Here is a 57,337-nt window from a genome sequence, read left to right as displayed (position 1 = left end):
CGCCGAGGTGTTCATCCGCCAGTACGCCGCCGAGAACCCGGGCGACGGCGATCCGCGCCGGCGGCTCGCGGAGGTCACCGCGGAGGTGGAGCGCTTCGGCACGTACGAACACACCCCGGCGGAGCTGGCGTTCGGCGCGCGGGTTGCCTGGCGCAACGCGGCGCGCTGCATAGGCCGGCTCTACTGGAACAACCTGATCGTGCGGGACCTGCGGCACGTCACGCATCCCGACGACATCGCCAGTGAGTGCTTCGAGCATCTGCGGATCGCGACCAACGGAGGTCGTGTCCGGCCGGTCATCAGCGTCTTCGCCCCCGATCGCCCCGGCCGTCCCGCCGCCGCGCTGCTGGGCGAGCAGTTGGTGCGCTATGCGGACGACCCGCGCAGCGCCCACCGGGTGGCGCTGGCGAGGGACTTGGGCTGGAAGGGCGGCGAAACGCCCTTCGAGGTACTGCCGTTGCTGGTGCAGCCCGGCCCTGGCCTGACCCCGGAGTTCTACGAGGTGCCCGAGGACGCCGTGCTGGAGGTGCCGTTGACGCATCCGCGCCATCCCGGGTTCGCCGACCTCGGTCTGCGCTGGTACGCGGTGCCGGCCGTCAGCGACATGTCGCTGGAGATCGGCGGGGTCATGTACCCGGCCGCGCCCTTCAACGGCTGGTACATGGGCACCGAGATCGGCTCGCGCAACCTCGCCGACACCGACCGCTACAACCTGCTGCCCGCCGTCGCCGAGCTGTTCGGCCTCGATACCCGTAACGAGCGCACCCTGTGGCGGGACCGCGCCCTGGTCGAGCTCAACCTGGCTGTCCTGCACTCCTACGAGCAGGCGGGGGTGAGCATGGCCGACCACCACACGGAGTCGCGGCGCTTCCTCTCGCATGTGGAGCGCGAGGGGCGGCACGGGCGCCCGGTGCCGACTGACTGGAGCTGGATCGTCCCGCCCCTGTCCGGAGGGGCGACCGCGGTGTTCCACCGCTACTACGACCCCGAGGACCCCGACCTGCGGCCGGCCTTCGTGCACCGGACCGCAGGGGTTCCGGGAGGATGCCCCTACGGCGCGGCCTGAGAGGGCATTTGACGCCCCGCCGAAGACCTGGGGGGCAAGGTCACCGGCGTCGTCACCGGGTCCGCGGGTCCGCTGCCCGGCGCGGTGGTCCAGATCACCACGTCGGGGGCGCACTACACGATCATCACCGACGCGAGCGGCCACTATCAGGTGTGGACCGATGCCCGGAACCCGTTGCAGGTGATCTGCGCGGACGACGGCTATCAGTCGCAGATGACGACGGTGAGGATCAGCAAGGGAGCGACGACGACGCTGAACTTCGCCTTGCAGAAGGTCTAGTTCCGGCCGGCTGAGAGGGCCCGGGCGATGACATCGTCCGGGCCCTCTCGCGCGGCGCCCCGGCAGGGCAATCCGGTGAAGTCGGCGGCGCGGTCACCGAGCTGTCACGGCAGTTGCCGGGCGAGTACAGCCGGCAGCGCTCGATCCTGCCTCAGCACCCGCCAGTTGGAGCTGCTCCTCGCCGATCCGGCGCACCGATGCCGTCATTCCCCACAGGGTGACTCCCGCCGGGCGATGCGTCGGCGTCGACGGGACCCGGCCCGGCGGTCTCCGTCCGTGCCGGGCCGGACGGGGTGCGCAGCCACCCCGTGCGGGTGGCGAGGGCGCCCAGCGCCAGGGAGACCAGATGGCCGACGTCGGCGAGTTCCTGGTCGTACAGCAGGGCGGCCGTCAGCGCCGCGGCAAGCAGAGGCAGGCCGTAGCGGCGCAGCCGGCCGGTGGCGAGGGCGAGCAGGCAGGCGGCGGTCGTCACCAGGCCGTAGCTGATGCCCACGTCACGGGTCCGGGTGGGCACGCCTGGCAGATGGACGATGTGCATCAGCCACAGGGCGCCCTCGGTGAGCAGGGTCGCGGTGAGGTGGCCGAAGACGAACACTCCGCACGCGCGCAGCGTGCCCCACCGCCATTCGGCGCATCCCAGAACCCCGGCCACCGCGGCGATACCGACCAGGGCCGGGACACCGTCGACCACCAGACCGCTGGTGAACAGGGTCCACCACTTGCCGACATCCAGGTGATGGACGTTGCTGCTGTTGTGGCGCATGAAACGGGCGCGCTCCGCTGCCGGTTGTCCCTTCAGCCACCAGGCGGTGAGCAGCAGGGCCGTCACGTACACGGCGGTGCCCGGCAGCCGCCGCCTCAACGTCTCCCCAGCCCTCATCTTCATCCGTTTCCTGCATGTCTGATGCGTTCTCGCCGTCGGCGCTCGGGCGTTCACGGGCGCTGTGCCCGGCCTTCCCGGGGAGAGACCGTCTGCCGCCTTGCCCGGTTCCGATGGCGGCCAACATGAGAGGAGTTCTCACCAAGCGATGCTGTACTGCCCCGCAGTGACGAGTGGTTCGACTTACACGGGAGGGATTTCGTCTGGTGGGACGCTGGATGGAGGGACCTGCGCGGGTGACGGGCGGTAGCGGTGCCGGTCGCGAGGCGATCAGCCGGCGTTGGGCGTTGGCCGCCATGGCGGCGGCCGCGCCCGCGGTCCTTGCGGGCTGCGGCGGCAAGCACGCGCGCAAAGCCGCATCCGACCCCACCGACGGGCCGGTCTCCGGGGTCCCGGTCGGAGACGACACCACCATCATGGTCATCCGGCACGGGGAGAAGCCCGGCAAACACGAATCCGGTATCGACGAGAACGGCCGTCCGGACGCCAAGTCCCTCACCCGACGCGGCTGGGGACGGGCCGGGGCACTGCCGACGCTGTTCGCCCCGCCCAAGGGCCAGGCCCTGAAACCGGGCATCGTACGCCCGCGTACCATCTACGCCGCCGCCGACCAAGGTCCCCTCGCCGGCGCCCACCGGATGCGGGAGACCGTCACACCGCTCGCCCAGCACCTGGGCATCAGACTGGACACCACCTATGCCGAGGGTCAGGAAGCGGCACTGACCAAGGCCGCGCTCTCTGCTCCCCAACCGGTCCTCATCTGCTGGGAGCACTCGCGAATCCCGGCCATCGTCAACGCCCTTGGCGCATCGCACAGCGGCGTGCCCGCGGTGTGGCCGAACCGCTTCGACCTTGTGTGGGTCTTCACCCACGCCCATGGCTCCTGGGCCTTCCGCCAGGTCGGCCAGCACCTGCTCCCCGGCGATGCCTGAGACTCCGACGGGGTAAGGGCGCGCGGTATCAGTGCTGCACTTTGCCGGCACCCGCGCGGCTGGGCTCTGCTGTCCGGTCTCCGCTCTGCGCCCTGATGCGTAGTCCACTCGGGCGCAAGCCCGCTGCGGCAATCTCCGCGTGGGCCCGCTCCGCGAGACGTTCCGCCCCGCACCTCTCCGCCAAGTCGGCACCCTCGAAAAGCAGTTCCGCCACGCGGTCAGCGTGGCCGCGGCGTCTGAGGCCGACGGCGAAGTCAACCAGTGCCTCGGCGTACAGGAACTGATTGGGGGACTTGCTGAGCGTCTCCACCGCCCGCTCCAGCAGCGCCAAGGTGTCCCCCGCCTCGGACACCGCCGCGCTGAAGCGCAGTGCCTCACCTATGGCGGTGGGCGTGTCGTAACGCTCTGCTCGGCGCAGCGTCTGCGCTGCGAGAGCTCGGGCGCCTGCCGGGTCCTCCTGGGCGAGGGCGAGGGCGAGGTGCCCCGCCCAGGGACACCAGGTCGGATTGAGGATGCCTTTGGCCTCGAGTCGTTTCCCGGCGGCGGTGAGCTGGGCGATGGCTTCCGTGCGCCGGCCACGGACGAGCAGCAGGCGTCCGTACAGCGCCTGGGGGTCCGGGAAGACCACCGCGTTGGGGTACGGCGGCGCGAAGTCGTGCGTCTCGGCGACGCTCAGCGCTTCCTCGTTCTCGCCGCGGGACAGCAGGATGTCGAGCAGCAGACCGACGGCGTACCACTTGGCGGGCAGCCGGGGTCCGACGCGGTCGGCCAGCCGGACCGCCTCACGCGCGCAGCGCTCCGCCTGGGCGAGCATTCCGCGCCGGAAGTGGACCAGGCCGAGGAGGTTGAAGCCGAAGGAGAGGTGGGCGCCGCTCCACCCGACCTGCTGGCACTCGGCGATGGCGGAGCTGAACAGCTCTTCTGCACGGTCGCACTGGTCGGCGTACATGTACCCGAGCGCGGTGATGCTGGGCAGCTCGAAGCCCCAGTCCGGGTCGGTGTAGCTGAGCCCCACGGCGCGTGTGGCGACGGCCAGGGCGCTTTCAGCCGGCTCACCGCGCAGCGTCGCATCCCAGGTACGCAGGCACAGCAAGGCCTTCTCTCCCATGTTCTGCCCGGACAGATGCTCAGCGAGCCGCGCGAGCCGACGGGAGCGGACAGGCGCCTGCACCTCATGCACGTCAAAGACCAGCCACAGGTGGTGCGCGGCCTGCAGACGCAGCCGTGCCCCGTACGACCGTGTGTGGGCAGCCTCGGCCCCCGCCACGGCGGCTGCCTCGCCGAGCTGGTCGTTGTGGGCGAGAGCCTGGGCCAGCCGGAACGTGGCGTCCTCTCTGAGCGCGGGGTCGAGGTCGGGCAGCTGCAAGGCCGCCGAGAGGTGGTTGACCGTGGTGGCCGGGGAGGTGAGCAGGGCGGAACAGCCGAGCTCGTGGAGCACGGCCGCGCGCTCCTCGGCCGGCGGCGGCTCGCGCAGCGCACGCTCCAGGCAGCGATGAGCGGCGTCCGGAGCGCCTTGGCGAAGATTCTCCCGCGCGGCCGCGCGCAGCTGCTGGACGGTCTCCGGGTCGTTGCTCGGATGGGTCTCCAGCAGGTGCCGTGCGGCGACAGTGATGTTCAGGCCCGCGTCGACCACCGCGCTGGCGGCCTGACCGTGCATCGCTGTGCGCATGGCCGAAGGGATGGCCCGATACACGGCAGTGGCGATGAGGGGGTGGACGAACTCGAGCGTCCTGGTGCCGGTCAGGATACGAGCGACCCGCAGTCTGTCCGTGGCGTCCTGAGCCTCGGCCGGTGGGAGCCCGGCCACCGAAGCCGCCAGTTCAGGGGAGATCTCGGTCCCGAGTACGGCCGCCGCCCAGGCGAGCCGCACGGCCGGGTTGCCGAGTCTCTCCAGCCGTTTGACCAGCCCGGTGCCGCGGGACGACGCACCGAGGTCGCGCAGCAGATGCGCCGACTCCTCGGAGGGGGTGAGACCGCGGTCCTGGACCTTGGCGATCAGTTCGACGGTTTCGTAGGGGTTGCCGCCGGTGACGGCCCAGCACTCGCGGCAGAAGGGATCGTCCGCTTCCGGCCCGAGTGCGCCGCGGGCCAATTTGGCGACCGACTCAGGGCTGAGAGCGCGCAAGGTGATCGGGTGGGACCCCCGGCCGCCGATCAGTTCACGCAACGCCGCGGCGTCGGCATGCAGTTCGTCCGGGCGATACCCCAGGACGATCAGGAGGGGAAGTTCCTGCACCCGCACGGCGAACGCGGCCAGCCAGGCGAGGGACTCCAGATCACCCCAGTGCGCATCGTCGACGACCATGACGATCGGGGCTTTGTGCACGGCGAGTTGTGTGAGAACCCAGTCCAGACCGTCCCGGACACCCTGTGGATCCGGCATGGCGGTACCGGCCTGCTGGGCCAGGAGGCCAACGGCCGGCCCGGCGATCTCGTACCAGCCACCGAAGATCTCGCGACGTTCAGCCTCGGTACAGGCTGCCAGGACGGGCTGCAACAACTGCCGTACGACGTGGAAGGGAACCGTGTGCTCCTGCTCGCTGCCGCGCGCGGACAGGACCGTGCACCCGCGGGCAGCGGCGATGGCTCTGATCTCGGTCAGCAAGGTCGTCTTGCCCAGCCCCGCGGCGCCGCTCAACAGCAGCAGATCGCCATGTCGACCGCCGCGGTCCGTCGAGCGGGCGCAGAGCGCCTCCACTGCCTCTCGCGCGGCTGCCATCTCGTCGGCACGCTCGTACAGCGGCGTGCCCGCCCGGCTGGGGCCTGTCGAGCCGACTCGTTGCTCGTTGCGTTCCTGTCCCGGCACGCTGTTCCCCTCGCTCACCAGCCTGTCGGTGAGCCTAGCGAAGTGGAACGATGTGCGGCAGAGGTATGGGGGAACCGTGTCGGTAGCCTCCCGAACATGGTGCCGAGGTGGCAGGCTAGGAGGGATTCTGTCTCTCGGGGGCGCGGGAGGGGTGCCGTGCCGTGCTCCTTGAGGTTCTCCCGGACGGTGCAGGCCGCGACCTTGCTGCCCATGGTTGAGAGTTCGCTGTGTACGGGCTGTCGTAGCCCCGACCGGTGTGCGCTCCGCCGGTCGCCGACGCCACAGCCTGGGTGGGCGGCGCAAGGACCTCCCGACCCAGGCTGGACGGTGGCCTGGGATCAGTCGCCCTTCTCGGCGAGGGCCGCCAGTTCACGATCCACGGCGCGCTGGTGCTCCACCGCCTCGTCGCGGGCCCTACGAGGGCTCCAGCGGCCGGCCATGACGAAGACGAACGGCAGGAAGAGCATTTGTCCGGCGGCACAGATCAGCCACCAGGTGCGCCACTGCTCGGGGCCCTCGGCCGAGGCGCTCTTCACCTGGGATCCGTAGCGTTTCAGCAGCGCCAACTGCGGCTGCGCCTTGCGCACGGTGGCCAGGTCGTCGGCCCCGACCTCGCGCACCGCCTGAGCCGTCAGCGCCGGCGGGACCGCAGTCGGAGGGTACGCGTCGAGTTCGGCGAAAAGCCGCGGGTGCGCGTCGATGACGGACAGTGCGGGGGCGGCCTGGACACTCGCGGCCTTCACCTCGGCACCATGCTCGACCAGTGGCGTGGCCGAGGTCACCACGACCGGGACGAACGCCGTGGAGATCGCGACCACCGCGCGGATGATCCATCCCCACACGGCCAGACCGGTCGCCGTGGCGGCCGGGTTCTGCTTCTCCACGGTTTCGGTGAAGCTCGCCATCCAGGGTGCGTAGGTGACGCCGGTGAGCACACCGATGGCGACGAACAGTGCGGCAAAGGTGTAGTAGCCGGTGCGCGGCTCTGTGGCGTGCAGGGCGAAGAGCACGGTGACCACGATCGAGCCGATCGCGCCGACGATCATGAAGGGCTTGCGCACCTTCAACCTGTCGGAGAGCAGCCCCGCCGCCACCAGTGCCACCGCGTTGGCCGCCCAGTACCAGTTGGCCAGCCCATTGGTGCGCTGCTCGCTGTAGCCGAAGGTCGCGGCGAAATAGACGACGAGGTTTCCTACGGCGCCGAAGTAGAGGAGGAGGAAGAGGCTGACGGCGGTGGCCGAGCCGACGACGTCCAGCCGTAGCATCTGCCGCCAGTGGGCCTTGGTCGCCGTCCTCGCATTCATGCCCTTGGCGCGCGCTTCGACCAGCGCACGGTCGCGGAGGCTGACCATGATCTGGTCACGCAGCCGGGGCGACAGCTCTCGCAGCCCCACCAGTGCCAGCACGAAGACGGCAAGCCCGGCCCAGCCGGAGTAGCGCAGCTCGTCCTGCCAGCCGGCGAAGGACAGGGTGCTGCTGGTGACGACGGTGACGACCAGGCTCCCGATGACCGGGCCCATGGTCCAGTAGCCCATGGCGGTGGCTCGGCCGAGCTGTGGCGAGAAGTCCCGGATCAGCGCCGGCGTGGCCACCAGCACGATGCCTTCGATGAAGCTGAGGCCGGCGAAAAGCACCAGGTAGGTGCTCTTGTCCGGGGCGTTGGGCAGGCCGAGGAGGCTGAGCAGGGCGGCGATGAGAAGTCCGTAGACCACCATGTTGGCCCGGCCCCAGCGGTCGGCGAGGCCCGCCACGAGCGAGGCGAAGGCGCCGACCGCGTTGCCGATGACGGAGACCCACACGAAATAGCTGTAGGTCATGTGGAAGTGCAGGATGATCGACGTGGCGACCGCGTACTGCACGTAGAGGGCGTAGTACAGGACCACGGTGGTCAGCACCACGATCGCCAGGTACGCCATGCGGCGTGAGGTGACGGGGTAGTCGTTCAGTTCGCGGCGCCACAACCGGGCGGCACGGCCGGAGGTTTCCGGTGTGCCGGTGTCGATTGGTCTGACGTTCGTGTCGTCGGGCGAAGCAGGCATGGAAGTCATGCGGCGGCTCCTGGGCTCGGGCCCATGGGCCCGGTGCGGTGGGTGCGGACAGTGCACGCCTTGCGGCGCGGCTGGCACGAGCATTGTTCGGCCAGGTGGGCCGAACCCCGGGGTGTCTGTGTCCAGATGGGGAGAAGGTGTGCGCAGAGGCTAGTACCGACCAGTCGGTACGACCTAGAGGTGTGCACGGGGATGCCGAAACGTGACCTGGCGCCTGGGGAGGGGCAGCGGCAGGACGGTGCCGACCGGCGACTTCCGTACTGGACCGTCCGAATGATTCATTGGCGCCGTTGGGTGAACAACGAAACGGTGTGCCCCGAGCCGACGGCCGGCAGTCGCTCGCGACCATACGTTGGGCCTCGTGTCGCTGAGCTACGCCTTTGTGAACCTCAAGCCCGGAGTGGGAAAGACGACCAGCGCAGTCTGGTTGGCCCACGCACTTCACGAGTCGGGTATCCCGCCGTTGCTGGTCGACAGCGACCCCGCCTCCTCCGCGCTGCACTGGAGCGAATTGGCAGGTGGCTTCCCGTTTCCCGTGGTCGCTCTTCCGGTGGGCGACGTGCACCGGCGCGTGAACGACTTCCTGGGCGACCGGCAGGCCGTCGTGTTCGACGCTCCTCAACTGGAGGACCACGCGCACATCGCCCGGAGCATCATGAGGTACGCGAGCGAGTGGATCCTGCCGGTGGCTCCGGCTCCCATCGAGTTGGATCGTATGGCGCCCATCGGCGGCGAGATGGGCGACGTACAGTCCTTGCGCATTCAGCCGGCCCGCGCCGCCATTCTGCTGAACCGAACGAATCGTGCCGACGCCACGCGCACCGGTCCTGACGCCGACGCCCGCGAAGCGCTCACCGAGCGGGGATTCGACGTGCTGTCCACCCACATTCCGCGGCTCGACCTGTACGCCCAGTCATTCGGCAGTCCTGTCGAGGCCAAGGGCTCGGCGTACATGGACCTCGCAGACGAACTCATCAAGCGACAGGACAAAGCATGAATCAGCGCAAGGACACCTACCGGGCCGCATTGCAGCGCGAACCGGATGCCGCCGTCCCGCGTCCCGTCAAGGTCGCCCAGCTGTACACCCGATACGTCCGGGTGACCATCGAGCTCGACACCGACTTGCCGCGCGACCTCATGCGATGGGTGGGGTCACCCGTGTGCGCGCTGGGGCGGGCCGGCGCCGCCGCACTGCGCCCGCTGAGGAACGCCTCGTAAGCGATGTGGCGTCGTCGCGCGTCAACAACTGCCATGTGAAGTGGTCGATGCCGCCGGACTTGCGGCCGGCCGGGTGGCAGGTGCCGGCGGGTGTGCTCTCGCGCAAGCTCAAGGTCAGGACTTCCACCGCACCGGCAGCTGACGCGGGCCCCGGATGAGCATGCCGTGGCGCCAGGTCAGGGCGGCCGGGTGGGCGTCGATTGCGAGGTCGGGACAGCGCTCCAACAGGGAACGGATCGCGATCCGGGCCTCCATGCGGGCGAGCGGCGCGCCGAGGCAGTAGTGGATGCCGTGGCCGAAGGCGACATGACCGCCCGCGGCCCGCCGGATGTCGAAGCGGCCGGGGTCGGGGAAGCGTGCCGGATCGTGGTTCGAGTCCGCCAGGGCCACGAGGACCAGCTCACCACCGCCGGGGATGACTGTGGTGCCGATCTCGACCGGCTCTGTGGTGAACCTGAACGTCGGTGTCTCCAACGGCCCGTCGTAGCGCAGCATCTCCTCCACCGCGTTGTCGATGAGCGTCATGTCCCCGCGCAGTGCGGCGAGTTGGTCGGGATGGGTCAGCAGGGCCAATACGCCGTTGGAGATCAGGTTGACCGTGGTCTCATGTCCCGCGACCAGCAGCAGCCAGGCCATACCGCGCAGTTCGTCCGCGGACAGCCGGTCACCTTCCTCATCGGTGGTGCGGATCAGAGCGCTCATCAGGTCCTGGCCCGGGGACAGGCGCTTGCGCTCCAGCAAGTCGACGAGATATGCGGACACCTCACCTGTCGCCGCAAGCCGCGCCTTCGGGTCTTGGCCGGTGAGGATCGCGCCGGTCCACGCGCGGAACGCGGCCCGGTCCAGCATCGGCACACCGAGCAGCTCGCAGATCACCGAGATCGGCAGCGGGAAGGAGAGCGCCTCGACGAGATCGGCCCGTCCTTCCGGAATCGCCGTCATCGCGTCGAGCAACTCGTCAGTGATCTGCTGCACACGCGGCGCGAGCTGCTCGATCCGGCGCGGTGTGAACTCGCGGACGACGAGCCTGCGCAGCCGCTCATGGTCCGGCGGGTCGGAGTTGAGCATGTGCGGCCCGGCAGACGGATTGGGGAGCGGAAAGGAGGGCGAGGCGTTCTTCCACTGCTTGGACAACCGCGGATCTACGAGCGCGGCCCGGCCAGCCTCGTACCCGACAACGAGCCAGGCCTCCGTACCCTCTGGGATCCGCACCTTGTGGACGGGGCCGCGCTCCCGCAGCGCCGCGTAGACCGGATAGGGATCGCGGACGAAGTCCTCGCCCATCGCGACCAGATCGATCACCTCGGCTGCTGCCATCGCCTGCCCCCGTCTCCCGCTTCGTCGGACGCTAGCAGCCGGCGGTACATCAGCGAAGGACGCATTCAGCCGAACGGGGCGGGGGAGAACGGGCGCCCGCGGCCGGCGAAGGCGAGTGCAGCGACCGCCGCGATCGACGCGCAGACGTTCCGCACAGCAGGATCCATACCGGCGTCGGAGTCGTCCTTCAGGATCAGCCCGCCGTCCTGCGCCGAGCCCAGCAGCTCCCGTCAGCGTTGGCCACTGGTCACCACCCTGGTCGGGATCGCTGGGGGAGAACCGAACGAGTCCAGACCCAGGTAAAGAAAAACGAATATTCGTCTTGACCTGCCGCTCGGCTGTGGCGCAGGATGAGCAGCGCTGAACGGAATGGTTGTTCCGGGAAGGGGAGGAGGCGGCATGGCTACCGTGCAGACCGGCGGGTCAGGAATGACCCCGTGTCAGGTGCCGAAGGCTGACGGGATGCGGGCAGCGCCTACGACGGCCGAGCGGACTCCGTCCGGCACCGTGGCGTTCGTGCTGCAGGGCGGTGGCAGTCTGTGCGCTGCGCAGGTCGGCGCGCTTCGGGCGCTCACGCAGGCGGGAATCACTCCCGATCTCGTGGTGGGATCCTCGGCCGGCGCTCTCAACGGCGCTGCCTTCGCCGCCGATCCGAGCATCGAGGGCATCGACAGGCTGGAAGCGTTGTGGCTGAGCCTCAAGCGCCGGGATGTCGCTCCGATCTCACCGAGGACCCTGATCAGGGCCGCCGTGGGGCGGGGGGAGGCGGCGGTCTCGAGCGCGGCGCTGCAGCAATTGCTGCGGTACGGGGTCGGCGTAAGCCGCCTTGAGGACGTCACCGTGCCCGTGCACGTTGTGGCGACCGACTTCGAGACCGGCGCCGCCGTCGTTCTGTCCCGAGGCGACGCTGTTGCAGCACTACTTGCCTCGTCGGCCTTCCCGGGGTTGTATCCACCGGTGCGCGTGGGGGAGCGCCGTCTCATCGACGGTGGCGTGTCGGCGGATACGCCCGTGCTCCAGGCGGAAGCGCTCGGTGCCGCCACCATTTACGTGCTGCCCGCCGCCGTCACGAAACAGACCGGGCGTCAGGCACACGCAGCCCTGCTCGCCGCCTACCGGGCAGTGGGCCAGATCCTGGACGAGCGTGAGCGACGGGACCTGGCGGCCGTCCGCGGGTCGGTTCTTCGGCTGCCAGCAGTCACCACCCCCGTAACCAGCCTCATCGACTTCCGCGACACACCGCGCCTGGTCCGGGCCGGTTACCGGCTCACCCAGGACTGGCTCATCCAGCAGCCCGCGGCCATGGCTTAAGGATGCCCCATGGCGCACTCGGCCCCCTCATACGACATCTGCGCGGTGGCGGGCAGGACAGGGCAGCCTTGCCGCGGGGACCGGCCTTGACTCCGCCGCGTCTGCGCCGACGTACCGTGCTGACCGCATGCGCCATGGTGAGCGTGGCGGGCACCGAATCGGTGTGGGTGGCGCCCTACGCGCGCCAGGCAGCAGGGCAGCTGGCCCGCGCCCACCTCAACTGGTTCCTACTGGCACTTGCCGCCGAGATGGTTTCCATGATGGCGTTTGCCCGCCTTCAGCGGCTCGCGCTCGGCGCCGGCGGGCTGGGCGTCAAGCTCGGTTCCGCTGCCGCCACGGTGTTCGCCGCGAACGCTCTGGGCGCGACCCTGCCCGGCGGGAGCCTGATCTCCCTCACCTACCGGACGCGCCGCATGCGCTCCTGGGGGGCCAGCGCGCCTCAGATCGGTTTCGTGCACGCAGCCACCGGCGTTCTGAGCACGATCGCGCTCGCCATACTCGCCGGCGTCGGACACACTCTGGCAGAGGACGACTCACAACTCTTCTCGGTCGCGGTCCAGGTCGTTGCGACCTGCGCCCTTGCCGGCGCCGTACTGGCGCTGGTCCACCACCCCGCCACACTGCGTCGGCCTGTGAGCGTCCTTCTTCGGCTGTGGAGCAGGCTGCGCCACGGCGCCGCGGACCATCCGTCGGCCGAAGGACTGCTCGACGAGTTGGCTGCCATGCACCCGTCTGCCCGTTTCTGGGCGCGGGGTCTCGGCTTGGCCCTGGGCAATTGGAGTGCGGACCTCGCCTGCTTGCTCGCTGTGTGCCATGCCGTCGGAGCGTCGCCCACGCTCGGCACCGTGTTCCTGGCCTACGTCGCCGCGATGACGGCCGCGTCAGCCATGCCGCTCCTGCCTGCTGGCCTCGGCACCCTCGACGCGGCCCTGGTTCTCACTCTGCACCACGGTGGGACACCCACCAGCTCCGCCACCGCTGCCGATCTCCTGTACCGGCTGATCACCCCCGGGCTGGTCAGTGCCGCCGGATGGGTCCTGCTGGTTCACCAACGCCGACGGTCGACCCGCAGGCGGCGGGCACCCGACTCCAGCACCGGCGCCGCACCGCGTCGGCAGCCGCCGGCACAGCCGGAGGAACAACCACTGCCGCTGTGACGCAGGCCTCTGCTGGTTGACGCCTCCAACACGAAAGAAAACGAATGTTCGTCTTGACTATTACCGGCAGGTACGTCAGACTGCTGTTTAATAAAATGATCATTCGTCTTATGGGAGGCGTGACCGTGAAGAACCCACCGGTGAAGGCCCTGTCCTGGCGTAGGGCCGTCCTCATGATCGTGGGGTTGCCGCTGGTGGTCTCGCTTGCCGCGATGGCATACGCATGGCCCGCATCGCGCATCGCGCCGCGAGACCTGCCCGTGGGAATCGTGGGTACCAGCACGGCCAGCCAGAACGTGGTCGAAAGCCTGACTCGAAGCAAACCGGGCGGATTCGACTTCCACCTCTACCCCGACCAGGCGTCGGCACGCTCCGCCATCAAGAATCGGGAGGTCTACGGCGCATTCGCCATAACTCCCGCCAGCGTCACCGTACTGGAAGCCACTGCCGCGAGTACGCCCGTGGCCCAGCTGCTCGGGATGTCCGGACGACAACTTGCCATCCACGCCACGAAGTTGTCCGAAGAGAGACTCGCCCCTCCGGCCCACGCCACGTCCCACGGGTCCCGTGCCCGGAAGAGCGTCGCCAAGACGGTGGCCCAGGTCACGGTGAAGACTGTGGATGTCGTCCCGACCTCTACGGACGACCCCCGGGGAGTGGTCTTCAGCTCGGCACTTCTCCCGCTCACCATCTGCAGCGTTCTCATCGCAGCCCTCATCACCCTGTCGGGACTCCGTCTGCCGGGGTGGCGTCGGTTCATCGACCTGATCGTCGGGTGCGCTGTTTCCGGCCTCGCCGCCTACCTGGTCACCCAGGGCATCCTGGGCGCGCTGCCGCACAATCACGTGGCCACTTGGGCGGCCCTGTCCCTCACCATGCTCGCCGTCAGCACGACCAGCGCCGGCCTGATCAGGCTCATCGGTCAACCAGGGCTCGGGCTCGGCGCCGCACTCATGGTCTTCGTGGGAAACCCGTTTTCCGGCAGCACGTCCGCACCGGAACTGCTCCCCAAGGCAGTCGACGACATCGGCCAATGGCTGCCCCCGGGCGCCGGTGCAAGTCTTCTGCGCAGCACGGCCTACTTCGACGGCCACGGATCCGGAGGCCATATCGTCGTTCTCGTGCTGTGGAGCGTGTTCGGGCTGATGTCCGTCGTATTCGGTCGTCGCCCCCTCACCGTCCCGAGCGACACGCTCGAACAAGGCGCCCGCGAGCCCGGCGATACGAGTGCTGAGGACCTGGCCGCTGACGAACCCGCCGCCGCCCTCCCGTCTCTCTCGCCGGCACTGGAAGGACACGGCACGCACTCGCACGCCCGACATGCAGCCCACGAATGATGCCCGTGATGTCGGCGATGGCGTTCCTGCGGCCGTCGCCGACATCACGTGGAGGCCGTCGGGGCGGTGTCAGTGGACCGGTTCGAGATGGTCGGCGTCCTGGCGCCCGGCGCTCAGGTGGGCGGTGAGGAAGCGGGCGGCGCGGTCGAGTGCGGCGTCCGCCTCGTCGAGGCGGCCGTAGTGGTGCTGGAAGACATGGGGGAGGCCGGGGCCGACTTCGAGCGTGACCTCGACGCCGTCGGCGCCCGCGCGGCCGGCCAGCCGGACCGCGTCGTCGAGGAGCACCTCGTTCGCCCCGACCTGCACGAGGAGTGGGGGCAGTCCGGTGAGGTCGGCGAACACCGGACTGGCCAGGGGATGCGCCCTGTCGCCTGCGCCGACGTAGAGATCGGCGTAGGCGCGCACGTCGGCCTGTGTGAAGATGGGGTCGGCGCTCTCCTTGGAACGGATGCTTCCTCCGGCGAGGGTGAGGTCGGCCCAGGGGGGAGAAGACGACCACGGCGGCTGGCTGCGGCAGCCCGGCCTCCCGGGCGGCGAGCAGCGTGGCGATGCTCAATCCGCCACCGGCGGAGTCACCGGCCATGACGAGGTCCCGTGGGTCGGTGCCCGACGCCAGCAGCTCGCGGTAGGCCGCGAGCCCGTCGTCGACAGCCGCGGGGAAAGGGTGTTCGGGCGCCAGCCGGTAATCGACCGACGTCGCGCGCAGCCCGGTGCGGCGGGCCAGTTCACCGACGAGCCCGGCGTGGGTGTCCGGTGAGCCGATGACGTAGCCGCCGCCGTGCAGGTAGAGCAGTCGGCCGCGGCCGGAGGCTTCGACCGGCTCCAGCTCCAGTGCCGGCCGCCCGCCCAGGACGGTCCTGCGGGTGACTACGCCCTCCGGCGCGGGGCGGGTGACAGCCACGGCGAAACCGCTGCGCTGCTCCTCGGGAGTGGGCCGGATCTTGCTGCGAGGGGCGGAACGGAGTATGGCGTCCAGGGCGTCGCGCTGCTGTCGGGACATGCGGGGCCTCCATGGGTCGGGGTGCGATGATGGATTCCTGGGAATCCACCTGCCTGACCCCAACCGGATTCCAAGGAAGATGATTCCTGGGAATCCACAGGAGCTAATGTGAGCCACATCACCTCGATCTTCAGCGATCTGGTCCGCGTCGAGACCCGGCTCTACAACGCGGCGAGCGCCCGGTTGCGCGCCGAACAAGGGCTGGGGCTGGGGCAGTTCGAGCTTCTGGAGATCATCGACCGCGTGCCGGGGTGTCGCGTGCTCGACATCGTCGGCGAACTGGCGATCACCGTGGGGGCCGTCAGCAAGGCGGTCGACCGGCTGGTGGCTGCGGGCTGGTGCCTGCGGGTCGCACACCCCCAGGACCGCCGCTCGTCCGTCCTCCGCCTCACATCCGCGGGTGAGGAGCAGTTGTGCGCTGCCCGCCCCATAGTCGAAAGCGAGCTCATCTCGCTGATCGCGGCGGTTCCCCCCGACGACCTGGCCCGCATGGCCTCAACCCTGGCCGGCCTTCGCGCAACCCTCGAGGCGGGCTCCCACGGAGGGCTGGGATGAGGGGACATGGCCCGCGAATAGCATCAGCCCCCCCAGAAACAGATGCCGCAAAGCGGGGGCCAGTACAGATGGCCGTGGCGCCTACTGTGGGTACGGCGGCTTTTTTACTCTGAACATTCGACCGGCAACGCGACACGGCCTGCTGGGGGGGAGGTCGAACGCTAAGGCCGGTGCAGCAGGCAATGCGATTCTACTGGCGCACCGAAAATGCCATACTCAATTTGAAGGCGCGGCCGAATTCGGCCAGAGTGCCCGGAATGCGCCGGGAACTTCCTCCATGGTCTTGGTCTCACCCATGGCCAACTGGAGAATATAGCCGGGCAGGATGCATATGAGCGCGGCGGCGATCGCCTCGGGAGACGCCTCGCGCGTGAGGGTGCCGCTCTGCTGGTGTTCGCGAATGACATCCGTGAGAGCGGATCGCATCTGAGTCATCAGGTCGACGAACTGCGCGGCCAGCGAGGGGTTCCGGAGAGATTCCGACCACGCCAGGACGGACAGTCCAGCGATGTTCTGCTCGGCGGTTTTGGTGTTCACGATATCGAGGACGTCGGCCATCAGGGCGCCGACGGAACTGCTGGGACGATTCCTGGCGGCGCTGTGAACCATGGCGAGGACGTCACGCATGTTCTCCTCGACGATCGCCGTGATGACTTCGTTCTTGCTTGCGAAGTGCCGATAAACCGCGCCCGCCGACAGCCCCGATTCTGTGAATAGGTCCTGCATGGACGTCGAGTGGAATCCGTCGCGCAGGAAACAGCGGCGAGCCGCGTCCAGGATCTGCCTACGGCGGGCCTCCATGTACTCCTGCGTGACCTTGGGCATGGATCCCTCCTACACGAAAAAAACGAACCTTCGTGTTAACTTAGCACGCCGAGCTGCTCACCACGCCCTGAGTCGACAGATTGCCCTGACCGCCCTCCGGCGCACGTGCGGTTGCGCGGGGCGCAGCAAAGGAGTGAACCCATGACGAGGAGGCGAGTGGCCATCACGGGCGCGTCCAAGGGCATCGGCCGCGCCCTCGCCGAGCAGCTGGCGGAAGAAGGTCATGCCCCCGTGGGCAGCGCCCGCAGTATATTCCCGGCGAATTCTACCTTTGATCTTGCGCAGTGTGCCGCCCTTCAGGGTGGTGGTGAAGCGCATCTCAGAACTGCTCTGACCTGCGGCGAAGCACGGGTTCGCAGTGTCCAGCTCAGCTTTCGGGGCGCTGTTGCCGCTCGATGTACTGCTGTGCGACGGTGAGCGGTGCCCCGCCGCAGCTTCCGGCGAAGTAGGAGCCGGACCAGATGTGCCCGGCCCACAGGTGGCGGCGGACGTGCGCGTCGTATTCCTTGCGCAGGAGCCGGGCGGAGACGCCCTTGAGGCTGTTGACCAGCTTGGAGAGCTGGACTTTGGGCGGGTGGTGCACGAGGAGGTGGACGTGGTCGTGTTCGCCGTTGAACTGCTTCAGGTCGGCCTCGGAGTCGTCGCACACGTCGCGCATGATCTCTTCGCAGCGCGTCAGCATCTCGTCGGTGAATGCTCTGCGCCGGTACTTGGTGGGGAACACCAAGTGCACGTGCAGGTTGTGGACGATGTGACGGCCGGTTCTGACGCCAGGATGAGGGTTTCATCGCGGTGACATGAACCAACTGTAGTAGAGTGATCACTGTGAGCGAACTCGGCCTGGTGAACCGGCAGTTCGGGCACCGTGCCCGGCTGGCGCTCAGCCCTGCCGAGATCCGGATCATTGACGACCAGGCACACGCGGCCCGCACCATGTGGAACTGCCTGCACTCCTGGTGGCAGATGATGCCGAAGGCCAAGCGCGGCCTCGCCGCCGCCGATGAGGCGATACGGCAGGCCCGCCAAGATCTCGACTACCTCGCCGAACTGCCGGCGCAGGCCGCGCAAGCAGTGCTGAAGACGTACTTCCAGAGCTGGAAGAACTGCTGGGAAGGCCGCGCCGACGAGCCGAACTTCAAGGCCCGGTTCCGCGCGGCCATGTCCGTGGACATCCCGCAGGGCCGGGACCTGAACATCGTCCGTGTCCACCGCCGATGGGGCATGGTCAACATCCCCAAGGTGGGCCGGGTCCGCTTCCGCTGGACCAAAGACCTCCCGGTGGGCAAGCGGGCGGACAAGGACAACCGGATCACCGGTGCCCGGCTGGTCAAGGACGCACTCGGCTGGCACATCATCTTCCGCGTGCGGGGCCTGGAAACCGCGCCGGAACCGCATCAGGGGCCGCAGGTCGGCATCGACGCCGGGGTGAACATCCCCCTCGCCCTGTCCAACAAGGACCACCAGGACCACGGGCGCCCGCCCCGACGTCCCGACGGCAAAGCCGACCGGGACAAGTGGCTCACCCAGAAGGAGAAGACCAAGCTCCTCACGCTGGAGCGCCAGGCCGCACACCAAAAGTCCTTCCGCAAGAAGGGGGAGAAGACCTCCCGCCGCTTGCAGCACACCTACGACCAGATCAAGCAGCTCCGAGCAAAAGCCACGCGACGAGCCGTGGACTGGCAGCACCGGACGACCACCTACCTCGCCCGCACATACGGCACGGTCGTGGTCGAACAGCTCAACATCACGAACATGGTCACGTCCGCTCGGGGCACCATCGAGGAACCGGGCAAGAACGTCAAGGCCAAGGCCGGTCTGAACCGCTCCATCGCCCAGGAGGCGTGGGGGCGGACGGTCACGATGCTGACGTACAAGACCGCCCGCTACGGCGGCCGGCTGATCAAGGTGCCCGCCCCGAACACATCCCGACGCTGTTCCGCGTGCGGCTTCACCACACCGGGCAGCCGGGAAGACCAGGCCACGTTCGTATGCAAGAACCCCGACTGCGGATTCCAGTGCAACGCCGACTGGAACGCGGCCCGGAACATCTTGCACCTGTACTGGACCGGCCACGCCATCGTGGAGGTCCCGGCCGCCGGAAGGCGCGGTCGCAGGGCGGGTAAAACCGTCAAGCCTGTCGCCGCAAGGTAGATGGGAATCCCCTTCCGGAGCTCGCGAAGGGACGGGAGAACTTCAAGAAGCCGACCTTTCCGTCCGATCACCGATCAGGTCTTGGGCGAGGTTACGGGCGCGGGACCGGTCGACGCCGTGGTCAACAATGTGGGTCTGGTGCGACCCGCGCCCGTCGGGGAGGTCGCTCTGTCCGACCTCGACGCGGTTCTCGACATGAACGTGCGCACCGCGGTCCAGATCGTCCAGGCCGTGTTGCCCGGCATGCTCGAACGGTCCTGGGGCCGCGTGGTGAACGTCACCAGCCTGGTCACCCTGGGGTTGCCCGATCGCACGTCCTACGGTGCGGCCAAGGCCGCCATGGAGTTCTTGACGCGAGGCTGGGCCGGAGAGCTCGCTGCACACGGGATCACCGTCAACGCCGTCGCCCCCGGCCCCACCGAGACCGAACTGTTCCGGGAGAACAACCCGCCCGGGTCGGCCGCGGCCGCCCGCTACCTGGCGGGTGTTCCCATGGGAAGGTTCGGGCGCCCGGACGAGCTCGCAGCCGCCATTGCCTTCCTGCTCTCCGAGAAGGCGGGTTTCATCACCGGCCAGATCCTGCGCGTCGACGGCGGTGCGAGCATCGGCCGCAACAGCGCCTGAGAACGCGGCCCCCGCACCGGTCTGTCCATCGCGTCCCCGGACTGCGGGGCGGTGTCGGTCACGGCCGCGAGCGTGCAGGAGAGTCGAGCACGCTGCCCGGCTCGGCATCGACATGGAGATCGTCCAACGCACCCCCGCGTCGGGTGTCGGGCGGTAGCTGGTCGCGGGGTGGGAGCGGGCGGTGCCTGTTGTGGCGCCGCTGGTAGGCGTCCACAGCGGCGAAGGCGTGGCCGTACGTGCCGTCGCAGGCGCGCAGCACGAAGCGCCGGGACTCCATGCGTATGCGCTAAGCGTCCTCGGCCCGGTTCATCGCAGCCTCATTGCCCCGCGATGGTGCGAGGGCAACGAACAACGGCATTTTGTGCAGCGGCGGAGGATCTCCCGCCAGGCCGAGCCGATGCCAGGACAGCCCCAACGATATCTTCAGCACCCGTCGCGCCCGCGTGATGAGCAGGACGGCGAGAGGCACCTCAACCAGCACGGCCGAGGCGGCGCTCGCCCAGACATCCGCCTTCCCCCAGCTCAGGGAAACGTCGAACCAGGCATCACACAGGAGGAGCGTGGCTGCCACGAACGACAACGGGACCAGGACCTGCCGTCTCAGCCACAGCGCCACTCCCGCACCGGCCAGTGTCACGAGCAGCATCACGTCGAAGCCCACCCACACCCAGGGCCAGTGCCGGGCCTCAAAGCGATCCGGCAGCGAAATCGCCAGGTAGACGGTCCACGGCACGAGCACGAGCACGCACATGCCGAGCTGCCGTAGAACCCGCCGTCGGCGGCGGAGCAGGGTGAAGCCGTCGGGCGAGAGTTCGTGGACCGTCGTATCGGTGGGGGCAGTGGGGTTGCTTTGCTCGCTCATCATTGCCTGTTTCTGCTGACGGTTGCCAGTCCGGCAATCCGCCGCCCATGGTGAATCGCCCTGCTGTTCGCACGGCACGGGGGCAACGCGTCGACGTCCGGCTGCGCCGCGAAGACCGTTGACAGATTTTTCATAGTACGGCGAGGTCGCATCCAGCCAGGCGCACGGTGTACTTCATCGCGGCGCCGTCGTCCTGACCGGCTACCTTCTCGGCGTAGGTGGCGCCGGCGGTCGGGACGAACATCGGAGCCGCGCAGGTCGTCCCGCTGGGCGGGGAGGTCGCGGTGACAGACGGGGAGGAGGGTCGGCCGGCGTTCGCCGAGCCGTTGGCCGAGCAGTCGGTGAGCAGAGTGATACTCACGGTGCTCGGCCTCGACGTCAACAACGTGTTGCAGCCCAGCCCTGGGGAGACGCGTTGCCGACAGTGCGGCGACGGACTCCTGACGTCGTCCAGGTCGCTGCCCGACCTACCGCGGGTGCCTCGGACGGCCGGGCTTAGACTCGATTCGCTGTGCCCTTGGGTAGGGCGCAAGGCGGGGAGTTGGTGTCCATGAGCGGGGAATGGGCGGGAGACGGGCTGCCCCCGGCGGCAGCCGCGCGCATTGCGGAGGTGCGTGGCAGCGGGACATGGTCCTCGGCCCTGTCCACCGGTGAGTTCGCCGCGCTGCGCGCGGTGGGGTTCGAGCCGGTGGGTCAGGTCATGGGTTCGGCCGTCTACCACGTGGGCCGCAGTGGCCGGTACTGGGGCTATCACGACTGTCTTTACGGGGGCATGCAGTACGCCTTCAGCAGCGAGCCGGCGCCCATCGCCCTCTCCGGACGGGGTGCCCCGTCCGCCGGGCTCGTCGAGGTGCTCGACCGGGCGCGTCGCTCGGCCCTGGACCGGATGACCGCCGAGTGCTCGGCTTTCGGCGGCGACGGTGTCGTCGCGGCACAGTTGACCGTGGCCCCCTTCGTGGCGCAGCCCAACTGCCTGGAGTTCAAGGTGATCGGGACCGCGGTGCGCGCGGCCGGGACGGTACGGGCGCCGGAGCCGTTCACCTGCCATCTCGACGGCCAGGGGTTCGCGAAGCTGGTGACCGCAGGATGGGTCCCGGTGGAGTTGCTGTACGGGATGTCCGTCGGCGTACGCCACGACGACTTCCGCACTCGCGCACAGATGCGCTCCTGGAGCAATACCGAGGTCAGCGGCTGGAGCGAGCTCGTTCAGGCGGTGCGTTCCGACGCCCGTGCGCATCTGTGGGCGCAGACGGGGCGGCGGGGCGGCGACGGCGTGATCCTCTCCGCGGGCGGCCTGCGTATCTGGGGCGAGTCGTGCATGCGCAGGAGCAGCGACGACCAGAAGGACCATGTGGCCGAGGCGACGCTGCTGGGTACCACCGTCGCCCGCTTCACGGCACGCGAGGAGCCGCCCCGCACACTCACCGTGATGCCGCTCGACCCGGAACGACGTCGGCGGACCATGCGCCGCACCGCCACCGATATGCGATGAGGGGAACCGTTCATGACCGTCTTCAACCCCGCCGACGGCACGTCTGACGGCATGTCCGCCCAGGGCGTGCCGGCCGATGCCATGCGGCGGCTGGCCGAGCTGCAGCCGGGCAAGCCGGGTTCGATCTTCACCAGCGACCTGTCGGTCAATGAGTTCCTGCTGGTGCGCGAGGCGGGATTCAGGCCCATCGGCCTCGTACTGGGCAGCTCGATCTACCACGTGGGCATCCAACTGGGCCGCTGGGGCAAGAACCAGGAGCTGACGACGCTCAGCCAGGCGATGTACCACGCCCGTGAGCTGGCGATGACCCGCATGGAGGCGGAGGCGGCCCAGCTGGGCGCGGACGGCATCGTCGGTGTGCGGCTGAGTGTCGAGGCCCGTGACTTCGGCAGCGACATCGCGGAGTTCATCGCGATCGGCACCGCCGTCAAGGCCGATCACCCGGCGCCGGGCAGCAACGGCGGCAGTTGGCGCAACCTCAAGGGCCAGCCGTTCACCTCGGACCTCAACGGCCAGGACTTCTGGACGCTCATCCGCGCCGGGTACGCCCCGCTGGGCATGGTGATGGGCACCTGCGTCTACCACATCGCGCACCAGCGCATGGGTCAGATGTTTTCCAACATCGGCAAGAACGTGGAGATCGAGCAGTTCACGCAGGCGCTCTACGACGCGCGGGAGCTGGCCATGGCGCGGATGCAGCACGAGGCGGAGGAGCTGCAGGCAGAGGGCATCGTCGGTGTGCAGCTCAATGCGCACAACCACCGCTGGGGCGGTCACACCACCGAGTTCTTCGCCATCGGCACGGCCGTGCGGCCCCTGCGCGAGGACCACGTCATCGAGCGCCCGACGATGGTGCTCAGCCTGGACGGCTGAGCGCCCGGCCCAGCAGACTCGGATCAACCGCACACCACGAGAGGCCCCCGCGATGACCTCGCCACACGAGCCTGTCCCGTTCGATCCCGACGGGGAACCGGACTCCATCGACCTGTTGACGGCCGCGCTGCGCAGGGACGCCGCCGACCTGGATGTCTACGCCCAGGTGCTCACCGGGACACTGGCGGACGCGCTGCCGCCGGGTTCCGTCACCGTCGAGCGCAAACGGGGCATGGCCGACCTGCTCGCTGGGCGGCCGGGTCGTGTCGAGCGGGTCGAGGTCTTCCTAGGCGAGCAGCGTCTCGTGCTCGACCTGGCAGGCACGCATCCCAAGGGCGAGGTCTGCAAGGAGGTCCGGGGCGTGGTGCTCTCGCGGCGCCCGGTGGCGCTCGACGAGTGGGTGCGGGAGCTCGCGATCGCGGTCGCGGCCCGTGCACAGTCCGACGCGCGGGCACGGGCGGCGCTGGAGCGACTCGTGCTCGGGGAGTAACGACACGGCGCCACCACGCCCGTGTCGGCAGCGGTCGACTCGCCCCTCGGACACTCGCTGTCCGGCCCCGCTGACGGGGTTGGACGTGCCGGGCCGGCAACCGCGCTGCCCCGCCGGGCGTCGGTGACGGCCCGGCGGGGCAGGGAACGGCGATCGAGTCAGCTCGTCGTGAAGGCGTCCAGGTTGAACAGGTCGCCGCTGCCGCCCTTGAAGACGAAGTACAGCTTGTGCGTCCCGCCCGGATCGGTCACCGGTGCGCTTACCGTCGTGAAGGCGCCGGAGGTGTTGCCGACCGTCGCCGTGCCGGCCAGCGGGCCGTCGGGCGCGTCGGTGTGGACCTCGATCGTGCCGCCTGCACCGCTCGACGCGGCCCGGAAGTCGATCTTGCTCACACCCTGGAGGTCGTACGGGTCGAACTCGATCCAGTCACCGTCGTTGATCGACGTGACCGCCTTGCCGCCCTCGGCGCCGGCGACGGAGCTCGTCTGCACACCGGACTGCGTGCGGAAGAACTCGGCCTGCCGGGAGTTGGGCTGCAGAACGATCTGTGTCGTGCCGGTGAGGTCGGGAACCCCGGCGGTCGGGGAGGTGTCGGTGTAGCTCGCGGAGAGGATGGCGTAGAAGTTGTCGGCGTCCGTGTGGCCCGCCGTGGTCATGGAGAACGTACCGCTGTACCCCGTGGCCTGCGAGAGGTTGTGGGAGTGCATGTCATGGCCGAGCGCGTAGCTGACCTGGACCTTGGAGCAGTCCACCGGGGTGCCGTCCGGGTCGGTCGCGTCGATCTTCCACGCGATCTTGTCCCCGTCCTTGAACGTCAGTCCGTTCGGGGGCTGGGAGAACGACAGCACCGGAGCGGAGTTGCCCACCGTGACCAGGACCGCGGCGACACCCGTCCGGCCGCTCGGGTCGCTGACCGTGAGCTTGGCGTGGTACTGGCCGTTCGCGGTGTAGGTGAACGACGGAGTGGCACTCGTGGAGTCGGTCTTGCCGTCGTTGTCGAAGTCCCACGCGTAGCTGAGCTTGTCGTTCTCCGGGTCGGTCGACCCCGTGCCGTCGAACTTGACCGTCAGCGGTGCCTTGCCCGACGACGTGTCGGTCTTGATCACCGCGGTCGGCGCCTTGTCGCCCGGCGCGTACTCGATCTTGTAGAGCCCGGCGTCCAGCGAGCCGCCGAACCACGCGCTGCCGTAGTCGAGCACGTACAGCGAGCCGTCCGGGCCGAACTCGGTGTCGATGGGCTCGACCAGGTTGGCCCAGTCCCTGCCGTTGGTCAGGGTGTCGATGGACTGGATCTTTCCGCTGCTGTCGGACGAGATCGGCTTGATCCAGTGGGCACCGAACTCGTAGGCGAAGAACTTCCCGTCATAGCTCTGGGGGAACTTGACCGAGGACTTCAGCTGCGAGTCGTAGTTGTAGACGGGGCCGCCCATCGGCGCGCCCTGGCCGCCGAGCTGGGGGAACTGCGGGTTGCCCGCGTAGTGGTTCCAGATCCAGGCCGGCTGGGCCGGCGGCAGGTCCTTCAGCCCCGGTGCGGTTGTCCACCCAGCGATGGCCGTGCACATGGAAGGTGTGGAAGAAGTCGCCGTGGGTGATCACGACGAACTCCACCCGCTCGCCGCGAACGGCCTTGAACGTGGGGGTGTTGGGGGCGGCCCTGTTGTTGATCGTCATGTCGTTGAACACGACCGTGAACTGCTTGTCGGGCAGCACATCGCCCTTGCGCCGCACCACCACGGGGCCGTACAGCCCCTTCTTGATCCCGCCGGTGCCGTGCTCGGTGCCCACGTTGTGATCGTGGTAGTGCCAGTAGCCCGCGCTTCCGGCCTCCCATGTCCCGTCGTGGCGTTTGCCCGGGGCGTGGGTGCGCCAGATGTAGGTTCTCCGCTCGCCCGGCTGCACGACGCTGTCGTTCATCTTGGTGCCGTCGCTGGCGACGTCGTAGTCCAGGCCGTGCACATGCAGACTGGCGGCGACGTCGAGGTTGTTGACCACCTCGATGTTCATCGTGTCGCCCTCGGTCAGCTCGATGAGCGGGCCGGGAAGCGTCGCCTCACCCGGGCGCAGGCCGTAGCCCATCTCCCCGTTCGGCAGCTTCTCCATGTACAGCGTCAGGGTGCGGACGTCGCCGCCCTTGTCCGCCGCGGCGGCCTTGTCCGAGGTCGCGGCGACGGCGCTGCCGAGCACCGCGGGGGCGACGGCCGCCGCCACAGCTCCAGTGGCGAACGAACGCCGGGGCAAGAAGCGTCGCGCGCCTACGCCTGAGTCGGTCATCGCTCTCCAATCCGCGACAGGCGTGGGTGCCTGACGGCGTTTCGTGGTCGTGAGGTGCGCCGCCCCCGGCAACGCAGCATCCGGACACGGCGGAACTCGAGCCCGGCTGCGTCGTCGAGACCACCGCCGAGGCGGCTCGTCACCTCGCCCGCGTGGACGCCGACCGCATCGGCGTCTGTCTGGACGCCTGCCATCTGGCGGTCGGCTTCGAGGAGCCGGCCGCCGCACTCGCCCGCCTGGACACGGCCGGGCTGACGGTGGTCAAGACCCAGGCATCCTGCGCCCTGCAGGCCGCCGATCCGTCCGATCCGGAGACACGGGCGGCACTGGCCCGCTTCGCCGAGCCGCGCTTCCTGCACCAGGTCCGGGAGCGAAGCGGCCCCGCCCCGGGCCGTGGACGACCTGGACGCCGCTCTCGCCGGCGGGCTGCCCGGCCGCGATGCCTGGCGCGTCCACTTCCATGTGCCGCTGCACGCCGACCCGGAGCCGCCGTTGACCACGACCCGCCCCGCACTGGAGGCGACCCTCGCCGCCCTGCTCGGCGGGAACACCGCCCGCACCGCACACGTGGAGGCCGAGACCTACACCTGGGGGGTGCTCCCCGAGGCCGTCCGGCCGCAGGGCCCCGGCGCACTCGCCGACGGCATCGCCGCCGAACTCGCCTTCACCCGCGACCACCTGATCTCTCTCGGCCTGAAGGAGGTCGCCCCGTGAGCCCTGAGCCTCTACTCGTCCTCGACGTCGTGGGCCTCACCCCCCGGCTGCTCGTCCACATGCCCCGGCTGCGCGCTCTCGGCGAAGCGGGCTTCACCTCGCGCCTCGACACCGCCTTCCCCGCCGTCACCTGCACCGTGCAGTCCAGCCTGCTCACCGAGCAGCCCGCCACCGGCCACGGCATCGTCGGCAACGGCTGGTACTTCCGCGAGCTCGGCGAAGTGTTCCTGTGGCGGCAGCACAACGCGCTGGTGGGCGGGGAGAAGCTGTGGGAGGCGGCGCGGCGCTCCCATCCCGGCTACCGCGTGGCCAACATCTGCTGGTGGTACGCCATGGGCGCCGACGTCGACCTCACCGTCACCCCCCGGCCGATCTACTACTCCGACGGCCGCAAGGAACCCGACTGCTACACCTATCCACCGCAGCTGCACGACGAACTCACCGCAAAGCTCGGCACATTCCCGCTGTTCACCTACTGGGGGCCGACCGCCTCCCTCACCTCCTCCCGGTGGATCGTCGACGCCGCCCGGCACATCCTCACCACCGAGGCCCCCGACCTCACCCTCGTCTACGTCCCCCACCTCGACTACGACCTGCAGCGCTACGGGCCCGACGATCCCCGTGCCGCCGCCGCGGCGGCCGACGTCGACCGGGTCCTCGCCCCGCTGCTCGACGCCGCCGCCGCACGCTCGGTCACCGTGGTCGCCCTGTCCGAGTACGGCATCACCAACGTCTCCAGGGCAGTGGACATCAACCGCGTGCTGCGCCGGGCCGGGCTGCTGCACGTCCACACCCAGGACGGCATGGAATACCTCGACCCGTGGACGTCGCCCGCCTTCGCCGTCGCCGACCACCAGGTCGCCCACGTCTATGTCGCCGACCCGGCCGACACCGAGCGCGTCCGCGAACTGCTGGCCGGCACCGACGGCGTGGCCGACTGCCTCACCGAGGCGGGCAAGAAGGCGTACGGCGTCGACCACCCGCGAGCCGGCGACCTCGTCGCCGCCGCCGAGCCCGACTCGTGGTTCACCTACTACTGGCTCGACGACGACCGCGCCCCGGACTTCGCCCGTCTGGTCGAGACCCACCGCAAGCCGGGCTACGACCCGGCCGAGCTGTTCATGGACCCCAAGGACCCCAAGGTCAAACTGCGCGCCGCCGCGGCGCTCGCCCGCAAGAAGCTCGGCATGCGCTACCGCATGAGCGTCGTCCCCCTGGACCCGTCCCCGGTGCGCGGCAGCCACGGCCGCCTGCCCGGCCACCCCGACGACGGCCCCGTGCTGCTGTGCTCCCGGCCCAGCGAGGCGCGCGACCACTACGACGCCACCGAGGTCAAGGACCTGCTGCTGCGCCTGGCCGGCATCACGCCGAGCGCCTCCCCGGCCACCTGACCCTCACGACCCCTGACCCCTCAGCACCGCCCAGCGACGAACCGACCGGAGGAACCGAGATGCCACGCCCGATCACCCTGTTCACCGGCCAGTGGGCCGACATGCCGTTCGAGGAGGTGTGCCGGCTGGCGGCGAAATGGGGGTACGACGGGTTGGAGATCGCCTGCTGGGGCGACCCTTCGAGGTCGACAAGGCCCTGGCCGACGACGACTACATCCCGCGCCGCCGCGCCCTGCTGGAGAAGTACAACCTGCGCTGCTGGACGCTCTCCTGTCACCTGACGGGCCAGGCCGTCTGCGACCACCCCATCGACGAGCGCCACCGCGGCATCCTGCCCGCCCGCATCTGGGGCGACGGCGAGCCGGAAGGCGTCCGGCAGCGCGCCGCGCAGGAGATCAAGGACACCGCGCGGGCCGCTGCCGCGTTCGGGGTGGATACCGTCGTCGGCTTCACCGGGTCCTCGATCTGGCACACCGTGGCGATGTTCCCGCCGGTTCCGCCGGAGATGATCGAGCGCGGCTACGCGGACTTCGCCGAGCGCTGGAACCCCATCCTCGACGTCTTCGACGAGGTCGGCGTGCGCTTCGCCCACGAGGTCCACCCCTCGGAGATCGCCTACGACTACTGGACGACGGTGCGCACCCTGGAGGCGATCGGCCACCGGGAGGCGTTCGGGCTCAACTTCGACCCCTCGCACTTCGTCTGGCAGGACCTGGACCCGGTCGGCTTCCTGTGGGACTTCAGGGACCGCATCTATCACGTGGACTGCAAGGAGTCGGTCAAGCGGTTCAACGGGCGCAACGGCCGCCTCGGCTCCCATCTGCCGTGGGGGGACCCGCGCCGCGGCTGGGACTTCGTCTCCACCGGGCACGGGGACGTCCCCTGGGAGGCGTGCTTCCGGATGCTCAACTCGATCGGGTACGGCGGGCCGATCTCGGTGGAGTGGGAGGACGCCGGCATGGACCGCCCGGCCGGTGCCCCGGACGCCCTGCAGTTCATCCGCGCACTCGCGGCGATCGAGCCGTCGGCCCAGTCCTTCGACGCGGCGTTCACCTCCGGTGACTGACGACCGCATCGCTCCGGCCGAGGCCTGACCCCGGCGGCGACCGGCCCGGCGCCCGCTCAGGGCCGCCGGGCCGCGCATCTGGTGTGGGCCCTTGCCGAAAACCTCGTCCGCGCGGATCAGGCCGTGCCGGTCAGTTGCGGCGGCGCGCCGCCTCCTCGAGCCGCTCGACCAGTTCCGCAGCCATGGCCTTGATGGTCTCCAGCCCCTTGCGCCCCCACGGTTGCGGGTCCTGGTCTACCACGCAGATCGTGCCGAGCACCACGCCGGTGCTGTCTATCAGCGGTGCGCCCAGGTAGGAGTGGACGCCGATCGCGTCGACCACCGGGTTTCCGGCGAACCGCGGGAAGTCCCGGATGTCCTCCAGCACCAGCGCCCGGCGGCGCTTGACCACGTGCGGGCAGATGCCCATGTCGATGTCGCGGGGCATGACGCGGCCGGGCACCGGATCCTCCAGCAACGGCGCTCCCACATGCACGGTGGTGTCCTGAGCGGCGCTGTACAACCCCGCGTAGTACTGACGGTCGGCGTCGAGGAAGAAGTTCACCCCGGCGTAGCAGCCGCCGGTACGGTGTGCCAGCTCCCGCGCGAAGGCGTCCAGTTCCGCGTCCGGGCGGGCATCGATGCCGAGCTCACGCAGCCGCTCGGATCGGGCACGTCCCTGTGGGTCTTCCGGGGGGAGAAGCAGATGGCGCAGGGCGATCCCGGCCTCAGGCCCGGATGAGGGGTTGGTCGGTGTCGCTGCCATGGGAACTCCTTGTCGTGATCAGGTGCTGGATCAGTTCGAGCAGCACGCGGATGCCCGAGTTCTGGACGCGCGCGTCGCACAGCACCACCGGCACCTCCTGCCTGAGGTCGAGCGCGCTCCGCACCTCCTCCGCGTGGTAGCGGTGGGCGCCGTCGAACTCGTTGACGGCGACGACGAAGGGGATGCCGCGCCGCTCGAAGAAGTCCACCGCCGCGAAGGAGTGCTCCAGCCTGCGGGTGTCGGCGAGGACCACCGCCCCGAGCGCTCCCTCCGAGAGTTCGTCCCACATGAACCAGAAGCGCTCCTGTCCGGGCGTGCCAAACAGGTACAGGACATGGGACGGACCGAGCGTGATCCTGCCGAAGTCCAAGGCCACCGTGGTGGTGGCCTTGTTCTCCACTCCGTCCAGTCGGTCCGTGGCCGCGCTGACGGCGGTCAGCATCTCCTCGGTGCTCAGCGGCTCGATCTCGCTGAGCGCGTTGACGAAGGTCGTCTTTCCCACGCCGAACCCGCCGGCGACGAGCACCTTGATTCCCACCGGCAGGACTTCGGCGGGCAGCGGGTCACAGTCGTTTGAGGAGGCCATCACGTACCGCTTCCAGGAGGTCTTGATCAGGTCGTGCGTAGTGGTCCGGGGACGGCGGGGGCGGGTCACCTGCGACCACCGCGCCTCCCTCCGCCAGATCGGACAGCAGCACCTTGACCACGGCGGCGGGCACATGCATCCGGGCGGCGACCTCGGCGACGCTCACCGGCTGCGCGCACAGCGCCAGCACCTGCGCATGCTCCAGGCCGAAGGCACCCTGCGTCTGGACGCCCGTGGCCCGCACCATGGTCACCAGCGTGAAGTGGGACGTGGCCCTGGTCCGGCCGTCGCTCACGGTGTAGGGACGGACCAGCCGCCCGACCGCTTCGTCGACCAGCGGTCCGTCTGGGAGGACCGGCGTCATCGGTTACCCCACCGGGTGCCGGGGCGGCGTGGCCAGGTGCGGACGCACGCTCTTCACCATCATGCCCATCTCGTAGCCCAGCACGGCCGCGTCCGCGTCGCGTCCGGCCAGCACCGCCAGCACCGCGCCGTGCCCGGCGGACGAGACGAACAGCAGCGAGGTGCTGAGCTCCGTCACTATCTGCCGCACGTCACCGCCGTCGTCGAAGCGCCGGCCCGCGCTGCGTGCCAATGAGTACAGCCCACTGGCGAGCGCGGCCAACTGGTCCGCGGCGTCCTTGTCGAGCCCCTCCGCCGCCTTCACCAGTCCGTCCGAGGACAGCAACAAGGCGCTCCGGGTGTGCGGCACCCGGCTCACCAGACCTGTCAAGAGCCAGGAAAGGTCTTCGCTCGCCACGATCGTGTACTCCTCTTCGACAGAAGGAAACGGTTTGCTGGACGGGGCCCCGACCCTTCGGGGCGGCCCTCGGCTGTCAGGGCGTCTCCGCTTCCTCGGCCCTGCGTAGTCCGGTCTGGAACGCGGCCATCAGGCCCGGGTCGTGTGCGGTGTCCTCGGAGGAACCCTCGCTGCGGACCGGGTGCGGCTGCTCGGCGGCGTGGTCCCGGCGATGGCGCTGAGGCAGCCGCGGACGGTCGCCCTCGCTGTCGGAGGGCGCCGGGGCGGGCTCGGGTTCGGAATCGGACACGCGCGGATCCGCAACGACGCTCGTCACTGTCGCCCGGGGGGCCGCAGCCTCGGGCTCCACCGGTTCGTGTGGCTCCGCGTCAGGGATCACGACCGCGTGAAGCTCGGGCGCGGGAGCCGCCGACTGCGGGCCGAGCAGTGCCGTGGGCACCACCATGACGGCCTGAGTGCCGCCGTAGACGTTACTCTGCAACTGCACGGCGATGTCATGCCGCTGGGCCAGCACGGAGACCACGTACAGACCGATCCGGCCGTCCTGCAGCAGCTCGCCGAGGGCGACCTTGTCGGGTGCGCTCAGAACGGTGTTCATCTGGTTGCGCTCGGCCGCGGACATGCCCAGGCCCCGGTCCTCGACCTCGATAGCCACCCCGGCCGCGACCGGTTCCACCCGCACATGCACGGTGGTCTGGGGCGGGGAGAAGACCGTCGCGTTCTCCAGCAGCTCGGCCAGCAGATGGACGACGTCGACCACGGCGTGGCCGTTGACCGTGCCGTCGATGGGCGGGACCAGCTTGACCCGGGCGTACTGGTCGATCTCGGCGACGGCGGAACGCAGCACGTCGGTCAGGCCGACGGGACGGGTCCACTGGCGGTGGGTGTTCGCGCCGCCGAGCACGGCCAGGTTCTCGGCGTAACGGCGGATCCGGGTGGACAGATGGTCCACCCGGAACAGCCCCTTGAGCAGGTCGGGGTCCTCGACCTCGTTCTCCAGGCTGTCGAGCAGGCCGATCTCGCGGTGCACCAGGGACTCGAGCCGGCGCGCCAGATTGGCGAACACCTCGAACTGCTCCAGCCGGGAGCTGTGTTCCGCGCCGAGCGCCCCGGCGGCGGTCTCCAGCAGGGCTGCCTCCGCCTCGTGCCGGGCCGCGGCGATCTCGAATCCGAGTCGGGACAGTTCGTCCGGGCCGGTCTGCGGCGGCAGTTCCGGCCGGCGCAGTACGGGGGACTCCCCGGCGCGCAACCGACGACGCAGCGACTCCAGTTCGGCCCTGCCCTCGGCCGTGGTACGGATCAGCTCGGCGAGCTCGGCCCTGTCCTGGGCCGTGGTGCGGATCAGCTCGGCCAGCTCGGCACGGTTCCGGTCAGCCGCACGGGACAGCTCCGCCCAGTGCTCGGTGACTGCTCGTGCCTCCGCCGACGCCCGGGCACCCGCGATTCCGGCGGCCACGGCGCCGATGAGGACCACACCGCCGAACATCGCGCCCTGGTCCGCCCGGTCCAGGTGGTTGTCACGGACCAGCGCGGTGGCCGCCGCACCGACCACGGTGACCAGGCCCGGCGGCAGCACGGACCACAGCACCTGACGCCGCCTCAAGGACACGGCTCGTGATTCGGCCGTCACCCGGGCGGTCACGGGCGACGTCGGCCGGTCGTCCGGCGGCGTGGAAGGATCAGGCATAACAGTCCCCGGACAGTACGATGATCGGGCTGATCGCGCACGTTACCGCGCACCAGGACTCCGGTGTCAGCCCCCTGGCACGTACAGAGATCGAACCGTGATTGCCTGCCTTGTTCCCGGCCCGGGGACGGAGGAGCGACCGGCTTGGCACCTGGGGCGGCGGGGGAGCGGCGGGTCCGCTTCGAGCCACCGCTCGTCGACGTACCCCCGCCGGCATCGAAACCAGGGGCGTGTCCGTTTGCGATCCAGTTGTAAATCGTTTGCGCAGTCCCGGTGACGGGTGTTCAGGCTGCCGTGGGGGAGGGGACAACCGATGACATGGCGGAGGCTGGACGTCGTGACGATGAAGCGGACGCGAGACGACTGGATCCTCCGGCTCCCCCTGAACCAGAGCCCGGTTCTCCAGGCTTGCTTCATCGCCTGAGGTTCCGGTGGCAGTGGCAGTGGCTGAGGACCTTCGCCGGTTGGTGGAACCCTCAGAAGTTCGCCGGGGCCGTCGCCGTGGCGCTGCTGGCCGGTCTCGGGGGCAACTACATTCCCCAATGGGTCGGCGGATCGGGTTCCGGGTCGGCGCCTCAGCCGGGTCCGGACGGTTCCCCGGACATCTGCCACTACTCCGTCAAGGACCACCGGCTGTATGCCGGTTTCAGCACGACCATGACCGATGAGACGGACATCGCCGGCGGGAGCAACGACGATGTCCGCGAGGTGCAGTGTCTGTTGCTCCACATGGGAATCTCGCCGGGGGCCGTGGACGGCAGCTTCGGAGCGGGGACACAGAAAGCGGTCGAGAAGGCCCAACGCCGCGGTCACGTGAAGGCGGACGGCAGCGTCGGGCCGCAGACGTGGAAAGTCCTTCGGGCCGCGAAGTGATCCCTGAACAAAGGCGCCCATGAGCGACGATCGATCAGGTCCTGCGATCAGGCCGGTTCTCTGGCGACGACCGTTCCCTCCCGTCAGTGGTAGGCGTGCACGACGGCATCGCCCTTGCCGCGGCCGATCATCCACCGGTTGACCGGGGTGGTCAGTGCGAATGCCAGGAGGAGGGAGAGGGCGAGGGAGACCCAGTCGCAGTGGAGCAACGACACCCCGCCGGGCAGCTACGGAGACATGCTGTCCCTCGCGACGGGCTGCGTCTGGATCGAGTCCGTCGTCGTCACGCCCAAGGGCACCAGCCCGACCGCCCGGACGCCCTGCCTGCGGTGAACACGTCGAAACCGTGGGGCGGGCTGATCCGGCCCTCGCCTGTTCGCGTGATGCCGGAGCCACAGGCGGGCGTGATGTGCTCCTCTGGGCCCCGGCGGAGTCCGCGGCCCTCGGCGCGTCGCAGAGGGGACCGGCGGCCGGGCGCCGCCTCGGGCTCCAGTGCGACCGTGAAGGCGAGGACCTCGCGGGCCGTCTGCTCGCCGGAGGTCGGTTCGTCCGTGGAGGGGCCTCTTCCCTCACTCGCTTGGGCGGCTACGTCGAGGGGCCGTCCGGGGCCTGCCGTCGATCCCGCCCGGTATCAAGAGAGCCTCAGACACAGGGCATCGCACATTTGGGTGAGGGTCGGGAATTCACCGCGTGGACCTGGCGGGCGGGCTCGATCCGATCGTTGTCGGTGGTGACCGTTACGGTCGGCACCGTGAATGCACAGCGAGGGGGCGCGGCTCCGGTGAGGGAGTTCGCGGGTGAGTTCGAGATCCATCTGACGGTTCGGCCGGACGCCGATGCGGACGGTGAGGAGCGGATACGCCTGTGGGCGCAGCGCCACGGCTTCAAGTACACGCGCATCGTGCTGGACCGGGGACGCACGCCGGACCAGCCCATGCTGACACGCTCCGGGCGAGGCACGCTGGACGCGCAGTTGGCGACGGCCCGCGAGTGGGCCGATCGACTGCGTGGCGACGGGTTCCGTGTCGCACGGGTGAAGGTGGAGGGCGCGCCCTGGAACGCCGATGTCCCGGAGACGGACAGCGAGGCCAGGGCTCTTCCTGAGGGCTGCTACTTCGAGCACCACGTCAAACTGATCCTGTCGGGTCAGGCGCAGGTGGCCGCAGTGCGGGCGCTGGCCGAGTCGCACGCGGCCCACGTCTCCCGAAACGCCCGCCGGACCACGGAGGGGGGTCGGCACGAACGCTTCGTCACCCAGCGATGCCGCGGCGTCGGCCGCGCGGAGGCGGGCCGTCGCCTCGATGCCCTCCTCCTCGCCCTGGGCGAGGCCGGTCACCCGGTCGTCGAAGTGGAGCGGGAATTCGTCGTCCACGACGACAACCCGGCTGTGGACGCCGGCTGGATCGAAGGCGAGCCGAGGGTCGCGTGACGCACCCCGACCCCACGGACGGGCACGTCCCACCACCGACCACCGTCGACCGCCGGGCGGCCCGGCGCGCGGCGTTGGACCACGTCCTCGCCCTGATCGCGGACGCTCCCTGGAGCGGAAGCCTCCTGCTGCGCGGAAGCATGGTCCTGCCGGCCTGGGTGGGAAGCGCGGCGCGCGAACCCGCCGACCTCGACTGGGTGGTCCTGGAGGACGCCGTCGGGATCGACACGCTGGATCCCTACCCGTACGTCGACCTGTTCGCCACGGTGCAGCAGTGGCCTGAGGCGGCCGACGGCGCCGCCGCGTACGAGATGTGGACATACGAGGAGTTCGGCACCGACGGCCGGCGGCCGATCCTGCCACCGGAAGGGCTGCACTGGCTTCACGCCGAGGAAGCGGTGGAGCCTGGCCCGCCGTATCTGGACCTGCTCGACCGCGTGGCACAGTCGCCGGAGGCCGGTCGGGGTGTGTTCCTCGCCGCTGACGGCGCGCGGGTGGACGGCACTTGGACCTACGCGGAGTACGACACGCCGGGAGTGCGCCTGATCATCCCCTGGCATGCCGAAGGTCTGCCGGCGGGCGAGGTACGGCTGGACTTCGCCCGAGACGAGCGGCTTCCCGAGCCCCCGGTGTGGACACTCGTACCGCGAGGCGACGGCGGACGGCCCACGGCGGTGCGGACGGCGAGCCGTGAGCTGTCGCTGGCCTGGAAGCTGCTGTGGCTGCGGACCGACAGCCGGGGCGGTGGGCGGGCGCGAGGCAAGGACCTGTACGACGCGGTCCTCCTCGCCGAGGCGGACGGCGCGCGACTCCCACCGAAGCTGCTGCGGAAGGTCCTGGGCCGCGCCACGGACTCGCGAGCGGAGGACTTCCACCCGGCCGCGGTGGCCCGGTGGGAAGTGGACTGGGCGAGTTTCCAGGACGAATACCCCGGTGTGTCGGGGAGGGCGGAGGACTGGCTCCGTCGGCTCGTCCGGGCCCTGGAGACGATGTTCGCGGAGTCCCCGCCCACGCCGCCCCGGTCTCCGGCGCCGTAGCCAGTGGGGCAGGGAGCAACTCGCTTTCCGGCTGGACGATTGCTTGGAATGATCGGCACGGCGATCGAAGCGGTCGCCGGGGGAGAGGGGGGTGCGCGGTGACCGGTTCCTGGGAGAACTTCGGGTGGCGCAGCGTCAGGGTGCCCGGGGCCCCACTGGACGACGAGACTCGTTCTCGACTCGACCTGCCCTCGACGCTGCGCCCCGTGACGGACGCGCGCCTTGTGCAACGTCCGGTGTTCGACCCCGCGCTCAAGCAGTACAGCAACGCCTACCGTGCCGCCGATCCCCGATTCACCGATCCGGAGCTCGAACGGTCCTGGCACACGGCTCGGCGCACCGCGATCGCCCTGGTCCTGTCCGCGATCGCGGACTCGCCCTGGGCGGACTCGCTCGTGCTCCGCGGAAGCGTGCTGCTCCGGGCCTGGTTCGGGGACGTCGCACGAGAACCGGGGGACCTGGACTTCGTCGTCAGCCCGCCGTCGTGGCGGATCGAGGAGCCACGGACCGACACCATGCTCACCGGCGTGGCCCAGGCTGCCGAGGCGGCGGCTCTCCACGGTGCCGGCACGGTCCGGATCGCCGCGGCGGAAGCGGTCAGCGACGACATCTGGACCTACGACCGGGTACCCGGTCGGCGTCTGGTCCTGCCCTGGACCTCCGAGGGGCTGCCCGGCGGAGTCGTACAACTGGACTTCGTCTTCAACGAGCACCTCCCCGTCGACCCTGAGCCCGTGCTGCTTCCCTCGTCTCCCGGCGGCCCGGACATCCTGCTGAACGCGGCCACCGCCGAACTGTCACTGGCCTGGAAACTCATGTGGCTGCTGTGCGACATGCATCCGCAGGGCAAGGACCTCTACGACGCCGTCCTGCTGGCCGAGCACACGCCGCTGCGTTTCGAGGTGCTGCGGCAGGTCTTCCTCGCCGCGGAACCGTCCGACGGGTGCCGCCCGGCGGGGTCCGCGGAGATCGCCGGTCTGAGGGGGACCGTCGAGTGGGAGCACTTCGCCGCGGAGTACCCCGACACACCGGGAAGCGAGAGCGACTTCGTCGACCGTCTGGCCACCGCCCTCGCACCGACCTTCGCAGCGGTCGAATCCACCGGAGAGGGGGAGGGCGATTACGCGCGCCACGCTCGCTGGCTGGAGCCCCGGACCCGGGAGTACCGGGAACTGCTGCACCGCAAGAGCATGCGCACGGTGCAGAAGACCATGCACGCGGCCGGTCTTCCCGTGGTCGCGGCCATCGTGATCACCCGGGAGCTCCTCGGTCCGGACCGTCACAGCGTCGAGGACGCACGCGCCGTCGTATGGACCGATCCGGCCTGGGAGAGGATGGCCGACGCCTACCGGCGCGCCGGAGGAGACCGGTTCCTACGTCAGGAACTCGACCGACTGTAGGAACCGCGGCTGACGCGCAGGGCGGAGCCGTGGCGGAGGAGGGGCTCGCCGCGTCACTTCGCCTGTACGGGCACTCTCCGACACGACATCACCCGACTGGCGGAAGGGCTGGTCTGTCGGGCCGTTGCCCGTCCGGAGCCAAAGGACATGCCCGGCCGGGAGCCGCTCGTGCCTTCGTGTGCGGCATCGGGGGAGACGACGGCGGCGCCCCGCGAGGACCGGCGGGGCGGCGCCGCCCGATGCGTCCCTAGCTCATGATCTTGCTTTTCACGTGATCGACACGCGGGTCGATCGGTAAAGGATTAGCGTGGAACGCGGACATCCCTTCGGGGTCCTCACAGACCGGAACCCCGGCCCGATTCCGGCGGGCCGGGGTTCTCGTTGTGTGGGCACCACTAGTGCCCCTGTCAGTCGTCGAAGCCCTTGTTGCGGTGCACGATCCGGATGCTGCCAACCACACCGTGCTTGACCTTCACACCGCCGCGGACGCGGCCGGGGAAGAGACCGTTGCTGGAGCTGTGGGGACCGACAGTGGCGATGGGAGCGCCGTTGTCGCAGGTCGCACCCCTGAAGACCTCGACGGTCTTCTTGCTGTCGTTGCGGACGTTGAGGCTGTTCGCACCGAGGCCGCTGACGACCGTGATGCAGCTGGCCTCGTGGGGGGAGTACTCCCGCTCGTTGACGAAGATCTTGCCCTCGCCCTTGTGGTGCTCCTGCTCCTCCTCGTTCTCCTCCTCGCCGCCCTCGTGGCCCTTGGAGTTGTCGTTGTTGTTGCCGTAGTTGTTGTTGTTGTTGCCGTTGTTGTTGCCGTTGCCGCTGTTGCCGTCGGTGTAGGCCGGGGCGCCCGCCGCCGGAGCAGCGGGAGCAGCGGCGGGAGCCGGGGCCGCGACAGCGGGCGCCGCCTGAGCCGGCTCCGAGGCGGCGTTGGCGTAGGTGATACCGGTGGCCACCAGGGCCGCGCCGGCCGCCAGCGCGGCGGTCACCACAGTGGAACGCGTTGCCATGTTGCTTCTCCTGTCTGAGAGACGTCGGCTGTGAGCCGATGCGAGATTGAACGTACAGATCATCTTCTTGTATGTCATATCAGACATGCTGAAAATATGACGAAGAATCCGTTTGGAGTAGTGGTGGCGCTGACGCCCCGTCATGCAGGGCTCGGAGTCCATTGGACCGCCTCGGTTCGAAGGCGGCGACCGGCCGCTCCGGAGTCCGGGTGCGTGCCGCTGAGGCTCTCTCAACTGGGGGAGTGGGGTGTGGGGTGACGCCGTATCCGTCTCTCAGTGGGCGTCTACTTCCTTTGGTTTCACGGTAGTTCGCGAGGGCGTCCGGGGACGGTCACCGGCCGGTCCGGCGTGGGTCGGCGGGGGTGCCGGACCCGTCGGGTGACGGGTGGTCCGAACCGGGGGTCGGACGGTCGACGGGCGACGGGACCCCCGGTGGGTGCGGCGGGAAGGCGGTCCGGTCGCGGCCCCGGAGGGCGGGCTCGGCGAACGGGTGAATCGGTCGTGGCGTCGGCGTGTCGTGGCTCCGGGAGCCTCGGGGGAGCGGGTGACGCGCCGACAGGCGGGGTCGCGCGGGCGCTCTTAGGCTGACGTCGGGACCGGTGGCCTGCGTCCTCCGCGTGGTCGCGGGTCTGTTCACGGTGGGAGTCGGCTCATGGCGCGTGTGTGCGGACGGTTGCGTAAAGGCGTGACGATCGCCGCCGGGGTGGGCGTGCTCGGGCTGCCGATCGCGGCCGGAGCCGTGTGGGGAGCCGTGCGGGGGGAGGGGGAGGGGGAGCCCGCCGCTGTCACCGTCACCGTCGACGTACCCCATATGCCCACGTCCGCGTCACTGTCCGCCGACGAGGCGCCGGCCCTCGGGCCCGCCGTGCAGCGGCAGCTCGACGCGGCCGTTCAGGGAATCATGCGGGAGGTGCACGTCCCCGGTGTGACCGTGGGACTGTGGACGCCCGACAGGGGCAGCTACGTACGTTCGTTCGGAGTCGCCGACAAGAGCGAGGGCCGCCCGATGGCGCCGGATCTGTACATGCGGATCGGCAGCGAGACCAAGACGTTCACGGTGACCGCGTTGCTCCAGTTGGCCGATCGGGGCCGGGTGGGGCTGGACGACCCGATCGCGAAGTACGTCGACGGCGTGCCGGGGGGAAGCAGCATCACGCTGCGCCAGCTGGCCGGAATGCGCAGCGGCTTGTTCAACTACTCCGAGGACGAGACGTTCCTGAAGGCGTTGACGTCCGATCCGAAGCGGTCGTTCACGCCGCGGGAGCTGCTCGGCTACTCCTTCAAGCATCCCGTGCTGTTTCCGCCCGGACGGCGGTTCGACTACAGCAACACCAATCTCGTCCTGCTCGGCCTGGTCGTGGAGAAGGCCAGTGGGCAGCCGCTCGGGGAGTTCATCCAGAAGAACATCCTCCAGCCGGCCCGTCTGGACCACACGCACTTCCCGACCGACGCCGCCTTCCCGGACCCGCATGCCCGCGGGTACACGGACCAGACCGCGAGCGGGAAGACCGAGGAAGCGACCGACTGGGACCCCTCCTGGGCCGGGGCGGCCGGCGCGATGATCTCCGATCTGCAGGATCTGCGGACGTGGGCGCGCACGGTGGCCACCGGCACCCTGCCCAACGGCACCGCCCTGATCAGCCCGGCCCTGCAGCGGCAGCGGCTCATCGCGTCCCCGGCCGCCGCCCCCGGTGTCGGATACGGGCTCGGCATCTTCGATGTGCAGGGCTGGATCGGGCACAACGGTTCGCTGCCGGGCTACGAGTCCCTGGCCGTCTATCTGCCGTCGGCGCGGACGACCCTCGTGGTGCTGCTGAACACCGACGTCCGTCGGGACGGTCAGCAGCCGAGCAGTATCTTCGGCGAAGCCATTACGAAGATCGCCACGCCTGGGCACGTCTTCGGCCTGCCCGCACGGCCGTCGGCCGGATGAGGGACGGCCGCCGCCGTCCCCACCTCAACTCCCGCTGACAGCAAGCGGTTTCGACGGAGCGCCCCCGTCCGGTCGGCGTTCGTTGCGTTGCTCACATCACAGGTGTCAGGGGTCGGAATGTGGAGCGGGGCTTCACATCTTCATGGCATGCTCACGCCTTGTTACCCGTCGGTATGAACGCACCGACGGGCCATTCTGCAACCCCCCACCACCACAGGACAGATCTTGCGTATTCGCAAGGGGCACCTGCGTGCCCTCATGCCCGCACTCACCGCATCCGTGCTGTTGCTCGCGTCCGGCTGCGCGTCGGGGTCCGGTTCCTCCTCCGCCTCCGGCGCGTCGCCCGCCGGACAGCCCGAGGCGTCCGCCGCCGCGGCCGGGGACGCCGACGGCGCTCTCGCGGTCAAGGCGGCGCCCGCCGCCACGTCCACCGCACTCGCCCGGCCGGGTGCGACCGGCACACGGGCGCACCGCAGCACGCTCAAGGTGAGTTCGTACGACCGTCACACCCGACGGGCCGTCATCTCACAGGCGGTCAGGACGACGCCCAACCCGTCGGGATCGCACACGGGGCCCGCATCGCCCTCGGCGGCCCCGTCCGGCACCCCGAGCCGCTCCGCCGAGCCGGGGCGGATCGCCGTCGGTGACGTCATCGCCAGCGCGCCCGCGCCCGGCGCCCCGGACGGTCTCCTCGCCAAGGTCACCCAGGTGATCGGGGAGACGGGAGACGGCACCGAGGTGCAGACCGCGCCGACCACCCTCGACACCCTGCTCGGCGACGACAAGGCGAAGGGCACGGTTCCCGTCGACCCCTCGTCCTTCGACGTCGAGCGGCTGCTGCCCGATGTGAAGGTCTCCTGGGCCAAGACGGGGGACATCCACGCGGGGCCCGAGGGCGCGAAGCTCCCGCTGGGCAGTCTGCGTGTCGACCTCAAGGCCGATGTGCCCACCCCCGCGGGCACTCCGGTGTCGGCGGACGCAGCCGTGGCCGGGTACGTACAGGTCGCGCCCGAGGTCGACTTCTCCTACGGCGGTGGCGGCACGGGTGACGCGTCCGCCCAGGCCGGGCCTGCCTCGGCCTACCTCGGCGTGTCGGGCGACTGGACCTCGCAGTGGTCCCTGAAGGGGCGTGTCGGCGCCACGGCCAAGCCGGTTCGGGTGCCCTTCGCGAAGCTCCACGCCGACCCCGTGCTCCAGGTCGGCTCGATCCCCGTCGTCGTCAACCTCGATCTGACCTGCTACTTCGAGATCACCGGCGACGGAAACGTGACCGTCGCGGTGGAACAGGACCTCAAGGGTGACTTCAAGGCCGGGGGTACCTACGGCCCGGGCAAGGGTTGGACGCCCGTCAACGAGTCCACGATGACGAGCTCGCCGGTGCGCACCTCCTTGACGGCTGCGGGGAACGTCAAGGCAGCGCTCGGCGCGCAGGCTGCCGTCGGCCTGTACGGCGCGGTGGGCGTCAGCGCCGACCTGGCACCGTATGTGCGGGGCGAGGCGTCGGCAGCGGCGAGCGCGGCCGCGAGCCCGGGAGCGCTGCCGACGGCGGGCGCGGCCGGGGCGTGGGCGCTGTACGGCGGTGTCGATCTGAGCGGTGCGCTGCAACTGCAACTGTCCGTCTTCGGTACGCCCGTCCTTCAGCGCTCGATTCCGCTGGGCACGTTCCATCGGGAGTGGAAGCTCGCCTCGGGCGCCGTCTAGAGGCGATCCGCCGACAACCCGCCTGGTGGCGAGTGGCGCGCACGGCGCTCGCCACCAGGCAAGGGCCGGCCCCGTCCGTCCCACGGGACGTTCCGCCCATCCCCGGAACAGCGAAACGGAATTCCGGGTCCCCGGCACGGAAACGCTGGGCGACGTGAGATCACGCTTCGTGATCGGCAACGTCAGCACGGAGGTTTCCATGATTCGTCGGACACTGCAGGCGGGCCTGCTCGCCGCGGTCGCGATGCTCGCGCTCGTGCCCACGGCCGCGGTCGCCGTGGAGGGCGACCGGGCCGCCCTGGCGCCGGTCGCCGCGACGGTCCAGTACCGCCCGCACACGCTCCCCGCCGCCACCCGGCATGTGCCGGTCCGGCAGCGCGCCCACCGCTCCGCACTCTGCCGACGCTATGTGCGTCATATCCGCCACGTCCGTCACGTCGGCTACACCTGCCACCTCCGCCACATCCCGCGCACGACGCACCACCGCATCGGCTACGGCGCCCACACGGCGTACCGCCACCGCGTCGGCTACCTGACGGGGACGGCGTACCGCCACCGCACCGGCTATGTGACGGACATGGCGTATCGGCACCACACGTACCGTGCCGTCGGTCGTGTAGCCACCCGCTATGTCCCGCTGAACATCCGCTCCGGTCCGGGCACCGGCTACCGCGTGGTGGGACACCGCCACGTCAACGGCCGGCTGCTGCTGGTCTGCAAGAGGCACGGTTCGTACGTCCACGGGAACCGGCACTGGTACCGCCTCGCCGGCAGCAGGGGCTATGTCTCCGCGCACTACGTCCGCACGCGGAGCACCGTGCCCTGGTGCTGAGACGTCCCTTCTCTCTCCCCCGAAGGGGCAGGCCTGCCCGGTCACCTATGGGTGCCGGGCAGGCCTTCGGCATGCCCGGCCTCCGGCAACTCACGTTGTTCATACCGGTTTCCATGTGTGACGGCACCACAATCCCGGGAACACATCCTGACAACCAAGGGCGAACCGCCCAAAGTGGAATCGGCGTTGAGGGACAGGTCATGCGACAGCCTCAGGGATCCAGTGCGCGACAGCCCCAAGGATCCAGACCGTGAAAGCCGGCGTGGCACGGACGGCGGCGCCCTGGCGGACGGCGGCGGCCCCGCCGGCCGAGCCGGACGGACCGTTCGTGACGGAGCTGCGCGGCCTGAAAGAGCGTACCGGTCTCAGCCTCGCGGCCCTCGCCGCGCGTACCCCGTACAGCAAGTCCGCCTGGCACCGCTATCTCAACGGCGCACAGCGGCCGCCCCGTTCGGCCGTGGAGGCGCTCGCCGGTCTCGCGCGCGTCGACCCGGCCCCCGTGCTCGCCCTGTGGGATGCGGCCGACCGCCGGCAGGACCCGGACGAGCCGTCGTACGACGTACTCCCGCCGGAGTCCGTCCGGCCCCGATGGCTGCCCCGGTCGGCCCTCGCCCTGGTCGTCGCGGTGACCGCGGTGACCCTGACCCTTGTCGCGGCACACCGCTCGGGCGCGCCGTCCGGCCGTCCGGCCGCGCCCTCGCCCCGCTGTCGGGGCGCGTCCTGTCAGGGGCAGCTGCCGGACGTCTCCGCCTGCGACCGGGACGCGCAGACCAAGAGTTCGGTCCGGGACGCCTCCTATGCGGTACGGCTTCAGTACTCTCCGTCCTGCGGCGCCGCCTGGGCCGAGGTCCAGGCGCGGGCCGCGGACGCCCGAGTCATCTACGTACGGTCGGGACAGGACGTGCTCTCCGCGTCGTACCCGGGCGACGGCACCGCGGGCTCGAGCAGTCCGATGCTTGCCGTGAGTTCACCCGAAGGCGTGGAGGCGTGTGCTGGGGTGGACGGCAAGGTGGCGTGCACCGGCCTCGATGCCGAACCCGGGGGCGGACGCTGAGCGGATGATCGGCCCGGGGACGAGCGCGGGGGTGTGACGTGCCGACGCTCTGCTCCTGGCGGATGTCCTACATGTTGTAGGGTTTGGCTCGTCCGCCCGGCCGGTCGGTATCGACCGGCCCGTTGTCGCCGATCGGGGGATCCGCGTGCAGGAGTCCGACGAGCCGTCGCCAGTGGTCGGCACGACCTTCGAGGGGATGGTCGACCGGGCGCTGGACGCCCCGGAGATCGCGGCCGCGCTCGGCGCCGCAGGTACGGGCGCGTCCCGGGAGGAGCTGCGCGCCGAGGCTCTGGAGGAGCGCGCCCGCCTCGTCGGTGTCGCCGCCGCCGAGTACAGCCGCTATCTCACGCTCCGGGCCGCCGCGGTCGACCGCTACGGGTCCTCGGACGACGGTGATCAGGTGTCGGGCGGTTCGGCGGCGGACGGCGGTCGTATGTCGGACGACCCTGCGGATGATGAGATCCGTGCCTCGGAAGGTCCCGCGGGCGATGAGGTCCGTGCGTCGGGCGACCCTGTGGGTGATGGTGTCCCTACGTCCGGTGATCCCGCGAGCGATGACGACCGTACGCCCGGTGGCCCCGCGGACGACGCCCAGGCGTTCGGTGAAGTCACCCACGGCGACCCGTCGGGTGACGCCCCCACTACGTCAGGTGACGGCTCGGCCGTCGACGGCGACACGAAAAAAGTGATCCTCCCCGTCCTCGCCGTCCTCGTGCCGAGCCTCGGGGCCGTGGCCACCGGTGTGTTTCTGCTGTGCGGGTTCGGGCTGCGTGCCTTAGCTGTTCGTCCGCACATCGGCGACGGACTCGTGATGGCCGGGGTGATCGCCGCCGCCGTGACTGCGGGGGCGGCTCTCGGTGACCTGGCCTGGATCCTGGTGACGGGCGCACGGAGTCGCTCCGGCCGCCGTCCGGGCCATCCCGCCGACCGTGATCCCGAGGTGTGCCGGGCCCGGGAGATCTGGGAGAACGCCGTGCTGGAACGGGGGCTGGTGCCGTTCCTCCGGCAGCGCGCGGAGTCGGCGGGGGCTGACCCGGCGTACGCGTCCGAGGGGCATGCCGTGGGCGCGGAGGACGGGACGCGCTAGGCGCGCCGCGCCGTCCTTGCCTGACTCCTACCCTCGGCAGGGCGCACTGTTCCCCTACGGAATGTAGGGTCGATGGGAGTGCCCGGGAGAGCCGAGGGCAGACAGTCCCGCCCCCAGTGTCCGCTTCCGTCCACGCCGGTCGAACCGGCTTTTTGCCAAGGTGAGTCATCGCGGTGCCCGCACAGCCACAAGCAGTCATCCCCCAGCAGCGAGTCCGGCATCCGCAGGGCGCGCCGGAGGAGCGGCCGTCGCTCCTCGCACGTCTACGCCCGGGAGCGGCCGCCGCCACGGTCTGGTACCTGCGGCTGCAGGCGCTGCTGAACATCGCGGCGGTCGTCTCGCTGCCCTTCCGCGAGGAGGTGCAGGAGCACAACGTCGGTGAGTTCTTCACCCCCTACCTGGCCACCGCCGGTCTGGTCTCGGCGGCCCTCGCCCTGTTCCTCGCGGTGGTGATGAGGCGCCGCAAGCGAGCCGCATGGATCTTCAATATGCTGCTGGCCGGCCCGCTCTTCGCGCTCTACGCGCTCGCCCTCACCCAGGACGACTACGGCCGCCATGTCTTCAACTGGGTCTCCGCCCTGCTCACCGGCCTCTTCGTGGCCGCGCTGCTGATCGGCCGCAGGGAGTTCCAGGCCGTGGGCGACCGCTCCAACCCCCGGCTCGCCCTGGCCGTGGGCGCCTGCGGAATCCTGGTCAGCGGCGGCATCGGCACCCTGCTGGTGGACGCCACCAACAAGCTGGCCGGCGCCGACCTGACGGACAAGATCGCGTACACGCTGCTGCGCGGCGTCAGCGTGGGTCCGCTCGCCGACCGTATCTCCGCCGTGCAGGCCCCGCGCTGGGTGGACATCACCATCAACGGCCTGATCGCGGCCACTTTCCTGCTCGTCCTGTACGCCTGCTTCCGCGCACCCCGCGGCCGGGAGCTGCTCGGCGAGGCGGACGAGGAGCGCCTGCGCGCCCTGCTCGCCAAGCACGGTGACCGCGACTCCCTCGGCTACTTCGCGCTGCGCCGGGACAAGGCCGTGATCTGGTCCCCGAGCGGCAAGGCGGCCATCACCTACCGGGTGCTCAGCGGAGTCACCCTGGCCTCCGGCGACCCGATCGGCGACCCCGAGGCATGGCCCGGCGCCATCGACGCATGGCTGGAGGAGGCCCGGCGGCACGCCTGGACGCCCGCCGTCATGGGCGCGAGCGAGGAGGCGGGGACGATCTACGCCCGGCACGGTCTCGACGCCCTCGAACTGGGTGACGAGGCAATCGTGGAGGTCGCCGACTTCAGCCTCGAGGGGCGCGCGATGCGCGTCGTACGACAGGCGCACAACCGTGTCCGCCGGTGCGGCTACACCGTGCACATCCGCCGTCACGGCGACATCCCCGAGTCCGACATGGCGAGCCTGATCGAGAAGGCCGACCGGTGGCGTGACGGCGGCGGCGAGCGCGGCTTCTCCATGGCCCTGGGCCGTCTCGGCGACCCGGCCGACGCGAACTGCGTGATGCTGGAGTGCCGTGACGAGCTGGGCGAGCCCCGGGCCCTGCTGAGCTTCGTGCCCTGGGGCGAGCACGGTCTGTCCCTGGATCTGATGCGGCGCGACCGCGGCTGTGAGAACGGCCTGATGGAGTTCATGGTGATCGAGCTGCTGCTGCGCGCGCCCGATCTCGGCATCAAGCGGGTGTCGCTGAACTTCGCCATGTTCCGCGCCGTCTTCGAACGCGGCTCCCGGCTCGGCGCCGGACCCGTTCTGCGGCTGTGGCGCTCCGTGCTGACCTTCTTCTCCCGCTGGTGGCAGATCGAGTCCCTGTACCGGGCCAACGCCAAGTACCGGCCCGTGTGGGAGCCGCGCTTCCTGCTGTTCGAGAAGAGCGGCGACATCCCGCGCATCGGTATCGCCAGCGCCCGTGCCGAGGGATTCCTCACCCCGCCGAGTCTGCCGTCCCTCTTCCGGCGGCGGCACGCCCCGGCCGGGGGACAGGGGCAGTCCCCGCTCGCGCACGACAAGGGGCATGACAAGGGTCATTGAGCGGCAAAGTTCCGGGCCCCGGGTGAGACGGGGCGAGCGGGCGGACGTACAGCAGTAGTGGGGCCGAGCCCCTCCCGCGCCGTCCGCTCCTTCCGGAGGTACCCCGCCCGTGACGATCGTCAAAGCACCCCCGGCACCGGTCGACCGGCGCCATGACGAGGAGCCTTCGCAGGGCTGGCAGTTCACCTCCTCCCACGGCCTGGTCCTGCTGGTGCTCCTGCTGGTCGTCGGGCAGGGCCCCATCCGGCGGGCGCTGGGCGCGCCCGTGATGCAGAGCTGGATGACCGTGTTCCTCGCGGTGGTCGTCCAGGCCCTGCCCTTCCTCGTCCTCGGCGTGCTGCTGTCCGCCGCCCTCGCGGTGTTCGTCCCGCCGTCGTTCTTCGCCCGCGCCCTGCCGAAGCGGCCCGCCCTCGCGGTGCCGGTCGCGGGCATGGCCGGGGCGGTGCTGCCCGGCTGCGAATGCGCCTCCGTGCCGGTCGCGGGAGCGCTGGTGCGCCGGGGTGTCACGCCCGCGGCGGCGCTGGCCTTCCTGCTGTCGGCTCCCGCGATCAACCCGATCGTGCTGACCGCCACGGCCGTCGCGTTCCCCCGCAACCCCGAGATGGTCCTCGCCCGGTTCGCGGCGAGCCTGCTGGTGGCGTGCGCGATGGGCTGGCTGTGGCAGCGGCTGGGCCGCACCGACTGGCTGAAGCCGCCCGCCCGCGCGTCCTACGAGGGACAGAGCAAGGGTGCCGCGTTCTGGGGGTCCGTACGGCATGACGTGATGCACGCGGGCGGGTTCCTGGTCGTCGGCGCGATGGCCGCGGCCACCCTCAAGGCCGTGGCGCCGGCCAGCTGGCTGCGTACGGCGGCGGGCAACCCGGTGGTGGCGATCCTCGCGCTCTCGGTCCTCGCGGTGCTGCTGTCGATCTGTTCCGAGGCGGACGCGTTCGTGGCGGCGTCGCTGTCCCAGTTCTCGCTCACCGCACGGCTGGCGTTCCTCGTGGTCGGGCCCATGATCGACCTGAAGCTGTTCGCGATGCAGGCGGGCACCTTCGGGCGCTCCTTCGCCCTGCGGTTCGCGCCCACCACGTTCGTGCTGGCGATCGTGGTGTCGGTCCTGGGCGGGGCGGTGCTGCTGTGAACCGTCAGGCACAAGCGGCCGTTCTGTTCCTGGTCGGCGGGGCGATGCTGCACGCCGGCACGACCTCTCTGTATCTGCGCTACGTCAAGGCCGGACTCCAGCCGCTGCTGCTCGCCGCCGGAGCCGTGCTGATCATGGCCGCGCTCGCGACCGTCTGGTACGACCTGCGCCGGTACCGCGCGGCGCGGCAGCGGAAGGGCGGGGGAGTGGCACACACCGCCCCCGATGACAGCCACGGTCACGACGACGAGCACGGGGACGACGACGGCCACGGTCACGGCCACCACGGGCCGCGGATCTCCTGGCTGCTTCTGCTGCCGCTGTTCGCCCTGATCCTGGTCGCCCCGCCCGCGCTCGGCTCGTACAGTGCCCTGCGCGCGGGTACGGCCCTGCAGCCGCCGCTGGCCTACCCGGCACTGCCGTCCGGCGACCCGGTCCCGCTCAGCCTGGTGGACTACGCGGGCCGTGCGGCGTACGGCCACGGGCACTCCTTCGGCAACCGCAAGGTGGAGATCACCGGGTTCGTCGCCCTCGACCACGGGGGCACTCCGTATCTAGTCCGTATGGCCCTCAACTGCTGTGCCGCCGACGCCCAGCCGGTCAAGGTCGGACTCTCCGGCAAGCTGCCGCCCGTGCTGCAGCCCGACTCCTGGCTCCAGGTCACCGGCACCTACAGTGCCCGGCAGGCCAAGGACCCCGTCAACGGCGGCCGCATCCCGTTCCTCGACGTCGTGGAGGCCAAGCCGGTCCCGACGCCCAAGGACCCCTACGACGAGAGCTGGAACCAGTGACATGACCGGTCGACGGCGCGCCCGTGGCAGGAGCCGGGCGCGCCGATCGCCGCTGAGCACTCGCACGAAGGCCGGCTGAGTCCGGCCGGTTCAGACGGTGCGCGTCCGCACCCCGTCCAGCGCCACCGTCAGGACCAGGTCCCGCTGGGCGTCGTCGAGGAAGTTGGTCGCGGTGATCCCGGCGACCATCCGGACCAGGTCGTCGAAGCCCATGTCCGTGCGGGCCTCGCCCGCTTTCTGGGCCCGCTCGAACAGGGGGCCGCCCGCCTGGTACATGGACTCCCGGCAGGCGAGGAAGATGTCCGACTCGTCGTCCATCGCCTCGCGGATGGCGCGCTTGGTCACCGTGTAGTCCACGAACCGGCGCAGCCACGAGGTGAGCGCCTCCCACGGCTCGCGGTCCGCCACCTCCTTGGCCACCCGGCACAGGTCGTTCACCTCGCCCGCGTACACGCTCTCGAAGAGGTGACGGCGGGTGGGGAAGTTGCGGTAGAGCGTGCCGATGCCGACGCCGGCGCGGCGGGCGATGTCCTCCAGGGACGCCTCCGCCCCGTTCTCCGCGAAGGCCTCGCGGGCGGCCGCGATCAGGGCGTCGTAGTTGCGGGCGGCGTCCTTCCGGTGCGGCCGCTGGGCGGCCACGATCTCGCTGACGGGGAACGGCTGAGCCGTCACTGCTGCCTCCCTGGACGGAACCGGGTTGAATCGGAGGGTAGCCTCCGTTACAGTGGAGGTGTACCTCCAGTTTAGCAGTCGGGGTGCGTTCGGCCCGGGACGCGTGCGACCACACGCGTCGCCGGCGCCCCCACACCGCTCGACACCTCTCGACACCCCCTTCGACCCGACGCCGGGCCCGCGCGCACCGCGCCGTCCGGCCGCCCCATCCGCTCGCGACCGCTCCCGCGGCCGTCGGCGTGCTGTGCGCCGCCCGCGACGCGACCGAGCCCGTGGACCACGTACGACCACGTACGAGCCCGTACGACGCTGTGCGGCCTCGAACACACCCGTACGACCCCGAAGACCCGACACCCGCGTACGACCCCGTACGACCCGACTCGACGACCTGGGCCCCGCCCTGTCCGGAGAGGCTTTTTGATGCCACGGAAGTCCACCCGTCTCACCTTCGCCGTCCTGGCGACCGGTGCGGGCGTGTTCTCCATGCTGCAGTCGCTCATCGCGCCGGCCCTGCCGACCGTCCAGCACGCGCTGCACACCTCGCAGTCCACCGCCACCTGGGTGATGACGGCGTATCTGCTGTCCGCCTCGGTGTTCACCCCGATCCTCGGCCGGATCGGCGACCTCGTCGGCAGGAAGCGCACGCTCGTCGCCGTGCTGTTGACCGTGCTGGCCGGATGTCTGCTCGCCGCCCTCGCGCCGGGCATCGGCACGCTGATCGTCGCCCGGGTGATCCAGGGCGCGGGCGGCGCCCTCTTCCCGCTGTCCTTCGGCATCATCCGCGACGAGTTCGCCCCGTCCGAGGTCAGCGGAAGCATCAGCAACCTGTCCGCCGTGATCGCCGCCGGCGGTGGCGTCGGCATGGTGGCGGCGGGCCCCATCGTGTCCGCGCTCGACTACCGCTGGCTGTTCTGGATCCCGGTCGCCGTCGTCGCCGCGACCACCCTGATCGCCCTGCGCTATGTGCCCGAGTCGCCGCGCCGGGCCGAGGGCCGCGTCAACTGGTCCGGTGCCGTACTGCTCTCGGCATGGCTGGTGGCCCTGTTGCTGCCGCTCAGCCAGGCGAGCCAGTGGGGTTGGGGTTCGGCCCGCGTGATCGGTCTGTTCGCCGCCGCGGTGGTGCTCTTCGCGCTGTGGCTGACCTCCGAGGCGCGCTCCCGCAGCCCGCTGATCGACCTGCGCGTCATGCGGCTGCCCGCCGTGTGGACCACCAACACCGCCGCACTGCTCTTCGGTGCGGGCATGTACTCGATCTGGTCCTTCCTGCCGGGCTTCGTGCAGACGCCCGCTGTCGCCGGATACGGCTTCGGTGCGTCCGTCACCGGGTCCGGACTGCTCATGCTGCCCATGCTGATCGCCATGTTCCTGTCGGGCATGCTGAGCGGTCGCCTGGAGCCGGTCCTCGGCGCCAAGACCCTGCTCACGGCCGGTGCCGCCCTGGACGCGGTCGCCTGCGGCATCCTGACCCTCTGGCACGACGAGCAGTGGCAGGTGGCCCTGGTGGCGGGCGTGTTCGGCTTCGGCATCGGACTGGCCTTCGCCTCGATGGCCAACCTGATCGTCGGCAGTGTGCCGCCCGAGCAAACCGGTGCCGCGACCGGTATGAACGCCAACATCCGGACGATCGGCGGTTCCATAGGCGCCGCCGTCACCAGCGTCCTGGTGACCGGTCACCTCCAGCCCTCGGGTCTGCCCTACGCCTCCGGATACACCCACGGCTTCGGCCTGCTGGCCCTGCTCTGCCTCGCCGCCGCCCTGGCCGCGCTGCTCGTGCCGGTCCGGCGCGCCGCCCGGGTCACCGGAGTGCCGCGCGCGTCCGACGAGCAGGCCCGCACGGAGCCGGCGGCTGCCGTGCCGAGTGCGCGCGGCTGACGTCCGCGAGGAATGACCGCTCCGACCGCCGCCGGCCTCTTGGGGCGGCGGCGGTCCGGCATGAGCCGAGCCCTTGGACCCGCTCGCGGCGACCGAGGCCGTCGACCGTGTGGCGCAAACGGAACCCTGCCGCGTGGATCGGGTAGGAGGCGTCGCTAAGAGCCGTCACGTAATGCGGGTGGGGCACGCCTTGCTTGGGAAGCAGTGGCGCAGTGAGCGAGCCGCAGGTGCGTGAGGAAGGCGTATGGCCGGAACTGCCGCCGGGCTGGGGGTGGTTGTCAGTTGGGGCATGTAGCTTCGGTGTTGGTTGCTGTGCTGCCCATGGTGCGGACAGACACCTGTTGTCGGGACGTTGAACGGAGGTGGGTTTTCGGTGAGCGTGGAGATGCTCGAGATCGTGCCTGCCTTTGACGACGCGCCGGCCCGCCGGTTCCGCGGGAAGAACAAAGGGAAACGCTGGACGCGCGGCGAGGGCACCGAGCTTGCGGTAATCCGCCTCCCACTGGACGTCCCCGATCCCGGCATCAGGCATCGGTGAGCCGGCATCTTGTGCGCCGCCGGGACGCCTCCGCACCGGGCGGGTGGGCGTACGAGGCCCACCTGATTGTCCTGTGCGGCGGGTACTCGTCTACGCACACGCGAGCCCGACGTACGGCCGCGGCCGCGCTCGACCGTGGCGGCGTGGTCGACGGCAACGTCTCCAACCTCTCCATCGTCTCCTCCCCCTCCACATTCGACCCCTCTCATGGTGATGTCGAGGCCACTCGGATCGAACCCACCGACGACGAGCTAACAGCCCTGGCCAAAGCCCGCCGGAAGACACGCGGCCGCAAGAGGGCACTCGACCGCTCCCGCAGGGCATCGAACCCAGGCCAGTACAAGCCGTCGAAACGGCAGCAGACCCGGGCCGAGCGGCGCGCGGCCGCCGACCTCCCGGCGCGGACCGTCCAGATCCCCCGCGGCGCCCGAACAGCAAACACAGCAGGGGCGCCCCAACAGGCGTACCGACGCGACACACTGTCTGCCGGTCACCGTCTCAACCGGACCCGGATCGCCCAAGCAGCGGCGAGTGCGGCCGAGGCGAAAGACCACCGCGCCCGACGCATCGCCGAACGCATCGTCACCCGCCACGGCGCCGACCTCGTCGTCGAGGACTGCGACATCCGCACCTGGTACCGGCTCTGGGGCAAAGCCCTGCAGACCACCACACCAGGACGACTCCTCGCCGCCATAGCCCGCGAATGTGAGAACACCGGCGGGCGGATGCTCCGCGCCTCCACCTTCACGACGAAGCTCTCCCAGACCTGCTTGTGCGGAGCGCAAGTCGCCAAGACCCTCGCCGACCGGAACCACCACTGCACCTCGTGCGGGCTGGTCGGCAACCGGGACATGGTCTCCGCAGCCCTCAGCGCCCACGTCCGCCTTGAGAATCCGGACGACCCCAGCACTGCGCGCCTGGACATCGTCCAGGCACGCGGCACACAGAGCTTGTTCCACGAAGGCCTGCAAGAGGCCCTGTCGGGTCAACCGCAGCGCGGTGCCCGCCCCACCCGGGGCCGCATCCACGCGGCAGCCCCAAGCCGCAAACACCCGGCCCAGGACCTCTGCTCGACAAAACGTCACCAACCAGTACCGGACAAACCCCGAATGAGCCCCGACCCGCGAACGAGCGGCACAAGGCCCACGTCGGAACAGCCGGCTGTACGGACGACGCACCCCCAGGCGCGACAGCTCCGCACAGACACTGGACGGACATCACAGCATCACGTGATGACTCTTAGGATGAGCCCATGACATCCGGCCCGCGCATCCGCCTCGCGGCGGGTCGTGCGCACTGGATGCTGCTGGTGCTGACGGTGGTGGCCGGGGTGCTGGCCATGCACGCGCTGTCGCCGTCGGGGAATCCGTCGGCAGGCGCGCACATCATGGCGACCGGGCCGGGCGTCGCGGCGCACCACGCCGAGACCACCGCCGCGCACGCCTCCGACGCGGGATCGATGTCGGGCGCGGACATGGACAAGCTGGCGAAGCTGTACGGTGACGCCTTCGATACGGCGTTTCTGCGGATGATGGTCGGTCACCACCAAGGCGTTCTCACGATGGCCGAGGCGGAACAGGCCAAGGGTGCCTACGGCCCGGCCAAGGCGATGGCGCGGTCGATCGTCACTTCGCAGTCGGCCGAGATCACCGGGATGAACAGGATGCTCGGCCACAGCTAGGCCGGCCGCTCGTCGCCGTTCACCTGCCGCGGCCGCCCGCGGCGACCTGGGCGAGCGTACGACCGCTGCACACCGAGCGGGCACGGCGGGGATCCGGCGTGCCGTGCCCGCCGGACCCGGCGTGTCCCGTCCGTACCAGCAGCCAGGCGTCGTCCTCGTCCTTTCCCCTGCCGCCACGGAACCTGGTGAGGGCGTACTCGCCGTGGAGCTTCGCCCCGCGCAGCCGGAACGTGGCGTGCCCGTGTTCCAGCGCCTCGGCGAAGGGGACGGGTCGCCCACGGCGGTCGTGGCTGGTCGGCCGGTAGGTGCCGTGGTCCCAGACGATCACGGTGCCGCCGCCGTACTCGCCCTGCGGGATGACCCCCTCGAAGTCCTCGTACTCCAGGGGATGGTCCTCGGTGGGGACGGCGAGCCGCTTGTCGACGGGATCGGTCGAGAGGCCCTTGGGGACGGACCAGGACCGCAGTACGTCGCCGACCTGGAGCCGGAAGTCGAAGTGCAGCGTGCTCGCGTCATGGATCTGCACCACGAAACGGGGCTCCGCGCCGGAGGACGCGTCACTGCCCCGGGGCTCACCGGTCCGCTCGAAGTCCCGTTTGCCGCGATAGTCCCGCAGCCGATCGCTGCCACCCACGTCCGGCTCCTCTCCGTCCGACGGCCCGGTCGGCCGGCCCGGCCGGGGCGGGCTGTGTCGTCCGCGGCCCCCGAGTACCCCGTAGGCCGCCCTGACCACCTGAACGTGCGGCGGTCCTGGTCACAGCCAGCCGCGGCGAGCCGCGAGGAGGCCGGCCTGGAAGCGGGTGGGGGCACCGAGCTCGGCCATCAGACGCTGAATGCGCCGTTGTGTGGTGCGCTCGCTCCAGCCCTGGGCCCGGGCGATGGCGGCGTCCGTGAGCCCGGCGGCCAGCAGCGTGAGCAGATGGCGGGTCTCCACGTCGGGTGCGTCGTCCGGGGGTTCCTCCGTGGTGCCGGTGTGCGGCGCCTGGTCCGTCACGCACAGCGGAAGGGCTCGTTCCCACTCCGCCTCGAAGAGCGACTCCAGGGCCACCAGCATCGGTGAGCTGTGCACCAGGTAGGCGGCGGACAGTCCGCCCGGCGCGAGACTGAAGGGGATGACGGCGTTCCGACTGTCGCAGATGACGAGCTTGAGCGGCAACTCGGCCCGGACCCGCGCCTGTTCGCCGGCCCGGACGCTGGGCAGGATGTCGTTGTGCAGGCGGCCCGGCCAGGCCACCGCCGCACGGTCGTAGACCACCCGGTGCGCCACGCCCGCACGCTGCTGCTGGAGCTGTCCTTCGAGGTTGCTGCCCGGGCGGTCGACGTACGGGGGCCGGTCGAGGATCCGTACCTCGCGGCAGGCCTCGGCGGTCAACCGTCGTACCGCGGCGCTGATGTCGGCGCGGTCGGTGAGCAGTTCGACCGGCATGTCGGGGTGGCTGATCCGGGACGCCTCGCGGTGGGCGTCCGTCAGCCGGTGCACCAGCAGCCGGGCCTCGTCGAGTTGCTCCTCCCGCCGGCGGATGAGGGCGGCGACCGCGACATCGGGTGCCACGGCGGTGAACCGGGGCGGGCGCCCGGTCGCCCGTGTCGCGAGGCCGTCCTTGACCAGCGCGGTGAGCAGCCGTGCCACGGCCGGGGTGGACAGGCCGCAGGTGTCCGCCACCTCGCGGGCGGTGGCCCGCGGCAGGCCGACCAGCTCGGCGTACACACGCTCCGTCTCGTCCGTCAGCCCCAGCACGTTGAATGCCATGCGTTCTCACCGTCTCCATGGCGGCCTCCGCCGGCCGGCGGAAGACGGTCACCTCTGTAGCCCTGTGCAACTCGAGTCGTGATCGAGATCATCCCTCCCGGTGAGGCGGCGCCCTCCGGCGGGTCCCTGTAACTGCGTCGCACGGTGAGGCGAGGAAGCGCGGAATAGAGACCTTCTGTTTCGGGCGTCAATAAAGAGCGAGTTAAATCCTGCCCAATCCCGCAATTTCACTGGCGACTTCTGGCCAGTTGGCGGAACTCCGCCACCCTCCTCGTCTTGTGCCGGCTTTTGCGGATTGACAGATTCCCCACACCGTTGGCGCTGATCGGGGGACCGGCGCCTTCTCTGTGCTTCCCCCGAGTTCTCTTGCACGAAGTGGAGTTCCTATGACAAGGCGGAGACGAGCGTTCGCTCGCGGCCTCGCCACCATAGCCAGCGCGGCCCTCTTGCTCGGCGCACCCGTGCAGTACGCGACGGCCACCGGAAGACAGACCCCGGCGCCCGATTCCGGTGCGAAAGGTAGATCTGCGGGGGCCGCGCTGCCCTCCACACCCGGATCCTCAGCGCTCGGCCCGTGGCGCTCGTTCCTGAAGCCCACGCTCGCGCAGAAGAACAGCCCTCACCAGGTCCTCATGGTGCTCGGCTCGACCACCCAGGTGACCGGCACCTCACTGGGCAAGCAACGCAATCTGCAGGCCCGTACCCCGCTGACCTCGAACGCCACCGTCAACACCGCGCTCCACCGGGCCCACGCTGTCTCCATGCGGCCCCTGGTGCCGGGGCTCACGGCCGCCCAGGCCCGGCAGTTGCACTCAGCCGCCCAGACGAAGCTGGGCTCCGGGGCGATCGACCTGTCCAAGGTCCAGATCGTCCAGCTCGCCGGCGGCGACGCCTCGGCGGCTGCCCGGACGCTGGCCGCCACACCCGGTGTCGTCTACGCCGAGCCCGACCAGACCGTCTCCCCCATGAACACCGGCTCCGTGCCGCTGCCCTCCTCGGCGAACGCCCCGGCGGGCAAGGCCGGCTCGTCGGCGAAGGAACAGGACAGCGGTACGACCGGCTCCGACGGTGTGCCCGGCAACGCGGCGCTCGGCACCTCGCTGCAGAGCTTCCTCAACGCGGGCGGCGTGAACGCGACCGGCGCCTACAGCGTGCTGAAGCAGAAGTTCCACCAACTGCCCGGCACCGGTGAGACCATCACCAACGTCTCGGTCGGCGACCTCACGGACGCGTCGACGCCGAACCTGGGCCCGTCGGGTCCGACGACCGTCGTCCAGAACGGCCGGCGGTACCTGGACATCCCCACGATGCCCTTGATCCCCACCTACACCGCGGACGCGACCGGCGCACTCGACCCGACAGGCTCGGCGCAGGGGGAGGACCCCGCGCTGGGCGAGGTGCTGCTGGACTTCTCCGTGATGGCTCCGCTCCCGCACGACCTGCAGCGTCCGGGCATGGAGGGCAGCGGCAACTCCGACCTGCTGGGCATCGCCCCAGGCGCGAACTACCGGCTCGTGGTCCCGCAGCAGCCGACGTTCAGCCAGATCACGCTGGCGCTGCTGGCCGCGGCCCGGCAGCAGCCGCGCCCCGACGTGATCACCGCCAGCCTCGGCTACGGCACCGACGCATTCGGATTCCCCGGCCGCTATCTGGAGGACGACCCGGTCACGCAGGCCGTGATCGCGTCGATCGTGCAGCAGTACGGCATCACCGTGGTGGTCTCGTCGAACGACGGCACCCGGCTGTACACCAACGCAGCCGTCGGGCCCGACGGCGGCAGCACCCCGACCGACGTGACGCGCAAGGCCGCCGACACCACCCGGATCGACGACGACCAGGTGTCGACCACGCCCAGCAAGGTGCTGGACTCCGGCGCGATCGCCGCGGGCGGTACCACGACCGACGACACGCTGTCCGTGCCGCCGCAGAACGGCGGAGCAGCGTCGGGCAACGGGACCTGGGCGACCACCAGGCTCAACGGTTCCGAGGTCTTCTCCTCGGGATTCGGCACGCGCGTCGACGTCTCGGCGCCCAGTGACGGCATCCCCGCCTTCGAGCACCTGGGCCGGACCGCACAGTCGGTGAAGGAGGTCCTC

52 protein-coding genes and 4 pseudogenes (2 of these 56 running past the window's edge) are annotated in these 57,337 nt (G+C 70.1%); 34 read left to right on the top strand and 22 right to left on the bottom strand.

The features are described from left to right. Together ACFYX0_RS23690 and ACFYX0_RS23685 are read left to right on the top strand one after the other, a co-directional pair. On the top strand, positions 1–1,066 hold the 3' portion of the coding sequence (locus ACFYX0_RS23690) for a nitric oxide synthase oxygenase (protein ID WP_388972902.1). Its footprint begins 68 nt before the window's first position; the window shows 1,066 of its 1,134 coding nt (coding positions 69–1,134); its start codon lies off the left edge, out of view; the stop codon is at positions 1,064–1,066. Positions 1,067–1,093: 27 nt separating this feature from the next. Then, positions 1,094–1,345, top strand: coding sequence for a carboxypeptidase-like regulatory domain-containing protein (locus tag ACFYX0_RS23685; protein WP_388972914.1), 252 nt, complete (start codon positions 1,094–1,096; stop codon positions 1,343–1,345). A gap of 151 nt (positions 1,346–1,496) precedes the next feature. Here the strand turns inward: ACFYX0_RS23685 and ACFYX0_RS23680 are convergent, their stop codons facing one another. After that, positions 1,497–2,231, bottom strand: coding sequence for a rhomboid-like protein (locus ACFYX0_RS23680; protein WP_388972900.1), 735 nt, complete (start codon positions 2,229–2,231; stop codon positions 1,497–1,499). A gap of 212 nt (positions 2,232–2,443) precedes the next feature. On the opposite strand from ACFYX0_RS23680, the gene ACFYX0_RS23675 reads away from it, so the two are divergent. Next, entirely contained in the window at positions 2,444–3,157 is a 714-nt protein-coding gene (locus tag ACFYX0_RS23675; protein WP_388972898.1) for a hypothetical protein, read from the top strand. 28 nt (positions 3,158–3,185) lie between these two features. On the opposite strand, the gene ACFYX0_RS23670 is transcribed toward ACFYX0_RS23675, so the two are convergent. Both ACFYX0_RS23670 and ACFYX0_RS23665 read right to left on the bottom strand, forming a co-directional pair. Beyond that, the gene (locus ACFYX0_RS23670) at positions 3,186–5,981 is read right to left on the bottom strand and encodes an ATP-binding protein (protein ID WP_388972896.1); all 2,796 of its coding nucleotides are present in this window, start codon (positions 5,979–5,981) and stop codon (positions 3,186–3,188) included. Between the two features lie 320 nt (positions 5,982–6,301). Beyond that, positions 6,302–8,011, bottom strand: a complete 1,710-nt coding sequence (locus ACFYX0_RS23665; protein WP_388972894.1) for an MFS transporter — start codon at positions 8,009–8,011, stop codon at positions 6,302–6,304. A 361-nt stretch (positions 8,012–8,372) separates the two neighbouring features. Between ACFYX0_RS23665 and ACFYX0_RS23660 the strand changes: the two genes are divergently transcribed. Beyond that, a complete protein-coding gene (locus tag ACFYX0_RS23660; RefSeq protein WP_311698675.1) occupies positions 8,373–9,008 on the top strand; it encodes an AAA family ATPase in 636 nt (211 codons plus the stop codon). After that, positions 9,005–9,229 (top strand): hypothetical protein, encoded by a 225-nt coding sequence (locus ACFYX0_RS23655; protein WP_388972892.1) that lies wholly within the window; start codon positions 9,005–9,007, stop codon positions 9,227–9,229. The genes ACFYX0_RS23660 and ACFYX0_RS23655 overlap by 4 nt, the downstream gene beginning before the upstream one ends. A 114-nt stretch (positions 9,230–9,343) precedes the next feature. Here ACFYX0_RS23655 and ACFYX0_RS23650 read toward each other — a convergent pair whose 3' ends face one another. Then, a complete protein-coding gene (locus ACFYX0_RS23650; RefSeq protein ID WP_355919257.1) occupies positions 9,344–10,546 on the bottom strand; it encodes a cytochrome P450 in 1,203 nt (400 codons plus the stop codon). Between the two features lie 399 nt (positions 10,547–10,945). On the opposite strand from ACFYX0_RS23650, the gene ACFYX0_RS23645 reads away from it, so the two are divergent. The 3 genes from ACFYX0_RS23645 (at position 10,946) to ACFYX0_RS23635 (ending at position 14,351) form a co-directional block, all read left to right on the top strand. Continuing rightward, entirely contained in the window at positions 10,946–11,857 is a 912-nt protein-coding gene (locus tag ACFYX0_RS23645) for a patatin-like phospholipase family protein (protein WP_388972890.1), read from the top strand. Between the two features lie 86 nt (positions 11,858–11,943). Then, the gene (locus tag ACFYX0_RS23640; protein ID WP_388972888.1) at positions 11,944–13,014 is read left to right on the top strand and encodes a YbhN family protein; all 1,071 of its coding nucleotides are present in this window, start codon (positions 11,944–11,946) and stop codon (positions 13,012–13,014) included. A gap of 44 nt (positions 13,015–13,058) precedes the next feature. Then, positions 13,059–14,351, top strand: coding sequence for an ABC transporter permease (locus ACFYX0_RS23635; protein ID WP_388972887.1), 1,293 nt, complete (start codon positions 13,059–13,061; stop codon positions 14,349–14,351). 69 nt (positions 14,352–14,420) lie between these two features. Here the strand turns inward: ACFYX0_RS23635 and ACFYX0_RS23630 are convergent. Next, positions 14,421–15,351 (bottom strand): annotated as a pseudogene (locus tag ACFYX0_RS23630) (alpha/beta hydrolase). Positions 15,352–15,459: 108 nt separating this feature from the next. Between ACFYX0_RS23630 and ACFYX0_RS23625 the strand changes: the two are divergent. After that, a complete protein-coding gene (locus ACFYX0_RS23625) occupies positions 15,460–15,906 on the top strand; it encodes a MarR family winged helix-turn-helix transcriptional regulator (RefSeq protein WP_388972885.1) in 447 nt (148 codons plus the stop codon). A 216-nt stretch (positions 15,907–16,122) separates the two neighbouring features. Here the strand turns inward: ACFYX0_RS23625 and ACFYX0_RS23620 are convergent, their stop codons facing one another. Both ACFYX0_RS23620 and tnpA read right to left on the bottom strand, forming a co-directional pair. Then, a complete protein-coding gene (locus ACFYX0_RS23620) occupies positions 16,123–16,731 on the bottom strand; it encodes a TetR/AcrR family transcriptional regulator (RefSeq protein ID WP_355919273.1) in 609 nt (202 codons plus the stop codon). A 367-nt stretch (positions 16,732–17,098) separates the two neighbouring features. Further along, positions 17,099–17,497, bottom strand: a pseudogene (gene tnpA, locus ACFYX0_RS23615) (IS200/IS605 family transposase); the annotation flags it as partial. Positions 17,498–17,556: 59 nt separating this feature from the next. On the opposite strand from tnpA, the gene ACFYX0_RS23610 reads away from it, so the two are divergent. Both ACFYX0_RS23610 and ACFYX0_RS23605 read left to right on the top strand, forming a co-directional pair. Then, positions 17,557–18,882 (top strand): RNA-guided endonuclease InsQ/TnpB family protein, encoded by a 1,326-nt coding sequence (locus ACFYX0_RS23610; RefSeq protein WP_388972884.1) that lies wholly within the window; start codon positions 17,557–17,559, stop codon positions 18,880–18,882. Positions 18,883–18,963: 81 nt separating this feature from the next. Continuing rightward, a complete protein-coding gene (locus ACFYX0_RS23605) occupies positions 18,964–19,506 on the top strand; it encodes an SDR family oxidoreductase (RefSeq protein ID WP_388972882.1) in 543 nt (180 codons plus the stop codon). Positions 19,507–19,564: 58 nt separating this feature from the next. Here ACFYX0_RS23605 and ACFYX0_RS23600 read toward each other — a convergent pair whose 3' ends face one another. The 3 genes from ACFYX0_RS23600 to ACFYX0_RS23590 form a co-directional block, all read right to left on the bottom strand. Further along, the gene (locus ACFYX0_RS23600; protein ID WP_355919282.1) at positions 19,565–19,783 is read right to left on the bottom strand and encodes a hypothetical protein; all 219 of its coding nucleotides are present in this window, start codon (positions 19,781–19,783) and stop codon (positions 19,565–19,567) included. A 9-nt stretch (positions 19,784–19,792) separates the two neighbouring features. After that, on the bottom strand, positions 19,793–20,371 hold the full coding sequence (locus ACFYX0_RS23595) for a hypothetical protein (RefSeq protein WP_388972880.1): 579 nt from the start codon (positions 20,369–20,371) through the stop codon (positions 19,793–19,795). A gap of 127 nt (positions 20,372–20,498) precedes the next feature. Then, positions 20,499–20,729, bottom strand: a complete 231-nt coding sequence (locus ACFYX0_RS23590) for a hypothetical protein (RefSeq protein WP_355919288.1) — start codon at positions 20,727–20,729, stop codon at positions 20,499–20,501. A gap of 189 nt (positions 20,730–20,918) precedes the next feature. On the opposite strand from ACFYX0_RS23590, the gene ACFYX0_RS23585 reads away from it, so the two are divergent. From ACFYX0_RS23585 to ACFYX0_RS23575, 3 genes are read left to right on the top strand one after another with little or no spacing between them, the layout of a single operon-like run. After that, positions 20,919–21,860, top strand: a complete 942-nt coding sequence (locus tag ACFYX0_RS23585; RefSeq protein WP_388972878.1) for a heavy metal-binding domain-containing protein — start codon at positions 20,919–20,921, stop codon at positions 21,858–21,860. Between the two features lie 12 nt (positions 21,861–21,872). Beyond that, a complete protein-coding gene (locus ACFYX0_RS23580; RefSeq protein ID WP_355919294.1) occupies positions 21,873–22,733 on the top strand; it encodes a heavy metal-binding domain-containing protein in 861 nt (286 codons plus the stop codon). 52 nt (positions 22,734–22,785) lie between these two features. Next, the gene (locus tag ACFYX0_RS23575; RefSeq protein WP_355919297.1) at positions 22,786–23,223 is read left to right on the top strand and encodes a hypothetical protein; all 438 of its coding nucleotides are present in this window, start codon (positions 22,786–22,788) and stop codon (positions 23,221–23,223) included. 158 nt (positions 23,224–23,381) lie between these two features. Here the strand turns inward: ACFYX0_RS23575 and ACFYX0_RS23570 are convergent, their stop codons facing one another. Both ACFYX0_RS23570 and ACFYX0_RS23565 read right to left on the bottom strand, forming a co-directional pair. After that, complete coding sequence (locus tag ACFYX0_RS23570) at positions 23,382–24,653, bottom strand: carbohydrate-binding protein (protein ID WP_388972876.1); 1,272 nt, start codon at positions 24,651–24,653, stop codon at positions 23,382–23,384. After that, positions 24,586–25,494: a multicopper oxidase domain-containing protein gene (locus ACFYX0_RS23565; protein ID WP_355919307.1), complete on the bottom strand. Its 909-nt coding sequence runs from the start codon at positions 25,492–25,494 to the stop codon at positions 24,586–24,588. The genes ACFYX0_RS23570 and ACFYX0_RS23565 overlap by 68 nt, the downstream gene beginning before the upstream one ends. Before the next feature lie 393 nt (positions 25,495–25,887). Between ACFYX0_RS23565 and ACFYX0_RS23560 the strand changes: the two genes are divergently transcribed. The 3 genes and pseudogenes from ACFYX0_RS23560 (at position 25,888) to ACFYX0_RS23550 (ending at position 28,665) form a co-directional block, all read left to right on the top strand. Next, complete coding sequence (locus ACFYX0_RS23560; RefSeq protein WP_355919310.1) at positions 25,888–26,208, top strand: hypothetical protein; 321 nt, start codon at positions 25,888–25,890, stop codon at positions 26,206–26,208. Then, a complete protein-coding gene (locus ACFYX0_RS23555) occupies positions 26,205–27,599 on the top strand; it encodes an alkaline phosphatase family protein (RefSeq protein ID WP_388972875.1) in 1,395 nt (464 codons plus the stop codon). The genes ACFYX0_RS23560 and ACFYX0_RS23555 overlap by 4 nt, the downstream gene beginning before the upstream one ends. Before the next feature lie 59 nt (positions 27,600–27,658). Beyond that, a pseudogene (locus ACFYX0_RS23550) lies at positions 27,659–28,665 on the top strand (sugar phosphate isomerase/epimerase family protein). Positions 28,666–28,795: 130 nt separating this feature from the next. Here the strand turns inward: ACFYX0_RS23550 and ACFYX0_RS23545 are convergent. The 5 genes from ACFYX0_RS23545 to ACFYX0_RS23525 all read right to left on the bottom strand — a co-directional run bounded on the left by ACFYX0_RS23545 (position 28,796) and on the right by ACFYX0_RS23525 (position 32,344). Further along, a complete protein-coding gene (locus ACFYX0_RS23545; protein WP_355919316.1) occupies positions 28,796–29,410 on the bottom strand; it encodes a GAF domain-containing protein in 615 nt (204 codons plus the stop codon). Further along, positions 29,373–29,996, bottom strand: coding sequence for an ATP/GTP-binding protein (locus ACFYX0_RS23540; protein ID WP_355919334.1), 624 nt, complete (start codon positions 29,994–29,996; stop codon positions 29,373–29,375). Before ACFYX0_RS23540 ends, ACFYX0_RS23545 begins: the two co-directional genes overlap by 38 nt. After that, a complete protein-coding gene (locus ACFYX0_RS23535; protein WP_355919319.1) occupies positions 29,974–30,360 on the bottom strand; it encodes a DUF742 domain-containing protein in 387 nt (128 codons plus the stop codon). Before ACFYX0_RS23535 ends, ACFYX0_RS23540 begins: the two co-directional genes overlap by 23 nt. Positions 30,361–30,363: 3 nt before the next feature. Then, the gene (locus ACFYX0_RS23530; RefSeq protein WP_355919322.1) at positions 30,364–30,756 is read right to left on the bottom strand and encodes a roadblock/LC7 domain-containing protein; all 393 of its coding nucleotides are present in this window, start codon (positions 30,754–30,756) and stop codon (positions 30,364–30,366) included. A gap of 76 nt (positions 30,757–30,832) precedes the next feature. Then, positions 30,833–32,344, bottom strand: coding sequence for an ATP-binding protein (locus ACFYX0_RS23525; protein ID WP_355919325.1), 1,512 nt, complete (start codon positions 32,342–32,344; stop codon positions 30,833–30,835). A 507-nt stretch (positions 32,345–32,851) separates the two neighbouring features. On the opposite strand from ACFYX0_RS23525, the gene ACFYX0_RS23520 reads away from it, so the two are divergent. After that, on the top strand, positions 32,852–33,316 hold the full coding sequence (locus ACFYX0_RS23520) for a peptidoglycan-binding protein (protein WP_388972873.1): 465 nt from the start codon (positions 32,852–32,854) through the stop codon (positions 33,314–33,316). A gap of 83 nt (positions 33,317–33,399) precedes the next feature. Here ACFYX0_RS23520 and ACFYX0_RS23515 read toward each other — a convergent pair. After that, a pseudogene (locus tag ACFYX0_RS23515) lies at positions 33,400–33,510 on the bottom strand (DUF4396 domain-containing protein); the annotation flags it as partial. A 557-nt stretch (positions 33,511–34,067) separates the two neighbouring features. On the opposite strand from ACFYX0_RS23515, the gene ACFYX0_RS23510 reads away from it, so the two are divergent. From ACFYX0_RS23510 to ACFYX0_RS23500, 3 genes are all read left to right on the top strand, one after another. After that, a complete protein-coding gene (locus ACFYX0_RS23510) occupies positions 34,068–34,745 on the top strand; it encodes a hypothetical protein (RefSeq protein ID WP_388972871.1) in 678 nt (225 codons plus the stop codon). Further along, positions 34,742–35,782 carry a nucleotidyl transferase AbiEii/AbiGii toxin family protein gene (locus ACFYX0_RS23505; RefSeq protein WP_388972869.1) on the top strand — a complete coding sequence of 347 codons (1,041 nt, stop codon included), beginning with the start codon at positions 34,742–34,744 and terminating at the stop codon, positions 35,780–35,782. Before ACFYX0_RS23510 ends, ACFYX0_RS23505 begins: the two co-directional genes overlap by 4 nt. A gap of 206 nt (positions 35,783–35,988) precedes the next feature. Further along, positions 35,989–37,182, top strand: a complete 1,194-nt coding sequence (locus tag ACFYX0_RS23500; protein ID WP_388972867.1) for a nucleotidyl transferase AbiEii/AbiGii toxin family protein — start codon at positions 35,989–35,991, stop codon at positions 37,180–37,182. Between the two features lie 407 nt (positions 37,183–37,589). Here ACFYX0_RS23500 and ACFYX0_RS23495 read toward each other — a convergent pair whose 3' ends face one another. After that, on the bottom strand, positions 37,590–38,186 hold the full coding sequence (locus tag ACFYX0_RS23495) for a hypothetical protein (protein WP_388972865.1): 597 nt from the start codon (positions 38,184–38,186) through the stop codon (positions 37,590–37,592). 652 nt (positions 38,187–38,838) lie between these two features. On the opposite strand from ACFYX0_RS23495, the gene ACFYX0_RS23490 reads away from it, so the two are divergent. The 8 genes from ACFYX0_RS23490 to ACFYX0_RS23455 all read left to right on the top strand — a co-directional run bounded on the left by ACFYX0_RS23490 (position 38,839) and on the right by ACFYX0_RS23455 (position 48,728). After that, the gene (locus ACFYX0_RS23490) at positions 38,839–40,119 is read left to right on the top strand and encodes a serine hydrolase domain-containing protein (protein WP_388972863.1); all 1,281 of its coding nucleotides are present in this window, start codon (positions 38,839–38,841) and stop codon (positions 40,117–40,119) included. A 225-nt stretch (positions 40,120–40,344) separates the two neighbouring features. After that, on the top strand, positions 40,345–41,820 hold the full coding sequence (locus ACFYX0_RS23485) for a hypothetical protein (RefSeq protein ID WP_388972861.1): 1,476 nt from the start codon (positions 40,345–40,347) through the stop codon (positions 41,818–41,820). Between the two features lie 199 nt (positions 41,821–42,019). After that, positions 42,020–42,652 carry a hypothetical protein gene (locus tag ACFYX0_RS23480; protein ID WP_388972859.1) on the top strand — a complete coding sequence of 211 codons (633 nt, stop codon included), beginning with the start codon at positions 42,020–42,022 and terminating at the stop codon, positions 42,650–42,652. A gap of 250 nt (positions 42,653–42,902) precedes the next feature. Then, the gene (locus ACFYX0_RS23475) at positions 42,903–43,706 is read left to right on the top strand and encodes a DUF2690 domain-containing protein (RefSeq protein WP_388972857.1); all 804 of its coding nucleotides are present in this window, start codon (positions 42,903–42,905) and stop codon (positions 43,704–43,706) included. Positions 43,707–43,851: 145 nt separating this feature from the next. Further along, complete coding sequence (locus ACFYX0_RS23470) at positions 43,852–44,793, top strand: hypothetical protein (RefSeq protein ID WP_388972855.1); 942 nt, start codon at positions 43,852–43,854, stop codon at positions 44,791–44,793. Between the two features lie 173 nt (positions 44,794–44,966). After that, the gene (locus ACFYX0_RS23465; protein ID WP_388972853.1) at positions 44,967–46,814 is read left to right on the top strand and encodes a phosphatidylglycerol lysyltransferase domain-containing protein; all 1,848 of its coding nucleotides are present in this window, start codon (positions 44,967–44,969) and stop codon (positions 46,812–46,814) included. 109 nt (positions 46,815–46,923) lie between these two features. Further along, positions 46,924–47,937 carry a permease gene (locus tag ACFYX0_RS23460; RefSeq protein WP_355911104.1) on the top strand — a complete coding sequence of 338 codons (1,014 nt, stop codon included), beginning with the start codon at positions 46,924–46,926 and terminating at the stop codon, positions 47,935–47,937. Further along, a complete protein-coding gene (locus tag ACFYX0_RS23455; protein WP_388972851.1) occupies positions 47,934–48,728 on the top strand; it encodes a TIGR03943 family putative permease subunit in 795 nt (264 codons plus the stop codon). The genes ACFYX0_RS23460 and ACFYX0_RS23455 overlap by 4 nt, the downstream gene beginning before the upstream one ends. Before the next feature lie 90 nt (positions 48,729–48,818). Here ACFYX0_RS23455 and ACFYX0_RS23450 read toward each other — a convergent pair whose 3' ends face one another. Continuing rightward, complete coding sequence (locus ACFYX0_RS23450) at positions 48,819–49,400, bottom strand: TetR/AcrR family transcriptional regulator (protein WP_388972849.1); 582 nt, start codon at positions 49,398–49,400, stop codon at positions 48,819–48,821. Between the two features lie 420 nt (positions 49,401–49,820). Between ACFYX0_RS23450 and ACFYX0_RS23445 the strand changes: the two genes are divergently transcribed. The 4 genes from ACFYX0_RS23445 (at position 49,821) to ACFYX0_RS23430 (ending at position 53,491) form a co-directional block, all read left to right on the top strand. Beyond that, positions 49,821–51,272 (top strand): MFS transporter, encoded by a 1,452-nt coding sequence (locus ACFYX0_RS23445; protein ID WP_388972847.1) that lies wholly within the window; start codon positions 49,821–49,823, stop codon positions 51,270–51,272. Between the two features lie 373 nt (positions 51,273–51,645). Next, entirely contained in the window at positions 51,646–51,810 is a 165-nt protein-coding gene (locus ACFYX0_RS23440) for a hypothetical protein (RefSeq protein WP_388972845.1), read from the top strand. Continuing rightward, on the top strand, positions 51,807–53,066 hold the full coding sequence (locus tag ACFYX0_RS23435) for a zinc ribbon domain-containing protein (RefSeq protein WP_388972844.1): 1,260 nt from the start codon (positions 51,807–51,809) through the stop codon (positions 53,064–53,066). The genes ACFYX0_RS23440 and ACFYX0_RS23435 overlap by 4 nt, the downstream gene beginning before the upstream one ends. Next, entirely contained in the window at positions 53,063–53,491 is a 429-nt protein-coding gene (locus ACFYX0_RS23430; RefSeq protein WP_388972842.1) for a DUF305 domain-containing protein, read from the top strand. Before ACFYX0_RS23435 ends, ACFYX0_RS23430 begins: the two co-directional genes overlap by 4 nt. 19 nt (positions 53,492–53,510) lie before the next feature. On the opposite strand, the gene ACFYX0_RS23425 is transcribed toward ACFYX0_RS23430, so the two are convergent. Continuing rightward, positions 53,511–54,125, bottom strand: a complete 615-nt coding sequence (locus ACFYX0_RS23425; RefSeq protein ID WP_388972840.1) for a DNA polymerase ligase N-terminal domain-containing protein — start codon at positions 54,123–54,125, stop codon at positions 53,511–53,513. Between the two features lie 120 nt (positions 54,126–54,245). Continuing rightward, on the bottom strand, positions 54,246–55,241 hold the full coding sequence (locus ACFYX0_RS23420; protein WP_355911085.1) for a helix-turn-helix domain-containing protein: 996 nt from the start codon (positions 55,239–55,241) through the stop codon (positions 54,246–54,248). A gap of 632 nt (positions 55,242–55,873) precedes the next feature. Here ACFYX0_RS23420 and ACFYX0_RS23415 point away from each other — a divergent pair. Beyond that, positions 55,874–57,337: the 5' end (the start) of a hypothetical protein gene (locus tag ACFYX0_RS23415; RefSeq protein WP_388972838.1), read on the top strand. It continues 2,466 nt past the right edge of the window; 1,464 of the gene's 3,930 nt are visible here — the first part of the coding sequence; it begins with the start codon at positions 55,874–55,876; its stop codon lies off the right edge, out of view.

The sequence above is a fragment of the Streptomyces sp. NPDC002573 genome (assembly GCF_042889625.1).
Taxonomy (GTDB): Bacteria; Actinomycetota; Actinomycetes; order Streptomycetales; family Streptomycetaceae; genus Streptomyces; species Streptomyces gibsoniae.
This window is presented reverse-complemented; position numbering and strand designations above follow the sequence as displayed.

Coding starts and splice junctions, on each gene's coding strand:
- ACFYX0_RS23540 (WP_355919334.1), bottom strand. CDS start 29,996: ATGGCCTCCTCAAACGACTGTGACCCGCTGCCCGCCGAAGTCCTGCCG.
- ACFYX0_RS23680 (WP_388972900.1), bottom strand. CDS start 2,231: ATGAAGATGAGGGCTGGGGAGACGTTGAGGCGGCGGCTGCCGGGCACC.
- ACFYX0_RS23535 (WP_355919319.1), bottom strand. CDS start 30,360: ATGACGCCGGTCCTCCCAGACGGACCGCTGGTCGACGAAGCGGTCGGG.
- ACFYX0_RS23565 (WP_355919307.1), bottom strand. CDS start 25,494: ATGACCGACTCAGGCGTAGGCGCGCGACGCTTCTTGCCCCGGCGTTCG.
- ACFYX0_RS23490 (WP_388972863.1), top strand. CDS start 38,839: ATGGCGCGTGTGTGCGGACGGTTGCGTAAAGGCGTGACGATCGCCGCC.
- ACFYX0_RS23635 (WP_388972887.1), top strand. CDS start 13,059: ATGTTCGTCTTGACTATTACCGGCAGGTACGTCAGACTGCTGTTTAAT.
- ACFYX0_RS23575 (WP_355919297.1), top strand. CDS start 22,786: ATGACCTCGCCACACGAGCCTGTCCCGTTCGATCCCGACGGGGAACCG.
- ACFYX0_RS23570 (WP_388972876.1), bottom strand. CDS start 24,653: ATGGGCGGCCCCGTCTACAACTACGACTCGCAGCTGAAGTCCTCGGTC.
- ACFYX0_RS23620 (WP_355919273.1), bottom strand. CDS start 16,731: ATGCCCAAGGTCACGCAGGAGTACATGGAGGCCCGCCGTAGGCAGATC.
- ACFYX0_RS23600 (WP_355919282.1), bottom strand. CDS start 19,783: ATGGAGTCCCGGCGCTTCGTGCTGCGCGCCTGCGACGGCACGTACGGC.
- ACFYX0_RS23675 (WP_388972898.1), top strand. CDS start 2,444: ATGGAGGGACCTGCGCGGGTGACGGGCGGTAGCGGTGCCGGTCGCGAG.
- ACFYX0_RS23430 (WP_388972842.1), top strand. CDS start 53,063: ATGACATCCGGCCCGCGCATCCGCCTCGCGGCGGGTCGTGCGCACTGG.
- ACFYX0_RS23480 (WP_388972859.1), top strand. CDS start 42,020: ATGATTCGTCGGACACTGCAGGCGGGCCTGCTCGCCGCGGTCGCGATG.
- ACFYX0_RS23580 (WP_355919294.1), top strand. CDS start 21,873: ATGACCGTCTTCAACCCCGCCGACGGCACGTCTGACGGCATGTCCGCC.
- ACFYX0_RS23595 (WP_388972880.1), bottom strand. CDS start 20,371: ATGATGAGCGAGCAAAGCAACCCCACTGCCCCCACCGATACGACGGTC.
- ACFYX0_RS23420 (WP_355911085.1), bottom strand. CDS start 55,241: ATGGCATTCAACGTGCTGGGGCTGACGGACGAGACGGAGCGTGTGTAC.
- ACFYX0_RS23665 (WP_388972894.1), bottom strand. CDS start 8,011: ATGACTTCCATGCCTGCTTCGCCCGACGACACGAACGTCAGACCAATC.
- ACFYX0_RS23585 (WP_388972878.1), top strand. CDS start 20,919: ATGAGCGGGGAATGGGCGGGAGACGGGCTGCCCCCGGCGGCAGCCGCG.
- ACFYX0_RS23655 (WP_388972892.1), top strand. CDS start 9,005: ATGAATCAGCGCAAGGACACCTACCGGGCCGCATTGCAGCGCGAACCG.
- ACFYX0_RS23650 (WP_355919257.1), bottom strand. CDS start 10,546: ATGGCAGCAGCCGAGGTGATCGATCTGGTCGCGATGGGCGAGGACTTC.
- ACFYX0_RS23545 (WP_355919316.1), bottom strand. CDS start 29,410: ATGGCAGCGACACCGACCAACCCCTCATCCGGGCCTGAGGCCGGGATC.
- ACFYX0_RS23445 (WP_388972847.1), top strand. CDS start 49,821: ATGCCACGGAAGTCCACCCGTCTCACCTTCGCCGTCCTGGCGACCGGT.
- ACFYX0_RS23645 (WP_388972890.1), top strand. CDS start 10,946: ATGGCTACCGTGCAGACCGGCGGGTCAGGAATGACCCCGTGTCAGGTG.
- ACFYX0_RS23495 (WP_388972865.1), bottom strand. CDS start 38,186: ATGGCAACGCGTTCCACTGTGGTGACCGCCGCGCTGGCGGCCGGCGCG.